This is a genomic window from Streptomyces olindensis, assembly GCF_040645895.1.
GTDB classification, from domain to species: domain Bacteria; phylum Actinomycetota; class Actinomycetes; order Streptomycetales; family Streptomycetaceae; genus Streptomyces; species Streptomyces olindensis.
This window is the reverse complement of the sequence record NZ_JBEYZD010000021.1, coordinates 57,672-113,377: the sequence shown is the minus strand read 5'-3', so window position 1 is coordinate 113,377 and position 55,706 is coordinate 57,672. Positions and strand designations below refer to the sequence as shown.

General features: G+C 73.3%; 47 protein-coding genes and 2 pseudogenes (2 of these 49 cut by a window edge). 24 read left to right on the top strand and 25 right to left on the bottom strand.

Annotated features, from left to right (window positions below; genetic code table 11):
• Positions 1–890: the 5' portion of a globin domain-containing protein gene (locus ABZ948_RS16235; protein WP_359759991.1), read on the bottom strand. 298 nt of this gene lie to the left of the window's left edge; 890 of the gene's 1,188 nt are visible here — the first part of the coding sequence; the start codon lies at positions 888–890; its stop codon lies beyond the left edge, outside the window.
• Positions 891–1,188: 298 nt separating this feature from the next.
• Here ABZ948_RS16235 and glnA point away from each other — a divergent pair, with 298 nt between their 5' ends.
• Both glnA and ABZ948_RS16225 read left to right on the top strand, forming a co-directional pair.
• Positions 1,189–2,550 (top strand): type I glutamate--ammonia ligase, encoded by a 1,362-nt coding sequence (gene glnA, locus ABZ948_RS16230; protein WP_031113946.1) that lies wholly within the window; start codon positions 1,189–1,191, stop codon positions 2,548–2,550.
• 194 nt (positions 2,551–2,744) lie between these two features.
• Complete coding sequence (locus ABZ948_RS16225; RefSeq protein ID WP_359759988.1) at positions 2,745–3,206, top strand: hypothetical protein; 462 nt, start codon at positions 2,745–2,747, stop codon at positions 3,204–3,206.
• On the opposite strand, the pseudogene ABZ948_RS16220 reads toward ABZ948_RS16225, so the two are convergent.
• Positions 3,207–3,996 (bottom strand): annotated as a pseudogene (locus tag ABZ948_RS16220) (alpha/beta hydrolase).
• 201 nt (positions 3,997–4,197) lie between these two features.
• On the opposite strand from ABZ948_RS16220, the gene ABZ948_RS16215 reads away from it, so the two are divergent.
• Complete coding sequence (locus ABZ948_RS16215) at positions 4,198–4,890, top strand: haloacid dehalogenase type II (protein WP_359760029.1); 693 nt, start codon at positions 4,198–4,200, stop codon at positions 4,888–4,890.
• 776 nt (positions 4,891–5,666) lie between these two features.
• Here the strand turns inward: ABZ948_RS16215 and ABZ948_RS16210 are convergent.
• A complete protein-coding gene (locus ABZ948_RS16210) occupies positions 5,667–6,884 on the bottom strand; it encodes an MFS transporter (RefSeq protein ID WP_359759987.1) in 1,218 nt (405 codons plus the stop codon).
• A gap of 136 nt (positions 6,885–7,020) precedes the next feature.
• Entirely contained in the window at positions 7,021–8,073 is a 1,053-nt protein-coding gene (locus ABZ948_RS16205; RefSeq protein ID WP_359759985.1) for an endonuclease/exonuclease/phosphatase family protein, read from the bottom strand.
• 301 nt (positions 8,074–8,374) lie between these two features.
• Between ABZ948_RS16205 and panB the strand changes: the two genes are divergently transcribed.
• The 3 genes from panB to ABZ948_RS16190 all read left to right on the top strand — a co-directional run bounded on the left by panB (position 8,375) and on the right by ABZ948_RS16190 (position 11,267).
• Complete coding sequence (panB, locus tag ABZ948_RS16200; RefSeq protein WP_359759983.1) at positions 8,375–9,250, top strand: 3-methyl-2-oxobutanoate hydroxymethyltransferase; 876 nt, start codon at positions 8,375–8,377, stop codon at positions 9,248–9,250.
• Positions 9,251–9,435: 185 nt separating this feature from the next.
• Positions 9,436–10,455: an ATP-binding cassette domain-containing protein gene (locus tag ABZ948_RS16195; protein WP_359759981.1), complete on the top strand. Its 1,020-nt coding sequence runs from the start codon at positions 9,436–9,438 to the stop codon at positions 10,453–10,455.
• Positions 10,452–11,267, top strand: a complete 816-nt coding sequence (locus ABZ948_RS16190; RefSeq protein ID WP_359759979.1) for an ABC transporter permease — start codon at positions 10,452–10,454, stop codon at positions 11,265–11,267. Before ABZ948_RS16195 ends, ABZ948_RS16190 begins: the two co-directional genes overlap by 4 nt.
• A gap of 19 nt (positions 11,268–11,286) precedes the next feature.
• Here the strand turns inward: ABZ948_RS16190 and ABZ948_RS16185 are convergent, their stop codons facing one another.
• Both ABZ948_RS16185 and ABZ948_RS16180 read right to left on the bottom strand, forming a co-directional pair.
• Entirely contained in the window at positions 11,287–14,595 is a 3,309-nt protein-coding gene (locus ABZ948_RS16185; protein WP_359759977.1) for an AfsR/SARP family transcriptional regulator, read from the bottom strand.
• A gap of 142 nt (positions 14,596–14,737) precedes the next feature.
• Complete coding sequence (locus ABZ948_RS16180) at positions 14,738–15,445, bottom strand: DUF6578 domain-containing protein (protein WP_359759975.1); 708 nt, start codon at positions 15,443–15,445, stop codon at positions 14,738–14,740.
• Between the two features lie 104 nt (positions 15,446–15,549).
• Between ABZ948_RS16180 and ABZ948_RS16175 the strand changes: the two genes are divergently transcribed.
• A complete protein-coding gene (locus ABZ948_RS16175; protein WP_359759973.1) occupies positions 15,550–16,350 on the top strand; it encodes a site-2 protease family protein in 801 nt (266 codons plus the stop codon).
• Here ABZ948_RS16175 and ABZ948_RS16170 read toward each other — a convergent pair.
• Genes ABZ948_RS16170 through ABZ948_RS16160 form a run of 3 tightly spaced genes read right to left on the bottom strand, consistent with a single transcriptional unit; the run spans position 16,340 to position 18,415 of the window.
• On the bottom strand, positions 16,340–16,570 hold the full coding sequence (locus tag ABZ948_RS16170; RefSeq protein WP_359759972.1) for a hypothetical protein: 231 nt from the start codon (positions 16,568–16,570) through the stop codon (positions 16,340–16,342). The genes ABZ948_RS16175 and ABZ948_RS16170 overlap by 11 nt on opposite strands.
• A gap of 13 nt (positions 16,571–16,583) precedes the next feature.
• On the bottom strand, positions 16,584–17,303 hold the full coding sequence (gene npdG / locus ABZ948_RS16165; RefSeq protein ID WP_359759970.1) for an NADPH-dependent F420 reductase: 720 nt from the start codon (positions 17,301–17,303) through the stop codon (positions 16,584–16,586).
• A gap of 38 nt (positions 17,304–17,341) precedes the next feature.
• On the bottom strand, positions 17,342–18,415 hold the full coding sequence (locus tag ABZ948_RS16160) for a sialidase family protein (RefSeq protein WP_359759968.1): 1,074 nt from the start codon (positions 18,413–18,415) through the stop codon (positions 17,342–17,344).
• Between the two features lie 118 nt (positions 18,416–18,533).
• Between ABZ948_RS16160 and ABZ948_RS16155 the strand changes: the two genes are divergently transcribed.
• A complete protein-coding gene (locus ABZ948_RS16155) occupies positions 18,534–19,139 on the top strand; it encodes a hypothetical protein (RefSeq protein ID WP_359759966.1) in 606 nt (201 codons plus the stop codon).
• A 156-nt stretch (positions 19,140–19,295) separates the two neighbouring features.
• On the opposite strand, the gene ABZ948_RS16150 is transcribed toward ABZ948_RS16155, so the two are convergent.
• Positions 19,296–19,526, bottom strand: a complete 231-nt coding sequence (locus tag ABZ948_RS16150; protein ID WP_359759964.1) for a hypothetical protein — start codon at positions 19,524–19,526, stop codon at positions 19,296–19,298.
• Positions 19,527–19,584: 58 nt separating this feature from the next.
• Between ABZ948_RS16150 and map the strand changes: the two genes are divergently transcribed.
• Both map and ABZ948_RS16140 read left to right on the top strand, forming a co-directional pair.
• Positions 19,585–20,442: a type I methionyl aminopeptidase gene (gene map, locus ABZ948_RS16145; RefSeq protein WP_359759963.1), complete on the top strand. Its 858-nt coding sequence runs from the start codon at positions 19,585–19,587 to the stop codon at positions 20,440–20,442.
• 93 nt (positions 20,443–20,535) lie between these two features.
• Positions 20,536–21,183: a biliverdin-producing heme oxygenase gene (locus tag ABZ948_RS16140; RefSeq protein WP_359759961.1), complete on the top strand. Its 648-nt coding sequence runs from the start codon at positions 20,536–20,538 to the stop codon at positions 21,181–21,183.
• A gap of 72 nt (positions 21,184–21,255) precedes the next feature.
• Here the strand turns inward: ABZ948_RS16140 and ABZ948_RS16135 are convergent, their stop codons facing one another.
• Positions 21,256–21,468, bottom strand: a complete 213-nt coding sequence (locus tag ABZ948_RS16135) for a hypothetical protein (protein ID WP_359759959.1) — start codon at positions 21,466–21,468, stop codon at positions 21,256–21,258.
• Between the two features lie 98 nt (positions 21,469–21,566).
• Positions 21,567–22,250: a PhzF family phenazine biosynthesis protein gene (locus ABZ948_RS16130; RefSeq protein WP_359759957.1), complete on the bottom strand. Its 684-nt coding sequence runs from the start codon at positions 22,248–22,250 to the stop codon at positions 21,567–21,569.
• Positions 22,251–22,424: 174 nt separating this feature from the next.
• Between ABZ948_RS16130 and efeO the strand changes: the two genes are divergently transcribed.
• The 4 genes and pseudogenes from efeO (at position 22,425) to ABZ948_RS16110 (ending at position 26,739) form a co-directional block, all read left to right on the top strand.
• Positions 22,425–23,573, top strand: a complete 1,149-nt coding sequence (gene efeO, locus ABZ948_RS16125) for an iron uptake system protein EfeO (RefSeq protein ID WP_359759955.1) — start codon at positions 22,425–22,427, stop codon at positions 23,571–23,573.
• A 12-nt stretch (positions 23,574–23,585) separates the two neighbouring features.
• Entirely contained in the window at positions 23,586–24,821 is a 1,236-nt protein-coding gene (gene efeB, locus ABZ948_RS16120; protein ID WP_359759953.1) for an iron uptake transporter deferrochelatase/peroxidase subunit, read from the top strand.
• Positions 24,822–24,825: 4 nt separating this feature from the next.
• Positions 24,826–25,784: pseudogene (gene efeU / locus ABZ948_RS16115) on the top strand (iron uptake transporter permease EfeU); the annotation flags it as partial.
• A complete protein-coding gene (locus tag ABZ948_RS16110; RefSeq protein ID WP_359759949.1) occupies positions 25,747–26,739 on the top strand; it encodes an SCO2278 family lipoprotein in 993 nt (330 codons plus the stop codon). The pseudogene efeU and the gene ABZ948_RS16110, both read left to right, overlap by 38 nt.
• A gap of 49 nt (positions 26,740–26,788) precedes the next feature.
• Here the strand turns inward: ABZ948_RS16110 and ABZ948_RS16105 are convergent, their stop codons facing one another.
• Positions 26,789–27,523 carry a bifunctional DNA primase/polymerase gene (locus ABZ948_RS16105; RefSeq protein WP_359759947.1) on the bottom strand — a complete coding sequence of 245 codons (735 nt, stop codon included), beginning with the start codon at positions 27,521–27,523 and terminating at the stop codon, positions 26,789–26,791.
• 209 nt (positions 27,524–27,732) lie between these two features.
• Between ABZ948_RS16105 and ABZ948_RS16100 the strand changes: the two genes are divergently transcribed.
• Positions 27,733–28,590 (top strand): glycerophosphodiester phosphodiesterase, encoded by an 858-nt coding sequence (locus tag ABZ948_RS16100; RefSeq protein ID WP_359759945.1) that lies wholly within the window; start codon positions 27,733–27,735, stop codon positions 28,588–28,590.
• Here the strand turns inward: ABZ948_RS16100 and ABZ948_RS16095 are convergent.
• Positions 28,569–29,210, bottom strand: coding sequence for a TetR/AcrR family transcriptional regulator (locus ABZ948_RS16095; protein ID WP_359759943.1), 642 nt, complete (start codon positions 29,208–29,210; stop codon positions 28,569–28,571). The genes ABZ948_RS16100 and ABZ948_RS16095 overlap by 22 nt on opposite strands.
• 108 nt (positions 29,211–29,318) lie before the next feature.
• Here ABZ948_RS16095 and ABZ948_RS16090 point away from each other — a divergent pair, with 108 nt between their 5' ends.
• Positions 29,319–29,528: a DUF6243 family protein gene (locus ABZ948_RS16090; RefSeq protein ID WP_359759941.1), complete on the top strand. Its 210-nt coding sequence runs from the start codon at positions 29,319–29,321 to the stop codon at positions 29,526–29,528.
• Between the two features lie 132 nt (positions 29,529–29,660).
• The gene (locus ABZ948_RS16085; RefSeq protein ID WP_359759939.1) at positions 29,661–31,013 is read left to right on the top strand and encodes a S28 family serine protease; all 1,353 of its coding nucleotides are present in this window, start codon (positions 29,661–29,663) and stop codon (positions 31,011–31,013) included.
• Between the two features lies 1 nt (position 31,014).
• Here ABZ948_RS16085 and ABZ948_RS16080 read toward each other — a convergent pair whose 3' ends face one another.
• From ABZ948_RS16080 to ABZ948_RS16055, 6 genes are all read right to left on the bottom strand, one after another.
• Positions 31,015–32,010, bottom strand: a complete 996-nt coding sequence (locus ABZ948_RS16080) for a small ribosomal subunit Rsm22 family protein (RefSeq protein ID WP_359759937.1) — start codon at positions 32,008–32,010, stop codon at positions 31,015–31,017.
• A 49-nt stretch (positions 32,011–32,059) separates the two neighbouring features.
• A complete protein-coding gene (locus ABZ948_RS16075) occupies positions 32,060–33,421 on the bottom strand; it encodes a lanthionine synthetase C family protein (protein WP_359759935.1) in 1,362 nt (453 codons plus the stop codon).
• Entirely contained in the window at positions 33,393–34,637 is a 1,245-nt protein-coding gene (locus tag ABZ948_RS16070) for a JmjC domain-containing protein (protein ID WP_435857512.1), read from the bottom strand. Before ABZ948_RS16070 ends, ABZ948_RS16075 begins: the two co-directional genes overlap by 29 nt.
• On the bottom strand, positions 34,634–35,899 hold the full coding sequence (locus ABZ948_RS16065) for a hypothetical protein (protein ID WP_359759933.1): 1,266 nt from the start codon (positions 35,897–35,899) through the stop codon (positions 34,634–34,636). Before ABZ948_RS16065 ends, ABZ948_RS16070 begins: the two co-directional genes overlap by 4 nt.
• Complete coding sequence (locus ABZ948_RS16060; RefSeq protein ID WP_359759931.1) at positions 35,896–38,304, bottom strand: DUF6624 domain-containing protein; 2,409 nt, start codon at positions 38,302–38,304, stop codon at positions 35,896–35,898. The genes ABZ948_RS16065 and ABZ948_RS16060 overlap by 4 nt, the downstream gene beginning before the upstream one ends.
• A 128-nt stretch (positions 38,305–38,432) precedes the next feature.
• Positions 38,433–38,600, bottom strand: a complete 168-nt coding sequence (locus ABZ948_RS16055) for a hypothetical protein (RefSeq protein ID WP_359759929.1) — start codon at positions 38,598–38,600, stop codon at positions 38,433–38,435.
• 368 nt (positions 38,601–38,968) lie between these two features.
• Here ABZ948_RS16055 and ABZ948_RS16050 point away from each other — a divergent pair, with 368 nt between their 5' ends.
• Positions 38,969–40,279, top strand: a complete 1,311-nt coding sequence (locus ABZ948_RS16050) for a cytochrome P450 (protein WP_359759927.1) — start codon at positions 38,969–38,971, stop codon at positions 40,277–40,279.
• Positions 40,280–40,342: 63 nt separating this feature from the next.
• On the opposite strand, the gene ABZ948_RS16045 is transcribed toward ABZ948_RS16050, so the two are convergent.
• Both ABZ948_RS16045 and ABZ948_RS16040 read right to left on the bottom strand, forming a co-directional pair.
• A complete protein-coding gene (locus tag ABZ948_RS16045) occupies positions 40,343–41,518 on the bottom strand; it encodes a serine hydrolase domain-containing protein (RefSeq protein ID WP_359759925.1) in 1,176 nt (391 codons plus the stop codon).
• Positions 41,470–42,768 carry a multidrug effflux MFS transporter gene (locus ABZ948_RS16040; RefSeq protein WP_359759923.1) on the bottom strand — a complete coding sequence of 433 codons (1,299 nt, stop codon included), beginning with the start codon at positions 42,766–42,768 and terminating at the stop codon, positions 41,470–41,472. The genes ABZ948_RS16045 and ABZ948_RS16040 overlap by 49 nt, the downstream gene beginning before the upstream one ends.
• A gap of 87 nt (positions 42,769–42,855) precedes the next feature.
• Between ABZ948_RS16040 and ABZ948_RS16035 the strand changes: the two genes are divergently transcribed.
• Complete coding sequence (locus ABZ948_RS16035; protein ID WP_359759921.1) at positions 42,856–43,890, top strand: Gfo/Idh/MocA family protein; 1,035 nt, start codon at positions 42,856–42,858, stop codon at positions 43,888–43,890.
• Here the strand turns inward: ABZ948_RS16035 and ABZ948_RS16030 are convergent.
• A complete protein-coding gene (locus ABZ948_RS16030; protein WP_359759920.1) occupies positions 43,877–45,517 on the bottom strand; it encodes an alkaline phosphatase D family protein in 1,641 nt (546 codons plus the stop codon). The genes ABZ948_RS16035 and ABZ948_RS16030 overlap by 14 nt on opposite strands.
• Before the next feature lie 134 nt (positions 45,518–45,651).
• On the opposite strand from ABZ948_RS16030, the gene ABZ948_RS16025 reads away from it, so the two are divergent.
• Complete coding sequence (locus ABZ948_RS16025; RefSeq protein ID WP_359759918.1) at positions 45,652–46,410, top strand: SDR family oxidoreductase; 759 nt, start codon at positions 45,652–45,654, stop codon at positions 46,408–46,410.
• A 278-nt stretch (positions 46,411–46,688) separates the two neighbouring features.
• On the opposite strand, the gene ABZ948_RS16020 is transcribed toward ABZ948_RS16025, so the two are convergent.
• Positions 46,689–47,675, bottom strand: a complete 987-nt coding sequence (locus ABZ948_RS16020) for an aldo/keto reductase (protein ID WP_359759917.1) — start codon at positions 47,673–47,675, stop codon at positions 46,689–46,691.
• 58 nt (positions 47,676–47,733) lie between these two features.
• A complete protein-coding gene (locus ABZ948_RS16015) occupies positions 47,734–48,060 on the bottom strand; it encodes a nuclear transport factor 2 family protein (protein WP_359759915.1) in 327 nt (108 codons plus the stop codon).
• Positions 48,061–48,261: 201 nt separating this feature from the next.
• Between ABZ948_RS16015 and ABZ948_RS16010 the strand changes: the two genes are divergently transcribed.
• The 4 genes from ABZ948_RS16010 to ABZ948_RS15995 form a co-directional block, all read left to right on the top strand.
• A complete protein-coding gene (locus ABZ948_RS16010) occupies positions 48,262–48,819 on the top strand; it encodes a DoxX family protein (RefSeq protein ID WP_359759913.1) in 558 nt (185 codons plus the stop codon).
• A 100-nt stretch (positions 48,820–48,919) separates the two neighbouring features.
• Positions 48,920–49,294 carry a MazG-like family protein gene (locus ABZ948_RS16005; protein ID WP_359759911.1) on the top strand — a complete coding sequence of 125 codons (375 nt, stop codon included), beginning with the start codon at positions 48,920–48,922 and terminating at the stop codon, positions 49,292–49,294.
• Between the two features lie 147 nt (positions 49,295–49,441).
• On the top strand, positions 49,442–50,785 hold the full coding sequence (locus ABZ948_RS16000) for an MFS transporter (protein ID WP_435857513.1): 1,344 nt from the start codon (positions 49,442–49,444) through the stop codon (positions 50,783–50,785).
• A protein-coding gene (locus tag ABZ948_RS15995; RefSeq protein WP_359759909.1) for a non-ribosomal peptide synthetase/type I polyketide synthase crosses the window boundary here: on the top strand, positions 50,745–55,706 show its 5' end (the start). The gene runs 5,982 nt beyond the window's last position; the window shows 4,962 of its 10,944 coding nt (coding positions 1–4,962); its start codon is at positions 50,745–50,747; its stop codon lies off the right edge, out of view. Before ABZ948_RS16000 ends, ABZ948_RS15995 begins: the two co-directional genes overlap by 41 nt.

Genomic DNA, 55,706 nt, shown 5'->3' with positions numbered 1-55,706 from the left:
ACGACGGTGACCGGGGCGCGGTGGCCCGAGTCGGCGAGGTGGGCCAGCATCGCGGCGATCGGGGTGATGCCGATGCCCGCCGAGGCCAGCAGCAGGGGCGTGTCGGGGCCGGCGTCCAGGACGAGGTCGCCGTACGGCTCGGACAGTTCCAGGACGTCGCCCACCTCCACGCGCGCGTGGAGGTGGTGGGAGACCTCTCCGTCGGGGGCGCCGCCGCCCCGCACGCGTTTGACGCTGATCTGCCGCAGGGCCGGGCCGGGTGCCCCGGAGAGGCTGTACTGCCGTATCTGGCGGGCGCCGTCCGGGAGGGCCACGCGGACGGAGACGTACTGGCCGGCGAGGAACTCCGGCACCGGGCCGCCGTCGGCGGGCCGCAGCCGGAACGTGGCGACGTCCGGGGTCTCGGCGACCCGCTCGACGACCTCCCAGGGCCGCCAGACCGGGCCGCCGCGCTCCTCGCCCAGCCGCTTCTCGACGGCGATCAGGGCGTTCGCCATCAGCCAGTAGACCTCGTCCCAGGCGGCGGCGACCTCGGGTGTGACGGCGTCGCCCAGCACGTCGGCGATGGCGGCGAACAGGTGCTCGTGGACGATGCCGTACTGCTCGGGCGTGACGCCGAGCGAGGCGTGCTTGTGGGCGATGCGCTGCAGCATCGCGTCCGGCCGCTGCTCCGGATGATCCAGCAGGTGCGTGGCGAAGGCGGCGATGGAACCGGCGAGCGCCTGCCGCTGGGTGCCGGCGGCCTGGTTGCCCCGGTTGAACAGGTCGCGCAGCAGCTCCGGACGGGCCGCGAACAGCCCGGCGTAGAAGCGCTCGGTGATCGCGCCGAGGGCCGCGCCGACGGCGGGAAGCGTGGCGCGGACGGTGGTGGCGGACTGCTCGGACAGCATCGGGGGCTCCTCCATGCTCGACTGCCGCGCACGCTATTTAAAGTTGCATCTGAGATGCAAATTAAGTGCGAGGGGGCGGCGACGGGGACCGGCCGTTACGGATGTCGGTACGAGCAGGCACTATGGGCGGAAGAGCAGTTCACCCGCCGTACGTGAGGCGTTCGGCCCCGGGCCGGCCGGGCGATCATGGTGCGCAACGCGTACGAAATGGTGGTGTGGTGGGATGCTCAGGTGCCCGACCGCCTCCCGTGGTACGGAAGAGAAGGCGGCCTGACCAGCAAGGATGGGGAAGCGGAAGATGGACAAGCAGCAGGAGTTCGTGCTCCGGACCTTGGAGGAGCGCGACATCCGGTTCGTACGCCTGTGGTTCACGGACGTGCTGGGCTTCCTCAAGTCCGTCGCCGTGGCCCCGGCCGAACTGGAACAGGCCTTCGACGAGGGCATCGGCTTCGACGGCTCCGCGATCGAGGGCTTCGCCCGGGTCTACGAGTCCGACATGATCGCCAAGCCGGACCCGTCGACCTTTCAGATCCTGCCCTGGCGCGCGGAGGCCCCGGGCACGGCGCGCATGTTCTGCGACATCCTCATGCCGGACGGCTCCCCGTCCTTCGCGGACCCGCGCTACGTGCTCAAGCGCGCCCTGGCCCGCGCCTCCGACCTGGGCTTCACGTTCTACACGCACCCGGAGATCGAGTTCTTCCTGCTGAAGGACCGGCCGCTGGACGGCTCCCGTCCGACCCCGGCCGACAACTCCGGCTACTTCGACCACACCCCGACCAACGTCGGCATGGACTTCCGCCGCCAGGCGATCACCATGCTGGAGTCGATGGGCATCTCGGTCGAGTTCTCCCACCACGAGGGCGCGCCCGGCCAGCAGGAGATCGACCTCCGCTACGCCGACGCGCTGTCCACCGCCGACAACGTGATGACGTTCCGCCTGGTCATGAAGCAGGTGGCGCTGGAGCAGGGCGTGCAGGCGACGTTCATGCCGAAGCCGTTCTCCGAGCACCCCGGCAGCGGCATGCACACGCACCTCTCCCTCTTCGAGGGCGACCGCAACGCCTTCTACGAGTCCGGCTCGGAGTACCAGCTGTCCAAGGTGGGCCGCTCCTTCATCGCGGGCCTGCTGCGGCACGCGGCGGAGATCTCCGCGGTCACCAACCAGTGGGTGAACTCCTACAAGCGCATCTGGGGCGGCGCGGAGCGCACGGCGGGCGCGGGCGGCGAGGCCCCGTCGTACATCTGCTGGGGCCACAACAACCGCTCGGCGCTGGTCCGGGTGCCGATGTACAAGCCCGGCAAGACCGGCTCGGCGCGCGTCGAGGTCCGCTCCCTGGACTCGGGCGCGAACCCGTACCTGGCCTACGCGGTCCTGCTCGCCGCCGGCCTGAAGGGCATCGAGGAGGGCTACGAGCTCCCGCCGGGCGCCGAGGACGACGTCTGGGCCCTCTCGGACGCCGAGCGCCGCGCGATGGGCATCGAGCCGCTCCCGCAGAACCTGGGCGAGGCGCTGACCCTGATGGAACGCAGCGACCTGGTCGCCGAGACGCTCGGCGAGCACGTGTTCGACTTCTTCCTGCGGAACAAGCGGCAGGAGTGGGAGGAGTACCGGTCCGAGGTGACGGCGTTCGAGCTGCGGAAGAATCTGCCGGCGCTGTAGGCGGGGTCGCGGCGGGTTGCCCGCTGGTTCGGAGGACGAGGCCGACGGTCGGTGACCGTCGGCCTCGTCGCTTCGGTCGTCGGACCGTCATCGGCGACGGCGTCGCGGGTGCCGCACTCGCCGACCGCCGGCGGTCGTTACTGGATCTCGTGCCGCGGGTAGTGCCCCGGTACTTTCGATCTGGGGGGACCGGAGTGAGCGAGGTATTCGGGCTGATCGCGTCGGTCGGCGTGGTGGCGTCCCTGCTCGTCTCGGCGTGGCAGACCCGGGAGCTCACGCGACAGACCGTCATCAGCAACGGCGTCGCGGGTGCCGCCGCGATCTACAACGGTATGGAGCGGCTCCACCACATCGAGGGCATGATCGCGGCACAGCCCGAGCTGTACGTCTACTTCTACGGGAGTGCCGATCTCCCGAGGCAGGCGGACACGCGGGCCCGGGTTCTCCTCATCACGGCCATGCTCGCCGACACGGTGAACTACGGCCTGCTGATCAACACGCTCAACCCTGAGCTGAAGGGCTACAAGGGATGGCAGGGCTTCGCCCTCAGGCTGCGTGACTCCTCGCCCGCCCTGGTGCACGTGGTGGGCGAACATCCGGACTGGTGGCCGGCGCTGTCCGGCCATTGGGCGGCCCACCCGTCGACGGGCTCGTGATCAGGCCTCCCTGCCCGCAAGCCCGGCCAGCTCCCCCAGGACCCGGGCCGCCGGAGCCGGGGCGGTCAGCCATTTGAGGTGGCTTCCTTCGAGGGTGCGGACGTCGTACGGGTTGTCGGGGGTGAGCGCGTCGCCCTCGCGGATCAGCCGGTCCTGGAGGGCGAGCGGCAGGCTCGCGTCCCCGGTCAGGCGTACGTAGGTCTTCGGGATGCGGCCCCACGTCGCGGCCTGCGCCCGGTCGGCGGAGGTGCCGACGTCCAGGTTCTCGTCGGGCTGGAAGGTGTTGAGGAAGGTCAGGAACTCGTCGTCGGTGCCGTCGGCGATGAAGGCCGCCTTGAACGCCGCGAGGGCCTTCGGGTCGGCCGTGCGGAAGTTGACGCGGAGCAGGCCGAGTTCGGCCGGGTTCCCGGCCATGGCCAGACCCAGCGACGCGGCGTCGACCGTGGCCATCTCGGGCTCGGCGTAGTAGCCGGCGACGTCGAGGGCGACCGGGCACCAGGCCGCCACGTAGACGATGCGGTCGATGAGGTCCGGCCGGGCGTTGGCCGCGGCGGTGGCCGTGACGCCGCCCCGGCTGTGGGCGACCAGGATCACCGGCCCGTTCTCCTTGGCCCGTTCCAGGATCCCGATCAGGTGCGCGGCGTTGTCGGCGAGGGTGACGCCCTTGATCGAGCCGGGCGCCGTGGCGAGGCCTTCGAGGTCCTGCGGTGCCTGGGAGGGGCGCGAAGGAGAAGGAGTTCGCGAAGGCGCCGTGGACCAGCACGAAGGTGGGCTGTATGTGACTGCTCATTCTCGGGGACATTACGCAACGCAAGATCACCACTGCAACGGGTATACGTTCTTCCGCTTGCGTGCGTCACCGTCTTGACCGGTGACGCGGTCGCTGCCACCATCGTCGTCACCGGCTCGGACGGTGACGGCACGGCGAACGGGAGTGCGCGTGGGCGAGAACCGGGACAGCGGCTCGGACATCGACTTCACCACCGGAACCATCGGAACCATCGACGGCATCGACGTCGTCGTCTTCGACGTCCTCGGAACGATGGTCGACGAACCCGGCGGGCTGCGAGCGGCGATCCGCGAAGCGGCACCCGGGTCCGACGACGCGGCCGTCGACGAGCTGCTCGCCGTGTGGCGGCGGCACCGCGAGCAGGAACAGGAACGCGTCCGGCAGGGGCTCCGCCCGTACGCCGGCACCGAGATCCTCGACGCCGAGGCCGCACGGCGCGTGGCCGACCTGGCCGAGGTCAGCGACCCGGCTGCCGTCGCCCGGCTCGCCACGGCGGGCCGGCGTCTGTCCCCCTGGGACGACTCCGTCGCCGGTCTCGAGCGGCTCGCGCGGCGGTTCCCCGTGCTCGGGCTCTCCAACGCGAGCCGTACCGCCCTGCTGCGGCTCAACGCGCATGCCGGGCTGCGCTGGCACCAGGCGCTGTCCGCCGAGTCCGCCCGGGCGTACAAGCCGGAGCCGGAGGTGTACCGACTCGCCCTGGACTGCGCCGGCTGCCCGGCCGAGCGCGTGCTCATGGTGGCCGCCCACGCCTGGGACCTCCGGGGCGCGCAGGCGGTGGGGATGCGGACCGCCTACGTCCAACGCCCGGCCGGGGATCCGCCGGCCGCCTCCGATGCCTTCGACGGATATTTCGACGGACTCGACGGCCTGGTCGGTGCCCTGACGTCGCGTTAGCCGGTGCGGGCGGGGTGGAGGGCCGCCGCCTCGGGGGGCGGGCGCGTTGAGGGGGCCGCCGCCATCCCGGTGCGGGCGCGGCGAGAGGCCGCCGCCTCCCGGCGCAGGCACGGCGGGAAACCGCCGCCTCCCGGCGCAGGCACGGCGGGAAACCGCCGCCTCGCGGCGCAGGCACGGCGGGAGACCGCCGCCTCGCGGCGCAGGCACGGCGGGAGACCGCCGCCTCGCGATGCGGGCACAGTGGGAAGCCACCGGCCCCCAGCGCAGGCAAGGCTGGAAGCTACCACCTCCCGACGCAGGTACGGCGAGAGGCCACCGCCTCCCGGCGCAGGCACAGTGGGAAGCCACCGCCTCCCGGCGCAGGCACAGTGGGAAGCCACCGCCTCGCGGTGCGGGCACAGTGGGAAGCCACCGGCCCCCAGCGCAGGCAAGGCTGGAAGCTACCACGTCCCGACGCAGGTAAGGCGTGAGGCCACCACCTCCCAACCCAGGCACGGCGAGAAGCCACCACCTCCCAACCCAGGCACGGCGAGAAGCCACCACCTCGACGCCCGACGGCGAGTGCGAACCGGCCCCGGCGACAGCCCGCCGACAGCCCCCTCGACAGCCGCGGCGCCCCGCCCGGCCCCGACGGCGTCACCTCCCCGGCCAGGTCGGCCACGCGCCGGGCGGCCTCGGCGCCCACCCGGCCCCGCAGCACCCCCACAAACAGCGCGGCAGCCCGTAGGACTCTCCCTACGGGCTGCCGCCCAGGTGTGGTGTCGCCGCGCCCTCGGTCAGTGGTGCACGGCTTCCGCCTCCTGCGGGACATGGCTCGCCACGACCCGCTCGCGTCCGGCGACCGGAGCCCGGCGCCGGTCCACCACGGCGGCCAGCGCTGCCACCCCGAGGCCGAGGACGGCCAGGGCCGCTCCGGCCAGGGCCGGGGAGGTGACGCCGAAGCCCGCGGCCAGGGCGAGTCCGCCGATCCAGGCGCCGCCGGCGTTGGCCAGGTTGAAGGCGGCCTGGTTGGCCGAGGAGGCCAGGGACGGGGCCGACGAGGCCTTCTCCATGACCATCAGCTGGAGCGGGGATCCGGTGGCGAAGGCCGCCATGCCGAGCAGGATCACCGCGACGGCGGCGGTGAGTTCCGTGCGCATCAGCAGGGGGAACAGCGCCAGCACCGCCACCAGGGCGGTCAGGCCGCCGAACAGCGTGCCGCGCAGGGAGTGGTCGGCCAGACGGCCGCCCAGCAGGTTGCCGGCGGTGGCGCCGACGCCGAACAGCGCCAGCAGCAGGGTGACACTGGCGTCGGCGTAGCCGGCGGCGTCCGTGAGCATCGGCGTGATGTAGCTGTAGGCCGCGAACAGGGCGCCGAAGCCCGCCACGGTCGTGCCGAGCGACAGCCAGACCGGGACGGAGCGCAGGGCGGCGAGTTCGCCGCGCAGGCCCTTGGCGGTGGCGTGCTCGTGGTCGTGCGGGATGAGGAACGCGAGCGCGGCGATCGCCGCCAGGCCGATGGCGCTGACGCCGAGGAAGGTCGCCCGCCAGCCGAGCTGCTGTCCCATGAGGGTCGCGACGGGCACACCCACGACGTTCGCGACCGTCAGGCCGAGGAACATCAGGGAGACCGAGCGCGCCTTGCGTTCGGGGGCGACCATGTTCGTCGCCACGACGGCGCCGACTCCGAAGAAGGCGCCGTGCGGCAGTCCGCTCAGGAAGCGGGCGGCCAGCAGCCAGCCGTTGTCGGGCGCGAGGGCCGACAGGGCGTTGCCCGCGACGAACAGTCCCATCAGCCCGATGAGGACCGTGCGGCGGGACATCTTCGCGGTGACCGCGGCCAGCAGCGGGGCGCCGATGACGACGCCGAGTGCGTACGCCGACACCAGATGGCCGGCGGCGGGTATCGAGATGTGCAGGTCGTCCGCGACATCGGGCAGCAGCCCCATCATCACGAACTCGGTGGTGCCGATGCCGAAGGCACCCACGGCGAGGGCGAGCAGGGCCAGGGGCATGAAGAACCTTTCGAGACTTGCGTGGAGATCCGTACTTCGTATGTTCAAGTACGGAACAAAGTCTCGCAGGCGCACTATTCCGCGAGGTGAACCCTCAGGTGCCGGATCCTGGCCGAACTGCCCTGACCTGCGGTTTTCAGGAACCGCTTGTGGCGACCTTCACACGGGCCGCGACGGGCAGATGGTCGCTGCCGGTCTGCGGGAGGGTCCAGGAGCTCTCCGGCGTCAGGCCCCTGACCATGATCTGGTCGATGCGCGCCATCGGGAACGACGCCGGCCAGCTGAACCCGAAGCCGCTGCCCACCGCGCCCTGCGTGGAGCGCATCTGGGAGGTGACGGCGTTGAGCGCGCGGTCGTTCATGGTGCCGTTCAGATCGCCGAGCAGGACGACGTTCTTCAGCGGTTCACGGGCGATGGCGTGGCCCAGGTAGTCGGCGCTCCGGTCGCGCTGCCGGGCCGTGAACCCGGCCTCCATCTTCACGCGCACCGACGGCAGGTGGGCGACGTAGACGGCGACCTGGCCGGCCGGGGCGGTCACGGTGGCGCGCATCGCGCGCGTCCAGCCCATGTCGAGGTCGACGGCCCGCACATCGCTCAGGGGGTACTTGCTCCACACCCCGACCGTGCCCTGCACGGAGTGGTAGCGGTAGGTCGAGGCGAGCGCCTTCTCGTACGTCGGCACGGCGGTCGCCGTCAGTTCCTCCAGGGCGAGGACGTCCGCGCCGGAGGCGGCCACGTCACGGGCGGTGCCGGCCGGGTCGGGGTTCTCGGCGTTGACGTTGTGCGTGGCCACGGTGAGGTCGCCGCCGGCCGCGGTCTTGTCGGTGAGCTGGCCGCCGAAGAGGTTCAGCCAGACCAGCGCCGGCAGCACCACCGCGATCAGCGCGGTCGCCGACCTGCGGAGGACGGCGAGCAGGAGCAGCACCGGCACGAGGAGTCCCAGCCAGGGCAGGAACGTCTCGATGAGACTGCCCAGGTTGCCGATCGTGTTCGGGATGCGCGAGTGCAGGATCATGACGACGGCCAGCAGCACCGCGCAGGTGGCCACGAGCAGCCCGCGCCGCCAGATCCGTGGGTCGCCGCGCCAGGGGCCCAACAGCCGGTCGAACAGGCGCCGAAGCCGGGTCCCCCGGTGCTCGGGCCCCGAGCCGCCGTTGTCCGTCTCCGTCATGTACGCCTGCTGGGCCATACCGTCGCCTCACTGCCTGCCGTGCACACCATCGCCCCCGTGTCTACGACCCTAGGGGATGATCCGTTCCGTTCCCGCCGTCCCTCGACGGCCGTACGGGGGCGATGACGTTCGAGTCGCCGCGGGGAGTTCCGGTCAAGGCCACGGAAAGCGCGCTCTGTGACGAAACGCGCACACTGGGACCGGGGGGAAGTCGAACTCACAGGGGCTCCCCTAGCCCTGCATGGCACGAGGTGCCACCATGGACGTGGTCCGGGGACGCCGTCAGGGCGCCTCGAGATGACGTGTGAGGAGCCGTGCAATGACGCAGCTTCCGGCTGCCCAGAACGCTCAGCAGAAGCCCTCCGACGGCGGCAAGGCGCTGTACGGGGGCAAGAGCACCCGCCGCATCACCGTGCGGGACATCGCCGCCGCCAAGGAGCGCGGCGAGAAGTGGCCCATGCTCACCGCGTACGACGCGATGACGGCGTCCGTCTTCGACGAGGCCGGGATCCCGGTCATGCTCGTCGGCGACTCGGCGGGCAACTGCCACCTGGGGTACGAGACGACCGTGCCCGTCACCCTCGACGAGATGACCATGCTGTCGGCGGCGGTCGTACGGGGCACCTCGCGCGCCCTGATCGTCGGCGACCTGCCCTTCGGCTCCTACCAGGAGGGTCCGGTGCAGGCGCTGCGCTCGGCGACCCGGCTGGTGAAGGAGGCGGGCGTGCAGGCCGTGAAGCTGGAGGGGGGCGAGCGGTCGCACGAGCAGATCCGGCTGCTGGTCGAGTCCGGCATCCCGGTCATGGCGCACATCGGGCTGACCCCGCAGTCCGTCAACGCGATGGGCTACCGCGTGCAGGGCCGCGGCGAGGAGGCGGCCCAGCAGCTGCTGCGGGACGCGAAGGCCGTGCAGGACGCGGGCGCGTTCGCGGTGGTGCTGGAGCTGGTTCCGGCGGAGCTCGCGGCCGAGGTGACGCGGGTGCTGCACATCCCGACCGTCGGGATCGGTGCCGGGGCCGAGACGGACGCGCAGGTGCTGGTGTGGACCGACATGCTCGGGCTGACCGGCGGGCGCGTGCCGAAGTTCGTGAAGCAGTACGCGAACCTGCGTGAGGTCATGGGGAACGCGGCGAAGGCGTTCGCCGAGGACGTGGTCGGCGGAACGTTCCCCTCCGAGGAGCACTCCGTCCACTGAGCCGTCCACTGAACCACTGCGGTACCGGACAGCCCCGCCGATCGTCCCCCGTCGGCGGGGCTGTTCCCGTTCCCGGGCCGCTGTCGAGGGTTGGTCGGCGGCCTGTCGGTGGTTTGTCGGTGGCGACGAACCCCTGTCAGCGGTCTGTCGGTGGTTTGTCGGTGCGCGCTGACACTGTCGTCCGCATGACGCGAATCGACACACGAACCGGCGGCGCCGCTGTCACTGTGCGGGGGCTGGTGAAGCACTACGGGGAGACCAAGGCACTGGACGGGGTCGACCTGGAGGTGCGGGAGGGCACCGTGATGGGGGTGCTCGGGCCGAACGGGGCCGGGAAGACCACCCTGGTGCGGATCCTGTCCACCCTGCTGCAGCCCGACGCGGGGCAGGCGACCGTGGCCGGCTACGACGTCGTACGGCAGCCGCGGCAGCTGCGGCGGGTGATAGGCCTGACCGGGCAGTACGCCTCCGTGGACGAGAAGCTCTCCGGCTGGGAGAACCTCTACATGATCGGGCGGCTGCTCGACCTGCCCCGCAAGGACGCCCGCACCCGGGCCGACGCTTTGCTGGAGCGCTTCTCGCTCACCGAGGCGGCCAAGCGGCCGGCGGCGACGTACTCCGGCGGCATGCGGCGGCGGCTGGACCTGGCCGCCTCGATGATCGGGGCACCGGCCGTGCTCTTCCTGGACGAGCCGACCACCGGGCTCGACCCGCGCACCCGCAACGAGGTGTGGGACGAGGTCAAGCGCATGGTCGGCGACGGGGTCACCGTGCTGCTCACCACCCAGTACATGGAGGAGGCCGAGCAACTGGCCTCCGAGCTGACGGTCGTCGACCGCGGCCAGGTCATCGCCGGCGGCGCCATCGAGGAGCTGAAGGCGAAGGTCGGCGGCCGGGCGCTGCGGGTCCGCCCCGCCGATCCGACGCAGCTGCGGCCCCTCGCCGCCGCGCTGGACGAGCTGGGGATCACCGGGCTCGCCACCACGACCGTGGACACCGACCGGGGTGACGTCCTCGTGCCGATCCTGAGCGACGAGCAGCTGACCGCAGTGGTCGGCGCCGTCACCGCGCGCGGTATCACGCTGTCCTCCATCACCACCGAACTGCCCAGCCTGGACGAGGTGTTCCTGTCCCTCACCGGCCATCGCGCCAGTGCCCCGCAGGACGCCATGCCCGCCGAAGACCTTCAGGAGGCCGCCGTATGAGCGCCGTCACCGTCCACGACGCCGGGACGGACGCCCGTATCCCGCTGCGCGGCCACCTCCGTCACACCGGGGCCCTGATCCGCCGCAACCTGCTGTGGATCCGCAAGGACCCGGAGTCGATGGCCGACGCGCTGCTGATGCCGGTCATCTTCACCCTGCTGTTCGTGTTCGTCTTCGGCGGCTCGATCGGGCAGGCGCTGGGCGGCGGGCAGGACCGGTACGTGCAGTACGTGATCCCCGGCATGATCGCGATGATGAGCATGACGCTGTCCCAGGGCGTCGGCACCGGCTTCAGCCAGGACTTCAACTCCGGTGTCATGGACCGCTTCCGGTCCCTGCCGATCGGGCGTGGTTCGGTGCTGTTCGCGAAGATCTCGGTGGAGCTGCTGCGGATGCTGTTCGCGACCGCCGTGCTGATGATCGTCGCCGTCGCGGTCGGGTTCGAGATCACGAACTGGCCGGGGCTGTTCGCGACCGTGGCGCTGTCCACGGCGTTCGCCTCGTCGATCATGTGGGTGTTCCTCACCCTGGGCGTGATCCTGAAGAACGCGCAGTCCGTGCAGGCGATGGGCTTCCTGGTGCTGTTCCCGCTCCAGTTCGGCTCGTCGATCTTCGCGCCGACGACGTCGATGCCCGGCTGGTTGCAGGCGTTCACCGACTACAACCCGCTGTCGACGCTGGCCGACGCCGCGCGCGGCCTGATGGTGGGCGGGCCTGTCGCGCACGATCTGTGGGTGACGCTCGGCTGGTCGGTGGCGATCACCGCGGTGATGGCGCCGGTCGCGATCCACAAGTTCCGCACGAAGAGCTGACCTGGCGGCACCGTCGGCGTCACACGAGGGCGACGGCCTCATCGAGCGAGAGGCCGCCGCCCTGCGCGTACGCCGTCTCGTACGCCGGGTCGCCGACCGAGGCCCGGGCCAGCCGCTCCGCCTGCTCACGGGTCTCGCGCTCCTGCGTCTGGGCGACGTGGCCGGCGGGCAGCAGGGCGTCGAACGCGCCCAGGCAGCGGGCCGCGTCCCCGGCGCGCCGCCCGCCGTCGACGCCGGCCAGGGCCCAGGCGCCGGTGATCAGGTATCCCGAGCGCATATGGGGCGTGATCGCCGTGGCCAGCGGATCGGTGGCCCGCTCCAGCGCCTTGCGGATCAGGCGCAGGCAGTCCTCGTACCGTCCCTCCACGGCGTCCAGCCAGGCCTCCGAGCCGAGGATGTACGCGTCGAAGACGATGAAGTGGGCGATCCGGAAGTCCTGGCGCAGCCGCCGCAGTTGTTCGCGCGCCTCGGCGGTGCGTCCCGTCATGCCGAGCCGGCCGGCGAGGAACAGGCGGGCGGCCGGCATGGCCTCGCTGTGCGCGTCCTCGTGCTGGGCGATCACCTCGCGCAGCAGCCGCTCACCGCGTTCGCCCTCGCCGGCCTCCAGCAGGGCGTTGCCGAGCCGCGCGGTGAGGACGGCGGCCTGGGCGCGGGCGCCGAGGTGTTCGGCGTGGGCGATGGCCGTCTCGTAGTCGGCGGCCGCCCGGGCGTAATGGCCCCGGCGTTCGTGGGCCTCGGCGCGGGCGGAGAGCGCCTCGGCGGTGCCCCAGGCGTCGCCGAGGCGCTGGTAGATCTCCAGCGACTCGTCGGCGTCACGGGCGGCGTCGCCCGCCCAGTCGGTGCGGTTGGCGAGGAAGTTGGCCCGCATCTGCAGGGCGGAGGCCAGCTCCCAGGCGAAGCCGGGGGTCTCCCGGCAGGTGCGGATGGACGCGTCGACGATGACGCGCAGCCGGTCCATCTCGCCGGTGAGCATCACGGCGAAGAACCAGAGCAGGCCGGGCAGGCGGCAGTTCTGCGGCAGGCCGGGCTCGTAGGTCCCGGCGATGGCCCGCAGCTTCCGCTGGGAGCGCGGGTTCTGCCAGGCCTCCAGTTCCGTGTCCATGCAGGCGAGGTGGGCCAGGTGGATCCCGCGCCGGGCCTCCCACAGGACCTCCCCGGTCATCGGCGGCGGCGCGTCGGTGCAGCGCTGCCAGACGGGGGCGGCCGGGCGGACGGGCTCGGTGAAGGGGTCGGGGCCGAGGGCCATGACCTCGCGGCACCAGTTGCGGGCCTCGATGCGCAGGTCGCGCATCTGCCAGTACCAGACGAGCGACAGCGCCAGGCACAGCGCCTCCTGCTCGTCGCGCAGGGCGACGGCGTGCCGCAGGGCGGTGCGCAGGTTCTCGTACTCCCGCTCCAGCCGGTGGATGGCGGCGAGCTGGCCGGGGCCCCGCAGCAACGGGTCGGTGGTGCGGGCGAGTTCCCGGAAGTACTCCAGGTGGGCCCGCTCGGCCGCGGCGCGCTGCCCGGACTCCTCCAGCCGCTCGGCGGCGTACTCGGCGACGGTCTCCAGCAGCCGGTAGCGCATCTCGCCGTCGGCCTGCTCGCCGGGCGGCGCGGCCACGACCAGGGAGCGGTCGACGAGCGAGCCGAGCGCCTCCAGGGCGACCGGTCCGCACACCGCCTCGGCGGCGGGCAGGTCGCAGCCGCCCGCGAACACCGACAGCCGCCGCAGCACGTCCCGTTCGTCCTCGTCGAGCAGGTCCCAGGACCAGTCGACGACGGCTCTGAGGGTCTGCTGGCGGGGCAGGACGGTGCGGCTGCCGGAGGTGAGGAGGCGGAAGCGGTCGTCGAGCCGGTCGGCGATCTGGCGGGGGGTGAGCATCCGCAGCCGGGCGGCGGCCAGTTCGATGGCCAGGGGCAGGCCGTCCAGGCGGCGGCAGATCTCGGCGCACGCCTCGGGGTCGTCCTCGATGCGGAAGCCGGGCCGGGCCGCCGCGCCCCGGTCGGCGAGCAGGCGCAGCGCGACCGGCTCGGGCAGCGGCTCCACCGGGCGCAGCGACTCCCCCGGCACGCCGAGGGGTTCGCGGCTGGTGGCGAGGACGGTGAGGTCGGGGCAGCGCGCCAGCAGTTCCTCGGCGAGCCGGGCGGCGGCGTCGGCGACGTGCTCGCAGTTGTCGAGGATCAGCAGCATGCGGGGGCGGGAGCAGTGCTCGGCGAGCCGTTCGACGGGGTCGTCGAGCCGGTCGGCGACGGCGGCCCGGATGCCCTCGGCGCCGGCGCCGTACAGCACGGTCTCGCGGGCGCCGACGGCGGTGAGCACGGCCTCCGGTACGGCGGCGGGGTCGTCGACGGGGGCGAGTTCGGCCAGCCACACCCCGCCGGGCATGGCGTGCCGCACGGCCTCGGCGGCCTCCTGCGACAGGCGGGTCTTCCCGGCGCCGCCGGGGCCGAGCAGGGTGACCAGGCGGGCGGCCGAGAGATCCGCCCGGATGGTCTCGATGTCGGTCTCCCGGCCGATGAAGGAGGTGAGGCGGGCGCGGAGGTTTCCGGGGACGGGGGCGGCCGGGGTCTTTGGGGGTGTCGCGGCCTGGTGGGCCGCCGGGGAGCCGCCCGGGCCCGGGGCGGCCAGTAACTCGGTGTGCAGCGCGCGCAGTTCGGGTCCCGGGTCCGTGCCGAGCCGGTCGGCCAGGAGGCGTCGTACGTCCTCGTAGGCGGCGAGGGCCTCGGCGGTGCGGCCCGCGTCGCGCAGGGCGCGCAGGCGCAGCGCCTGGAGGGGTTCGTCCAGGGGGTGGCCGTCGCACAGGGCGGTCAGTTCCGGCAGGGACTGCTCGGCCTGGCCGAGGGCGAGGGCGGCGGTGTGGCGGGCCCGCAGCAGGTCCAGGCGGCGGGTGTCCCAGCGGGCCGCCTCGGCGGCACGGTCGGGCAGGTCGGCGAGGGCCGGGCCGCGCCACAGGGCGAGGGCGTCGTCGAGGACCACGGCCGCCTTGGCGGGGTCGCCGTCGGCCAGGGCCCGCAGTCCTTCGCCGGCCAGCCGCTCGAACCGGTGCAGGTCGACGTCGTCGGGGGCGGCCGTGAGCCGGTACCCGCCCTCGGCGGAGGCGACCGCGTCCGCCCCGAGCGCCCGCCGCAACCGCCCGACCAGCGCCTGCAGCGCCCCCGGCGCGTCGGCGGGCGGATCCCCGTCCCACACCTCGTCGACGAGCAGCCCCACGGGCACGGTGCGGCCGGCCCGCAGGGCGAGCACGGTCAGCAGCGCACGCAGCCGCGCCCCGCCGACCGGGACGGCCGTGCCGTCGGTGCGGAGCGCCTGCGTGGTGCCGAGGATGCGGTAGCGCACGGGGTCCATTGTCTCCGGTGGCAAGGGGGCGGTCACGACGGCCCGACGGTGCGACGGGCCGAGGGTAAGACGGGCGCCGGCGGGCTCGTGTCGCGGGCGGCCGGACCGAGGGGTACTCCCCCACCTCTCGCGCCCGCCCCTCACACCGCGTTCACCCATGCCGGCGCCTCGGTCGGCCCCGGTGCCGCGGCGGGGGTGCCACCGTGCTCAGTTTCTCCAGCAGGCCCGCCAGTTCCGCCGCCGGCAGGCCCTCGGTCTCCGTGCCGGGCCGGGCGCCCTGGTGCGGGATGCCCCGGGCCTCGCGGAGGGCGTGGGAGAGCCAGGAGTCCGTGCCCGGCACCTCCAGGGTCGCCACCACCCCCGACTCCCTCCACTGCCGCCCCTGTTCCGCCGTGCCCTCGGCGAACCACCTCGGGCACCGCTCCACCAGCCGCAGCCGCCGCTCCCCCGCCACCGGCTCCCACGTGCGCGAGCCGGGCGCGGTCTCGGCGTAGGCCTGGCTCAGCACCTGCACGGCCCGCACCCGGCCGCGGGCCTCGGGCCACTTCGCGCCGTGCCGTTCGACGGACAGCAGCCCGACCGACCGGACCCGGTCCCCCGGCTTCGGCCGCCGGTCCTCCTCGTCGTCGGGATCCCCGGCCAGGGCGACCGGGAGGCCGGTCTCCTCCCGCACGACCCGGACGCCGCCGACGTCCTCCACCGGCCCGCGCACCTTGCTGAGCTGGTCGTGCCAGCCACCCCCGAACACGTGGTCCGCGTCCTCCAGGAGCAGGGGCCAGCTCACCTCGTCCCCCACCGCGAACGGCGTGCCGCAGCACTCCAGCTGCCAGTCCTCGTAGATCACGTGCCAGAGCCCCATGACCCCACCCTCCCCGGAACCGACCGCCCCGCGCGAGACGTTTTCCCCCTGCGCCCGGTACCGTCGGGCCGTCCCACCGCGTGTTCGAGAGTGCAGGGAGTCCCATGACCACCGCGACCAGCCGCCACAGCGAGCGGCGGATCAGTCCCGTCTTCGTCGGGATCCTGGCCGTGACGGCGGTCACGGGATGGGCGACCTGGACCGGGTTCGCCGAGCAGCCCGGGGTCGCCGTGTTCCTGTTCGTGACGGCGGCGTGGATCGTCTCGCTGTGCCTGCACGAGTACGCGCACGCGCGCACGGCCCTGCACAGCGGCGACATCTCGGTCGGCGTGAAGGGCTATCTGACCCTGAACCCGCTGAAGTACACGCACGCGCTGCTCAGCATCGTGCTGCCGGTGATCTTCGTGATCATGGGCGGGATCGGACTGCCCGGCGGCGCGGTGTTCATCGAGCACGGGCGGATCCGGGGCCGCTGGAAGCACAGCCTGATCTCGGCGGCGGGCCCGCTGACGAACGTGCTGTTCGCGGTCGTGTGCACGGCCCCGTTCTGGCTGGACGCGCTGGACGGCGTGCCGAGCGACTTCCGGTTCGCCCTCGCCTTCCTCGCGCTGCTCCAGGTGACGGCCGCGCTGCTGAACTTCCTGCCGGTGCCCGGCCTGGACGGCTACGGCGTGATCGAGCCGTGGCTGTCGTACAACATCCGGCGTCAGGTGGAGCCGTTCGCGCCGTTCGGTCTGCTGTTCGTGTTCGCGCTGCTGTGGCTGCCGGCGGTGAACGGCGTCTTCTTCGACGTGATCGACTCGATCCTGAAGTCGCTCGGGATCAGCGACTTCGAGACGTACTGCGGTCAGGAGCTGTACCGCTTCTGGCAGGGCTCGAACGAGTTCTGCTCGGTCAGCCCGTGACCGACTTTTGCGCCTTGGCACGCTTCACGTAGTACCAGCACATGTTGGACGACAGGCCCGCCAGCAGCACCCAGACGATCCCCAACCAGTAGCCCTCCATGAAGGAGACCACGGCCGCGGCCACGGAGAGGACGCAGACGATCAGGGCGTAAACGGCAAGGCGGGGCATTTCGGTCGACTCCTGTCGGGGGACACTGCTACGACGACCAGTGTCCCCCATGCGCCTCAGCGGCTCACACGTCCGTGACGCGGAGCCCGGCGTGTGCCTTGTACCGGCGGTTCACGGAGATCAGGTTCGCCACCAGCGACTCCACCTGGTGGGCGCCTCGCAGCCGCCCGGCGAAGATGCCGCGCATGCCGGGGATGCGCCCGGCGAGGGCCTGGACGATCTCCACGTCGGCGCGGACCTCGCCGAGCACCATCACGTCGGTGTCGATCTCGTCGATCTCCGGGTCCTGGAGGAGGACGGCCGACAGGTGGTGGAAGGCGGCCGTGACCCGGGAGTCCGGCAGCAGCGCGGCGGCCTGCTCGGCGGCGCTGCCCTCTTCGGGCTTGAGGGCGTAGGCGCCCTTCTTGTCGAAGCCGAGCGGGTTGACGCAGTCGACGACGAGCTTGCCGGCCAGTTCCTCGCGCAGGGACTCCAGGGTCTTGCCGTGGCCGTCCCAGGGCACGGCGACGATCACGATGTCGCTGCGGCGCGCGGTCTCGGCGTTGTCGGCGCCCTCGACGCCGTGTCCGAGTTCCTCGGCGGCGGCCCGCGCGCGGTCGGCGGCCCGGGAGCCGATGATCACCTTCTGCCCGGCCTTGGCGAGCCGGTAGGCGAGTCCCTTGCCCTGCGGCCCGGTCCCGCCGAGCACGCCGACGACGAGTCCGGAGACGTCGGGCAGGTCCCAGGGGTCCTTGGCGGGGGCCTTCTGGGCGTTGTCGGTGGCAGCACTGTCGGTAGAGGTCATGGCCCCGACTCTACGGCCGCGGTCCCGCCCCGATCGGCTCAGGTCAGGTCCGTCACGGGCACCCGCCGGAAGGTGATCGTCTCGTAGGCGCCGAAGTCGCCCGTCTCGTACAGCAGCCCCACGGTGTCCGGGTCGACGCGGACCAGGTCGGAGTAGGCGGCGGGCAGTCCGTCCACGGTGTGGGCCGGGCGCCAGGTGGTGCCGCCGTCGGTGGAGGCGCGGATCGTCATCAGGGCGCGGAAGCCCGGGTCGGCTGGCCCGGAGTACAGCAGCAGATCGGGGTCGCGGAGCTGGAGGACGCTCGCCTGGCACACGGGGGCGGACAGGCCCGCCTGCGGGCGGAAGGGCTTCAGCAGGCTCTGCCCGCCGTCGGCGGAGTGGGCGTCGGCGCGGGTGCCGGGCGAGGGCGAGTCGTTGCGGGTGTTGAAGTAGACGCGGCCGTCGGGGAGTTCGGCGGCGGTGGTCTCGTTGGCGTTGATGTAGCCGTCGGGGTTGTCGTCGACGTAGCCGATGCGCCAGGTGGCGCCGTCGTCGTCGCTGAGCAGGCAGTGGCCGCCGTTGTACCTGCCCTCGGTGCCGTTGTCGGTGCCGGTGGGCGGCAGGGAGTGGTTGGCGGGGACGACGATCCGGCCGGTGCCCAGCTGGATCGCGTGCCCGGGGGTGGTGGCGTACCAGCGCCACTGCGGCTTCTTGGTCTCCTCGGTGATCTCCCTGGGCGCGGACCACGTGAGTCCCTCGTCGTCGCTGTGCTGCACCCACACGCGCCGTCCGTCCGCCGCGGCCACCTTGCCGCGCCGGATGGCGTCCTCGGTGGCGAGGGCGGCGTTGCGCACGTGCACGAGGAGGACGCGGCCGCTGCGGAGGACGACGGGGGCGGGGTTGCCCGCGAGGGCGTCGCCGTTGCGCGCGGCGACCTGGAGCGGGCCCCAGGTGCGGCCGTCGTCCGTGGAGCGCTTCAGCACGACGTCGATGTTGCCGAAGTCGTCCCGGGAGCCGACCCGGCCCTCGCAGAAGGCGAGCAGGGTGCCGCTGCCGGCGGCGACGACGGCGGGGATACGGAAGCTGGCGTACCCCTCGCGGCCGGCGCGGAAGGGGACGCTGGTCTCGGTCATCGGCGGGTTCCTCCGGTCGTTCGACGACGGAATGGGTGACCGGTCCGCCTACCCAGGCCGGGCGAATGCGCGGTGAACTCCACGTCACGGGTGACCGGTTCGGGCAGGATGCGGTCGCATGGATGCGGTACGGGTCGCGCTGCTGCGGGAAGTGCTCGCCGGGACGGAGTGGCTGGGAGCCACGCGGCGGTTCGCCGGGGCGCTGCGCGGCTCGGTGGTGTCGCACGGGGGCGGCCTGCTGCTGGTCGGCACGCCGGAGTACGAGCCGTGGCACCTGGCGGCGCACCTGGTGGACGAGGCCGCCTGGTCGGGCATGCCGGAACTGGCCCCGACGCTGGTACGGCACGACGCGCGCCCCTCGGACCCGGCGCACCTGGCGGTGGGGCTCGGCAGGCTGGAGGCGGCCCGGCGCGGCGAGACCCTCCTGGTGGTGGCCCCCGGGGCCCCGTGCGCGCCCCTCCTGGAGCGGGTGTCCGACGCCCGCCGGGCCGGGGCGACGGTCCTGTCCCTCGGGCCCGGCCGAGGCGAGCTGCCCGCGATGGCCCATGAGGCCCTGGCCGTCCCCGACGGCTCGGAGCTGGACCTGGACACGGTCCAGCACCTGGTCAGCGCGGCGGCCGGGGAGAACGCCCTCCCGCCCCCACCGCGCGGCCGGCGCCGCTTCCGGGACCGGGTGTCGAGGCTGGCGGAGCACCTGACGGCACCGCCGCCGGCCCGCTGGTGACGCCGGGGCGGGTGCCCGCCCGGGACGCACGCCCGGGGCGGGTGTCCGGACGTGACGGACGCCCGGGGCGGGTGCCTGGATGTGACGGACGCCCGGGGCGGGTGCCCGGACGTGACGGACGCCCGGGGCGGCGTCGGCCCCGGGCGTCCGGGTGCGTCAGTTCTCCTCGCGGCCGCCCGCCGGGGCGTCGTGCCACTTCGGGTCGTTCTCCCACTGGAGGTTGCGTTCGCGGGCGGTCTCCATCGCGTGCTCGGCCTCGGTGCGGCTCGCGTACGGGCCGAAGCGGTCCTTGCCCGGGCACTCCGGCCCCTCCTCGACCTTCTTGTGCTCCAGGCAGTAATACCACTCGCCCGGCTTGCCGACCTTCCGCTTCTTGAACAGGGCCATGACCAGCTCCTCTCGCCACCGACATGTTCCCCCACGGCGGCTGGTTAGACTCGCTGGCATGTCTGGCCAGTCGCTGCTCGTACCGGGGGAGCTGTCCCCCACCCGTTCCGTGCCCGGAAACATCCGTCGCCCCGAGTACGTCGGCAAGCCCGCGCCGACGCCGTACACCGGGTCGGAGGTGCAGACGCCCGAGACCATCGAGGCGATGCGCGTCGCCGGCCGGATCGCCGCCCGGGCGATGGCGGAGGCCGCGAAGCTGATCGCCCCCGGGGTGACCACGGACGAGCTGGACAAGGTGGCGCACGAGTACATGTGCGACCACGGTGCCTATCCCTCGACGCTCGGCTACCGCGGCTTCCCGAAGTCGCTGTGCACCAGCGTCAACGAGGTGATCTGCCACGGCATCCCGGACTCCACGGTGCTGCGCGACGGCGACATCATCAACCTGGACGTGACGGCGTACATCGGCGGGGTGCACGGCGACAACAACGCCACGTACCTGGTGGGTGACGTCGACGAGGAGTCGCGCCTGCTGGTGGAGCGGACCAGGGAGTCCCTCAACCGGGCGATCAAGGCGGTCAAGCCGGGCCGGCAGATCAACATCATCGGCCGGGTCATCGAGTCGTACGCCAAGCGCTTCGGCTACGGGGTGGTCCGGGACTTCACCGGGCACGGCATCAACTCGTCGTTCCACTCGGGTCTGATCATCCCCCACTACGACAGCCCGCACGCGACGACCGTCATCCAGCCCGGCATGACGTTCACGATCGAGCCGATGCTGACGCTCGGGACGCACGAGTACGACATGTGGGACGACGGCTGGACGGTCGTGACGAAGGACCGGAAGCGGACGGCCCAGTTCGAGCACACGCTGGTGGTGACGGACACGGGCGCGGAGATCCTCACGCTGCCGTAGCCCCGCCGCACGCCGACCGACGGCCCGCTCTCCCCGGAGGGCGGGCCCTTTTTCCTGGGTTTTTCCCGACACCGTGTCGGGAAGTCTGGATCCATGGAATCCTTCTCGACCCTCATCCGGTCCGCTTCCCGCGCGCAGCACGAGGAGGTCAGGGCCTCGACGTTCCTGAGCGACCTGCTGGGAGACAAACTGGGGGTCGACGCGTTCGCGCGCTACACGGAGCAGCTGTGGTTCGTGTACGGGGCGCTGGAGTCCGGCGCCGAGCGGCTGGCCGCGGACCCGGTGGCCGGGCCGTTCGTCCGCCCGGAGCTGTTCCGGATGGCCTCGCTGGAGCAGGACCTGGAGTACCTGCGCGGCCCCGGCTGGCGGTCGGGCATCAGCGCGCTGCCCGCGACGCTGGAGTACGCGGAGCGGGTCACCGAGTGCGCCCGCTCCTGGCCGGCCGGCTACGTCGCCCACCACTACACGCGCTACCTCGGCGACCTCTCCGGCGGGCAGATCATCCGCGACACGGCCGAGAAGACGTGGGGCTTTCCGAGGAAGGGCGACGGCGTCCGCTTCTACGTCTTCGAGGAGATCCCCAACCCGGCCGCCTTCAAGCGGGGTTACTGGGAGCTGCTGGACGCGGTGCCCGGGGACGAGCTGGAGCGGCAGCGCGTCGTCGCCGAGTGCAAGCGGGCGTACGCCCTGAACAACGCGGTCTTCCAGGCGCTGGGCGAGGAGTTTCCGCTGTCGGCGTGAACGGGCCGGGGCCCCCTCGCGCGCGGCGAGGAGGCCCCGGTGCCGGCTCGTGGAGCCCCGGGTGCGTCCCGCTCAGATGTCGAACGGGCCGTTGTGGCAGACCGCGCCGCCCCACTCCATCTCGGCGGTCTCGGCCTCGAGCTCACCGAAGTACGGGCTGCACGCCACGTGGTGGTCCTTGCGGTGCCCCTGGCCGTCGTCGTCGCCGGCGGCGGCGGTGGCCGCGCCGACGGCGGTCACGGAGACGGTCAGGGCGGCTACGGCCAGAGCGGATCGAATGCGCATGGGAATCCTCTCGCGGTGGTGCTTGGTCACGCCCAGAGGTCCCCGTTCACCGCCGCGCACACACGCTGTTCCACCCGTACGGGCGCGCGCCGCCCGGGTCAGCGTTCGAGGTGCACCCGGCCGCCGACCTCGGTCCACCCGCCCGGCTGGGGCGCGGTGAGGATCTGGGAACCCGCGCCCTGGGTGATGTTGAGGGCCCGGCCCAGCCGGTCGGTGAGCAGCAGGGCCGCGGCCCCGGTCGCCTCGTCCTCGTCGATGCCGTCGCCCCGGCCGGGGAAGGCCCGGGCCCGGATCCGCCCGGCGGGCTCGTCCTCCCACGCCCAGGCGTAAATCCTCCCCCAGACTTCGTCCGGGGGGACCCCCATCTCGCTTCGCTCGCCCGGCGGCGGCACGGCCAGGTCGTCGACCTCGGCGGCGGTGGCGTACTGGCGCAGGGTGCGGGGCGGCACCCAGTCCGCGCGTGCCTCGATCCAGCAGAACTCGCCGTCCTGCCGGGCGCCGACCACTCCGGCGGGCGTGACCAGTTCGGGCACGTCGAGCAGCCATGCCGTCCCGACGCAGGGGTGCCCGGCGAAGGGCAGCCGCAGGGTGGGCGTGTAGATGTCGATCACACCACGCTCGGGGTCGTCGACGAACACGGTCTCGCTGAACCCGAGCTTCGCGGCGAGCTCCTGCCGGTCGCTCCGCCCGGGCAGCACCGAGCCTTCGCGGACGACACCGAGTTCGTTGCCGTAGCCGCCGTTGGGCCCGCAGAAGACGCGGAGCACGTCGTAGTCAGTCACGGGGGCATTCAAGCATCGCCCGGGCGTCCGAGGCCGCGCAGGTCAGCCGGGGCGGACGACGGCTGTTCGACACCCTTGACCTTCCTTTGGCCGATCCATGGGGGCGATTTTGAGCCACTTAGGTAATCCTTATGTCGCTTAGGTGAGCCTCACCTACTGTCTTTTGGAGCTCTCATGCGACCCGCCAGCCCCGTATCCGTCGTGATAGCCGCCGCGGCGGCCCTGACCGCCGTCACCGGCTGCACCGGGAAGAGCGGTGCGACGGACGGCGACCACGTGGTCAACGTGACGGCCACGGACGACAAGTGCGAGGTCTCGAAGAAGGAGTTCCCGGCCGGCCACGTCGAACTGGCCGTCGAGAACAAGGGATCCAAGGTCACCGAGGTCTACGTCCTCTTCCCCGACGACCGCGTGGTCACCGAACGGGAGAACATCGGCCCCGGCACCAGGCAGCGGGTCACCGCCGAGGTCAAGGCCGGTGACTACCAGATCGCCTGCAAGCCGGGCATGAAGGGCGAGGGCATCCGCCAGGCCGTGAAGGCCACCGGCGGCAAGGCGGCCGAGCGCGACCCGCGCCTGGACAAGGCCGTCGCCGAGTACCGCGTCTACGTCCAGCGGCAGGCCGACGAGACGCTGCCGCTCGCCGAGACCTTCGCCAAGGCCGTCGAGAACGGCGACATCGAGGCCGCGAAGAAGGCCTACGCGCCGTCCCGCATCGGCTGGGAGCGCACCGAGCCCGTCGCCGAGTCCTTCGGCGACATCGACCCGAAGGTCGACGTCCGCGAGGACGGCCTGGAGGACGGCCAGGACCCGGCGACCGACTGGACCGGCTGGCACCGTCTGGAGAAGGCGCTCTGGCAGGACGAGAAGATCGGCGACCGCGAGAAGGAACTCGCCGGCCTGCTCGTCGAGGACCTGAAGGACTGGCAGCAGCGGGTCGGCAAGGCCGAGATCACCCCCACCTCCATGGCCAACGGCGCCAAGGAACTCCTCGACGAGGTCGCCACCGGCAAGGTCACCGGCGAGGAGGAGCGCTACTCGCACACCGACCTCGTCGACTTCAAGGCCAACGTCGAGGGCGCGCAGCGGTCCTACGAACTGCTGAAGCCGGTCGCGCGGGAGAACGACGCGGCCCTCGTCACCGAACTGGACCGGCAGTTCGCCGCGTTGGACAAGCTGCTCGACCGGTACCGCCCGAACAGCACGTCGTACGACTTCACCTCCTACGACAAGGTCGGCAAGGCGGACCGCAAGGAGCTCTCGGACGCGGTCAACGCCCTGGCGGAGCCGCTGTCGAAGCTGGCCGCGGCCGTCGTGAAGTAACGGGGCGCCACGATGACGGACACCGACTCGCCGTCCCCCTCCCGGCGTTCCCTGCTCGGCTGGGGCGGCGCGGGCCTGGCCCTCGGCGCCGCCGCGGCGGGCGGCGCGGTCGCGATGGCCCGCACGGAGGACGACCCCCAACCGGCCGGCGCGGCGATCCCCTTCCACGGCCCGCACCAGGCGGGCATCGCCACCCCGGTCCAGGACCGGCTGCACTTCGCCGCGTTCGACGTGACGACCGAGGACCGGGCGGCGTTCGTCCGGCTCCTGAAGGACTGGACGGACGCGGCCCGCCGGCTGACGGCCGGACACCCGGTGGGCGGGGGCGCGTACGGCGGCCTGGCCGAGGCACCGCCCGACGACACCGGCGAGGCCCTGGGCCTGAGGCCCTCCCGCCTGACCCTGACGATCGGCTTCGGCCCGGAACTGTTCGAGAAGCTCGGCCTCGCGGACCGCCGGCCGGAGGCCCTGATCGACCTGCCGAGGTTCGCCGGCGACAACCTGGACCGGGCGCGCAGCGGCGGCGACCTGTGTATCCAGGCCTGCGCCGACGATCCGCAGGTGGCGGTCCACGCGATCCGCAACCTGGCCCGCATCGGCTTCGGCACGGTCGTCATCCGCTGGTCGCAGCTCGGCTTCGGCAAGACCTCGTCCACGACGCCCGAGGCGCAGACCCCGCGCAACCTGATGGGCTTCAAGGACGGCACGCGCAACATCGCGGGCACCGAGACGGACCGCCTGCGCGAGCACGTCTGGGTCGGCGAGCAGGACGGCCCGGCCTGGATGGCGGGCGGCAGCTACCTCGTCGCCCGCCGCATCCGCATGCACATCGAGACCTGGGACCGCACCTCGCTCCAGGAGCAGGAGGACGTCTTCGGCCGCGACAAGGGCGAGGGCGCGCCGGTCGGCAAGGCCAAGGAGCGCGACGAGCCGTTCCTGAAGGCGATGAAGCCCGACGCGCACGTCCGGCTCGCGCACCCCGACGCCAACCAGGGGGCGACGATCCTGCGCCGCGGCTACTCCTTCACCGACGGCACGGACGGGCTGGGCCGGCTGGACGCGGGCCTGTTCTTCCTGGCCTACCAGCGTGACGTCCGCAAGGGCTTCGTCCCCATCCAGCGCAACCTGGCCACGGACGCGCTCAACGAATACATCCAGCACGTGGGTTCGGCGCTCTTCGCGATCCCGCCCGGCGTCCGCGACGAGGACGACTGGTGGGGCCGGACGCTGTTCTCCGAGGAGGCGTAGGCACATGTTCTCCAACTACCTGATCGGCCTGCGCGAGGGCCTGGAGGCGAGCCTCGTCGTCTGCATCCTCATCGCCTATCTGGTCAAGACGGACCGCAGGGACGCGCTGAAGCCGATCTGGACCGGTATCGGCGTCGCGGTCGCCCTGGCGCTCGGCTTCGGCTGCGCCCTCGAATTCGGCTCCCAGGAACTGACGTTCCAGGCGCAGGAGGCACTCGGCGGCTCGCTGTCGGTCCTCGCGGTCGGCCTGGTGACGTGGATGGTGTTCTGGATGCGCCGCACGGCCCGGCACCTCAGGTCGGAACTGCACGGCAGGCTGGACGCGGCGCTCGCGATGGGCACGGGGGCGCTGGTCGCCACGGCGTTTCTGGCGGTGGGCCGCGAGGGGCTGGAGACGGCCCTGTTCGTCTGGGCGTCGGTCCACGCGGCGAGCGACGGCACCCCGAAGCCCCTGTTCGGCGTCGCGCTGGGCCTGCTCACGGCGGTCCTCCTGGGCTGGCTGTTCTACCGGGGCGCCCTGCGCATCAACCTGTCCCGGTTCTTCACGTACACCGGCGCCATGCTGGTCGTGGTCGCGGCGGGCGTCCTGGCGTACGGCTTCCACGACCTCCAGGAGGCCGACTTCCTGCCCGGCCTCGGCGACAAGGCCTTCGACATCTCCGGCACCATCCCGCCCGACAGCTGGTACGGCACCCTCCTGAAGGGCGTCTTCAACTTCCAGCCCGACCCCACGACCCTCCAAGTGACGGTGTGGCTGCTGTACTTGATCCCGACCCTGACCCTGTTCCTCGCCCCGGCCCGGAAGCCGGCGGCGACCCCGGTACCCGACGAGGTGTGACGACCGCCCCCTCCACCCCACCCCCGCCCGGCCGTCGGAGGCACCCGGTAGGGTTCGCCTCCGGAAAGGGGAAGGTGAAGGAACCCGATGAGCAGGGATCGCGACCCTCGAACGCTCCGCAGGCCCGCCCGGAGCGCCCTCATAGCAGTGTCAGTGACCGCTTTGTCGTTGACGGCGAGCGGATGCGTCGTGGTGCACGGCGAACGGGAGATCCTCCCGTCCACCACCCGCGCCGAAGCCGCCAAGGCCCTGGAGGAGTTCACGACCGCGTACAACGCGGCCGACAAGGCCTACGACGGCACATTGGACGCCGAGCACACCACCGGTGCCCTCGCCGACATCGACTCGGCCCGTCTCAAGGCCGGGAAGGCGAACAACCCGGACGGCAACCCCAACCACACGCCTCTGGAGCTGACGGACGCGAAGTTCACGATCCCGAAGAAGGCCGGCTGGCCCCGCTGGTTCGTCGTCGACGCGGCCGGCAACAAGGGCGGCACCGCCCGCTGGCTCCTCGTGTTCACCCGCAGCAGTCTGGACGACCCGTTCCAGGTGGCGTACCTGACGCTCGTCGCGCCCGGCAAGGTCCCCGCGTTCAAGAAGGACGCCGACGGCTGGGCCGAGCCGGTCCCCGTGAACGCGACCGACCTGGCCGCCGACCCCGCCGGCCTGAGCCGGATCTACACCACGTACCTGAAGGACGGCGGGGACACCTTCGCGGACGGCCCGCACACCAGCCAGTGGCGCACCCAGCGGGAGAAGAACGCCAAGAAGCCGGGCCTGGTCACGCAGTACATCGACGAGCCGCTGACGAACGGCGACTACGCGCCGCTGGCGCTGCGCACGACGGACGGCGGCGCGCTGGTGTTCTTCACCACGCGGCACTACGAGAAGCAGACGGCCTACGCGGGCACGTCGTTCCCCGTCCCGAACAAGGACGTCCTCGCGCTGACGAAGGGCGAGATCAAGCAGTCACTGACGATGGAGTTCGTCTCCAACGAGGTCGCGCTGGACCCGAAGGGCCAGGGCAAGGTGACGATCCTGGGCAGGATCCAGGGCATGACGTCCGCGGAGGGCTCGTAGCCGGGGGCCGCACGGCCCGGTGGGGCCGCGGCCCGGTTCCGGCGGGGGCTCAGTGCCGCAGCGGCCAGCCCGCGCCCGCGGGGTCGGCCTCTTCACCGACGTACCGGGCGCAGATTTCCGTGAGCACCTCCAGCAGGCTCAGCGGATCCGGCAGGGCGTGCTCGGGCCCGCGCACCCAGCGCACCGCCTGCTCCTCGCCCGGCAACCGCGCCGGCGGGACGAGGACGTAGGAGCCCCGGCAGTGCCAGCGCAGCCCGGGGTGCTCGTCCATCGTCTCGGGGTGGCAGTCCAGTTCGCAGGGCCACCACTCGTCCTCGTCCTCGGGGGTGCCGCGCGTGAGGGTGAAGAACAGCATGCGGCCGTCGTCGCTCTCGGCGACCGGCCCGACCTCGACGCCCTCGGCCAGCAGCCGCTCCAACGCGTCGCGACCGGCGTCGAGGGGCACGTCGAGGACGTCGTGCACCATGCCGGTCGCGGTGATGAAGTTGGCCTGCGGCTGGTGGCGGGCCCAGCGCTCGATCTGCGCGCGGTCGGTGGTGGACTGCGTCTGCCAGGCGAAGGAGACCGGGTGCCGGGCCGGGGTGGGACAGCCGACGCGGTCGCAGGAGCAGCGGTATCCGGCCGGATGGGCGGCGGGCGCGAGCGGCAGTCCCGCGCCGGCGGCGGCGAGCAGCAGGGCCTCACGGCCGCCGTCCCCGGCGGTCTCCTTCGGCCGGCGCCCGGCGCGCAGCCACTGGGTGAGTTTGCCCTGCAGGCCGGTCCGGCCGCCGAACTCCGCGCTCATCTATCCCCTCGCCTCGCCGTCGTGCGGAACAGCATGCCCTATGGTCCCATCTTCCCGCGCACCGGGGGGCCAGTGCCCACATCCGGGGCAGGAGGGCCGAGACGGGGACCGGTGGGGCGAGGCATATGCCGCCAGGACGAGGCGCACTCCGCGCACCATCGGGTGTCATTGCCCGCTTTGACATGACATGGCGTCCTACCGTGGTCGCCATGGTCACAAGGATCGCGCTGACGGGCCTGGCCTCCGCGGCTTCCGTGGTCTCGCTGACCCTCACGGGACCCGGCGGCCGCGCCCCGGCCCCGCTGGAGTGGGGTGCGGGCCCCCTGACCGTGGCGGCCCTCCCCCGGATCACCTACGTCGCCCACCGCGGCGGTGCCCGCGAGGTCCCCGAGAACAGCATGTCGGGGCTGATGACGGCCTACGCGCGCGGTACGGCGCAGGTGCTGGACTTCGACACGCGGCTGCTGCGCGACGGCACGCCGGTGGTGTTCCACGACGAGACCCTGAACCGCACGACCTACCTGGGCGGCGCGGTGCGCGGCCTGGACGCCCGGGAGTGGCAGGGCGTGCGGCTGCGCCCGAAGGACCGGCTCCCGGGGAGCTGGCGGTCGGAGCGGCCGCCGACCGTCGCCGAGGTGCTGGATCGTTTCGGCGGGCGGATCGTGCTGATGCTGGAGGCGAAGGACCCGCGCAGTCTCGACCGGCTGGCCGCCCTGATCCGGGACCGCGGCCTGACCCGCTCGGTGTTCGTGAACACCAACGAACCGGAGGTGGCCCGGCGCGTCCACCGCCTCGGTCTGCTCGCGCAGCTGTGGCGCTCGGCGGAGCAGTTGCGCACGGACCGCCCCGAGCGCTGGCGGTCGTACGTCGATCTGCTGGACGTGGACCACCGGGCGCGCGACGCGGACCTGGTGCGGGCGGTGCGCTCGGGGATTCCGCGGGTGTGGGCGCACACCGTGGTGACGGACGCGCAGCGGGACCGGGTGCTGGCGCTGGGCTGCGACGGGGTCATCACGGACGCGCCGGGCCGGCTGGCCCGGGCCGCTCAGCGCGGCGCGAGGCCGTGAAGGGCGTAGTCGACGAGGGTGTCGGTGTACTCGTAGGAGATCGGGCCCGTGTGCTGGAGCCAGCGCTGGGCGAGCGGGGAGATGAAGAACTCCAGGGCGATGCGCGGGTCGAGATCGGCCCGGACCTGCCCGGCGTCCTGCGCGGCGCGCAGCCGGCCGATGTAGAGGTCGAGTGAGGGCTGCATCAGCTTGGCCACGAGCTCGCGGCCGAGCTGTTCGTTGACGACGCCCTCGGCGGCCAGCGCGCGGGACGGCACCTCGAACCTGGGGTCGCGCATCTGGTCGACGGTGGCGCGCAGGACGGCCTTGACGTCGGCGGCGACGTCGCCGGTGTCCGGGAAGGTGTACGGCACCGGCCCCGCCTCCGCCGCGGCCTGCTCGGCCAGGTCGAGGAACGCCTCCATCAGCACGTCCGCCTTGGACGACCACCAGCGGTAGATCGTCTGCTTGCCGACACCGGCGCGGGCGGCGATGCCCTCGATGGTGGTCTTCGGATAGCCGGCCTCGACGACGAGCGCGAGGGCGGCGTCGTAGATGGCGCGGCGGGACCTCTCACTGCGCCGGGTGGAGTCGGGGGCGGGCTTGCCGGGGGCGGGCTGGGCGGATTTCTGGACGGCCATGGGTCGAATTTATCAGGTTGACAAGACGGAGCGTCTCGCGGACAGTGGAACGGTATACACGAGACGAACCGTCTCGTCATGGATGGGGAATCAGGGAAGGAGCCCGGAATGGCCCGAGGCGGAGCCGGAAACATGCTGGGTGTCGGCGGATCGCGCAGGAACCTCGGCCGCAAGGCGCTGCGCGGCGGCGGCCGGGCCGGCCGGATCGGCGGCGGTCTCGACCCGCAGGCGCAGAAGCGCGAACTGCTGCGCAAGCTCCAGGAGCAACGACAGCAGCGGGAAGGACGGGAGGAGGGCACGGCCGGCGAGGAGTCGTGAGCCTCCCCCGCGCGAGGGAGAGCGGACCCCCACGCGCGGGATCCTCCCGGGGCGTGCGGCGGATGTACTGAGGCGGTCGCGGCCCGCGACCGGCGCACACCCGCCGCACGGACCCCCGGGAGGACTCGGCTCATGACCGCATGGACCAGACGACGGCTGCTCACCTCGGCGGCGGCCACGGCCCTCCCGGCGGCGGGCCTCGCCACGGCGGCGGCCCCGCCCGCGCGGGCGGCGGCAGCGAAGGCCCGCACGGGGAGCGCCGACGTGGCCGACGCCCTGCGGGCGCTGCCCGGCCTGCGTCTGATCGAGGAACGGCAGGACGCCGAGCCCGGGTACCGGCACTTCGTCCTGGGCCTGCGCCAGCCGGTCGACCACGCGAACCCCGCCGCGGGCACCTTCGAACAGCGCCTCACCCTGCTCCACACCGCCGCCGACCGGCCCACGGTGCTGTTCAGCACGGGTTACCACGCGGTCCTCACACCGCGACGGACCGAACCGGCGGTGCTGCTGGGCGCCAACCAACTCCAGGTGGAGCACCGCTACTTCGGCACCTCGCTCCCGGCCGGGCGACCCGACTACACCCACCTCACCATCCGCCAGGCCGCCGACGACCACCACCGCGTCGTCCGCCTCTTCCGCCGGCTCTACCCCGGCGCGTGGCTCTCCACCGGCGGCAGCAAGGGCGGCATGGCGAGCGTCTACCACCGCCGCTTCCACCCCCGGGACGTGGCCGGCACGGTGGTCTACTCGGCGCCGAACAACACCGACGACCGCGACGACTCCGCCTACCTCCGCTTCCTGGAGACGGTCGGCACGGCTCCCGGCCGCGAGGCCGTCAAGGCCGCCCAGCGGCAGCTGCTGCTGCGCCGGACCGAGATGGTCGCCCGCTACCAGGCCTGGGCCACCGCCGGCGGCGACACCTTCCGTATCGTCGGCAGCGCCGACCAGGCGTTCGAGATCGCCGTCCTGCGCGTGCTGATGATGTTCTGGCAGCGCGCGACACCGGCCGACACCGCCGCGATCCCCGGCCCGGAGGCGACGGCCGACGAGCTGTACGCGTGGCTGGACGCGTGGGCGGGACTGTCCTTGTACGCCGACACGGCGGCGCGGCGGTACGTCCCGTACTGGTACCAGATCGGCACGCAGCTGGGGTACGGCGAGGTCCCCACCGCCCACCTCGCGGATCTGCTGCGCCACCCGGACGGCATCGCGGCGCGCACCTTCGTCCCCCGGGACGTCCCCATGGTCTTCGACGGCGCGGCCATGCCGGACGTCGACCGCTGGGTCCGCCGTCGCGGCAGCCGCATGCTGTTCGTCAACGGCGCCCAGGACCCCTCGGTCGCCGAGCACTTCCGTCCCGGGGGTGCCGACTCACGGCTGCTGTGGGTGCCGGGCGGCAATCACAGCGTCGACATCGCGGGCCTGTCCCCCGCCGACCGGGCGTGGGCTCAGGAGGCGCTGCACCGCTGGGCGGGGCCGCGCTGACTCACTCGGCGGGGCCGGGGGGCGGCCAGGGGCCTCCCCAGTCGGCGTCCCGTGCCGCCTTGTACAGGTCGCCGTGGCGTTTGGTGACGGTGGTGCGGCGCAGGGACGGTTCGGTCTCGCACAGGTCGAGGAGGACCTGGCCCTTGCGGATCTGGGGGCGCCGCACGACCCGGGAGGGGGCCGGGGCGACGGGGAAGCGGGCGGCGGCGACGTAGCTGAACTTCTCGTCCTCGTAGGCGAGGGAGCCGCCCTTGACCTGGCGGTGCAGGGAGGAACGGCTGACCCGGGCGGAGAAGTGGCACCAGTCCGTGCCCGGGGCGATGGGGCAGGCGGCGCTGTGCGGGCAGGGGGCGGCGACGTGGAACCCGGCGCCGATCAGCCGGTCGCGGGCCTCGATGACGCGGGCGTAGCCGTCGGGGGTGCCGGGTTCGACGATCACGACGGCCCGGGCGGCGGCAGCGGCGGCGTCGACCAGGGCTGTGCGGTCGGGGGCGGTCAGCTCGTTGAGGACGTAGGAGACGGTGACGAGATCGGTGCTCTCCAGGGTGAGCGCCGCTCCGATCCGGGCGCGCCGCCACCGTACGTCCCGCAGGGCCGGCTCGGCCGCGGCGATCTCCCGGCCGAGGGCGAGGGCGGGCTCGGCCCAGTCGAGCACGGTGACGGGCCGCTCCCCGCCCCAGGTCGCGTTCACGGCCCAGGCCGCGGCGCCCGTGCCGCCGCCGAGGTCGAGGTGCCCGCCGGGCACCCACTCGGGTACGGCCTCCGCGAACGCCGCCAGCGCCGACCGCACCGCCTCGAAGGTGGCGGGCATCCGGTAGGCGGCGTAGGCGGCGACGTCGGCGCGGTCCCTCAGGATCGGGGCGTCGGTCGGGGTGGCCCCGCGGTAGCTGGCGATCAGCCGCTCCACGGCCTGCGAGGCCTGCCGGGGCGGCAGCCCGTCGAGCAGACCGGCGAGTGCGGCGCGGAGGGTTTCGGCCGGGGGTGCGGGGGCGTTCACCCGGTGATTCTACGAGGGCCGCGGCTCCTGACGTCGGATGCCGGTTCCCTCAGCTCACCAGCAGGGCACTGTCCCATGACGTGGCCGGTGCGTTCCCCGTGGCGTAGGTGTGGAGGGCTAGGGCGACGCCCGCTGCTCCTTCCAGGAAGCCGGGGCGGTCGAGAGGGCGGGGCGCGAGCGAGTGGCGGTAGCGGAAACCGAACGGCGCCTCGGGGTCGAACCCGCCCATCACCCGCACCGCCAGCGAGTCGGCGACGGCGTGGTAGCCCGGGTCTTCGCTGTCGTGTGCCATGCGCAGGACGATCTGGAGCAGGCCCGCCCAGCCGTGGCACAGCGCGGAGTCGAGGATCAGCTCGTCGCTCGCCGCCGCCAGCGCGCCCCGCAGGGCGGCGTGCGCGTCGGCGCGCCAGTCCGCGCGGTCGAGTGCGGTGCCGGCCAGGTACACGGCCCGCGCCGCGCCGGCGGCGCCGTAGCACCACGAGTCCCGTCCACGCTCCGGCGGTTCCCCGCTGTCGAGGTGTGCCGCCGTGATCAGGTGCGGCCAGCGCGGGCCGGCCTCGTCGGTCGTGCGCCAGCGGGACAGCAGCGCCATGATCCGCTCGATGGCCTCGTCCTGGCGGTCCACCCGGAACCCCGCCCGCCAGGTGACCGAGAGGAGCGCGAGCGGCCCGCAGACACCGTGGGCGACACCGAAGTTGGCGTGCTCGGCGAGGCCGTGCCCCAGACCGTCGGTGATCCACCAGGCGGGCAGCCGGGTGCCGTGGCGCGCGATGTCGTCCGCGGTCGCCACTGCCACCAGCGACTCCAGCACATCCGTCAGCGCGAGCCCCGCCGCCTGCCGCACGTCCGGCTCGGCCGCCGACGTGTACCGGGCCAGCAGGTAGCGGCCGATGCCGGTGGTGCCGCCGAGAACGTCGTAGCGGTCCCACGCGCCGATCGGCTCGCCGGCGCGCACCCGCTCCCGGTCGGCCCGCGCGCGCTCGCGGACCTGGTCGGTGATGTGCCGGTCGAGGCCGGCCAGCATCGTGGCGTAGCCGCCGAATCCGGTGGCCGCGGTGTGCCCGGCGAACGCGAGGGCCACCATGCCGCCGAACAGCGACTGCGGCAGCAGCCGGATCCCGCTGCCGAGCGCCGCGGACAAGTGGGCGTGCGCCCGACCGCGCAGCTCCGGCTCCCCGGCGGCCAGCTCCGCGAAGAGCAGCCCCACTCCGGGGTGACCGTCGAGGAGCAGCAGCGGCTCCCACACCGGCCGCGGGGCACCCGGATACCGCATCAGGTTGTCCGGCGCGCCGGCGATCCCGGCCACCCGGCCGGGCTCCGCCAGCCGGCCGGCGACCTCGGCGACGATCCTGGCGGCCGCCTGCCGGTGGGCCGGCGCCCGGTCAGTCGGTGTCGGTGCGGGTGAGGGCACGGAAACTCTCCAACTCCTGCAGCATGCGACGGACTTCCGCGCGTTGCGGCACGGGCAGGTCGCTCACCCGCACCACGTCGCCGGCGTTCAGCCGGTCGAGGACCGCGAGGGCCGCGGCGCCGGCCGGGCCGGACGAGACGTTGCCGTTCGCGGCGAACCTGCGGGCGCCGTCGCCGGGCGCGGCCAGCAGGGGGGCGCAGGCACGGACGGGGGTGTCGTCGTCGAGCGGGCGCGGTCCGGCGGGCGGCCGGGTCGGCCAGAACCCGCCCGCCGTCCTGACCCGCAGGGCCAGGGAGGTGGCCCGGTCGGCGAACCGGTCCGCGCCCAGACACTCCGCGAAGGCGTCCACCGCGTCGGCGAGGGCCGTGGGCAGCGCACCGGACAGCTGCCCGTCCGGACCGGCATCCGGGGTGAACAGCGGGGCCGACGCCACCGGTTCGGTGCCCCGGAAGAGGTCTTTGATCTCGTAGTACGGCCGGTGCTCGCGGCGGGGGATGCCCACGTTGACGCTCGTCGCCGGTGCGTCGCCGGCGCTCTCCCCGACGTGGTAGTACCGCGCCGGCCAGTAGAGCAGGTCTCCCGGCTCGACCTCGGCGACGAACGAGGACGCCAGGTACGGCTGGTAGTCGAGGATCGTGTGCACCGGGTCCGACCAGGGGCGCTCCGCCCAGAACCGCATCCGCTTGGTGCCCCGCACACAGAACATGAAGGTCGCGAAGCGGTCCTGGTGCACGCCGACCGGGCTGTGCTCGTAGGAGCCGTGGAACAGCGTGGAGCCCGCGGTGTGCGTCGGCTGCCCGACCCGCTCCCACAGCCCGGCGTAGAACCGCTGCGCGCGGGCCCACAAGGGGTGGGAGAAGGCGTGGAAGCGATGCACCACGAGGGCGTAGCGCTGCCGGTCCAACCGGTCGGCCATGCGCCGTTCGTAGCTGTCGAACGAGCCGTCCGACCGTTCCGGCAGACAGTCGCGCGGCTGCGTCTGCTGTCGCCGCTCCACGAAGAACTGCACGTTCCCCGGCACGGCGAGCGGATGCGGCGGCCTGCTGCCCAGCACGGCGGCCTCGAACACCTCCGCCTCGTCGAACGGTGCCCCGCCGACACCCTTGTACAGCACGGGTTCCCGGTCCCAGAACCGGTCGGTGAAGGTGTCCCAGTCGAAGGACGTCCCGGTGGTCACCGTCAGCACGGTCTCGGCCGTCTCGGTCGGCTTCGTCATCGCGCGGGCACCTCGACCACGTCGATGCCGCGCAGCCGGTACAGCTTGTCCAGCAGCGCGAGCACGCTCTCGTCGTTCGCGCCGTCCCCGCCGAGGGCTCGGCACACGTCGGCGACGCTGGTCTCCTCGCCCTCGCGCAGCGCGGCGAACACGCGGTCGCCCGCCGCCGTCGGCAGGGTGAAGACGTTCCCGTTGACGGCCCATACGACGCGGCCCGGCCCGTCGGGCATCCGGACGATCTCGCCCGACCGGCGGATCCGGGTCCGCCGGGTCATCGGGGTGCCCTCGCGTGGCACCGGAATCGGTTCGAGACCGGCGGCGGAACGCAGCGCGGCCCAGCGGACCCGCAGCGTCCTGCGCAGCTGCTCGCCCTCGACGGCCGTGCGCAACTCGTCGCCGAGCGCGGTCAGCCGGGGCAGTACCCCGTCCGGCTCGTCGACGCGGGATCCGGGGCCGAACGGGAAGCAGGGCACGGTCTCGTCGTTGCCGTGCCGGCCGTGCACCAGTTCGGCGAGCAGGTCCCGCAGGGCGGTGAACGGCAGTCGCCGGTCGACGGGGATCCGCAGGCGCAAGGCCACGCACCCGTCGCGGTAGGTGTCGACGTGCCGCCGGTCGCCCGGCCAGTAGAGCAGCTCTCCGGCGCCGGCGCCCAGGGTGCGCACGCCGTCCGGCTCCCGGTCCGGGTCGGCGATCGCGGCCGGTGGGGGGCCGGCGGCCTCGTCCCACAGCCGTACGTCCATCCGCCCGCGCAGCACCCAGGTCAGGGCCGCGTGCGTCGGTGCCCCGGTCGCGCCGGCGTGCTCGGTGAACCGGTCGCCGATCAGCACCTCGGCCTCCACCGGGAGGTTGGGCCAGCCGACCTCCCGCCACAGTCCGCGGATCGCGTCCCGTACGGCGGACCAGAGCGCGAAGTCCAGGAGCAGCGGCTGGCTCACCGTCAGCAGATAGCCGTGTCCGGCCACGTCGGTGTCCAGCCGGTCCAGGTAGTCGTCGAGAGTCCGGTCGGTGCTGTCGGGCAGCAGCGGGCCCGGGGCGCGCAGCCGGCCGTCTCCGACCAGGAACCGGACGTCGGGCATCACCCAGAACCGGGTGCCGGCGCGGAACGGGGCGCAGGACCGGACGGTCAGCGCGTGGATCCGGTCGAGGGTCACCGGTGGCCGGGCGCCCAGCCGGGCGGGCCGCCTGTCCCAGTACCGCTGCCCGAACAGCGCCCAGTCGACGTCGTCGGATGCCTGCCGAACCTCGTGGGTCAGCGTGGTCATGATGCTTCCCTCCCGGTCAGGGGGAACCGCTGCCGGATCCGGTCGGCGTACTCCGCCAGGGGCTCCATGCCCATCGAGGCGCGCCGGCGGTCCACGTCGCCCGGCTCCTCGATCCGGTACGGCACCAGTTCCCCGGCCACCGGCTCGAACTTCGTGCCGTACACCTGGGGAAGGCCGTCGGCGAGCCGCAGTTCGTCGGTGAGGTAGGCGACTTCCCGCCACGGGAGGTCACCGTCCGCGGCCGCCTGCCGCATGAGCTCCAGGCAGTGCCGGCGGAACTCCAGGTGGCCTCTCGCGTGCTGTACGAGGCGACTCGCGGCGGCGGCGCCCGCGGCCCCGACCAGCGTGCGCCCCGGCCACCCGTGGTCGGCCACGACCTGGGACAGCCACGTGATGCCGGCGTCGGTCAGGGTCCGCAGGCGGCGCTCGGCGGCGCCGTCGGCCATGCCGCCCTCCGCCCACGGCATCCGGAGGGCGCCGTCGAGCCGGTCGAGGCGCAGCAGCCGGCGCCGGATCTCGCCGGCGGGCGCCGGTTCGGCCGGGACGTCCGGCGCGTCCACCGCGTCGATGCGGAGCCGTACCTTCTCCCGGTTCCAGAGGTAGGTGACCCGCCGGCCCACCTCCGGCCAGTCGAAGCCGACCTGGCCCTCGGTGGGACTCTGCAGGTGCAGCCGCACGCCCAGCGACTCGTCCGTGACGACGAGCTCGGTCACGTCGTCGAAGACGTGCTCCACGGCGTCCCGGAGTGCCACTCCGAGACCGGCGAGTTCGAGGTTGGCGCCTTCGAGCAGCGCCGGCAGCGGGGGCCAGCCGCCCTCGGGTTCCGGCCGGGCGGCGACCGGAGCGGTCTCGAACGGCAGTGGCGGCGGCTCGACCCGCAGGACCGGCCCGCCCTCCAGCGAACGGACGAAGTAGGGCACGTCCATGCGCCGGAGCTGGTCGAGTTCCGCCCGGTCGAAGCGGACGTCCGGCTCGGCGGGGACCGGTGCGGCGCCGCCGCCGGACAGCCAGCGTGGCACCAGCGCGTCGAAGTACCGGAACGTGGGTTGGCGCAGCACCCGGACGTAGTGGCCGGCGGTGGCGGCCGACAGGAACTCCCGGATCGCCGGCCGTTGCCGGCACATCAGGGTCCAGGCGTCGAACATGCCGCGCAGCATCGCCGGCAGGTAGGGGCCGTACCCGGCCCGTCCTTCGGTGTCCGCGACGACGTTTCTCGTCTCGTCCCGGGCGTAGGGCCGGCGGCGGCGGTACAGGCGCAGTGTCCCCGTCGGCTCCGCGTGCCAGCACACCGGCGGGCCCTCGGCGGAGCACCAGCGTGGGGTGTTCTCCAGGCCGACGTGGTGCTGGTCGACCTCGGCGGTCCGGTCGTGCAGCAGACCGGTGTCGTAGAGCCGGGGGACCCGGCAGAAGTAGATCTCCAGGTCGATCGGGTACAGGAGTGGTTCGCGCTCGCCGGGTCTGCTCCCGGTCACCACGTTCCCGCCGATCATGTCGGTGATCCCGAAGGCGAACATCGCGGAGGTCAGCGAGCCGGCGCGGTGCCAGAAGCGCGCCGCCTCCCGCCGGGTCAGCCGGGTGCCGGTCAGCGTCCACGGCCCGGCGTCGCGGATCGGCCCCCACTGTGCGGGCGGCTCGATCCACTCCTGCCACAGGTACCCCTCGTCGGCGCCGGACCAGCACGAGAGCACCGGCAGCCGGATCTCACCGGACGCCGCGGGCGCGCTGTTGAGCAGTTCGAACAGGGACGCCGGCGCGTCGGCGGCGCCGCACGCGGTGAACAGCAGCTCGCCCGAAGCCGGACGCGGCTTGTACGCGACCCGGCCGCCGCCGGCGCAGTCGAGGCGCATCACGCGTTGGCGGCCGTTGTGGGTTTCCTCGCCGTGGGTCCACAATCCGACGACCGGCCCCCGATAGGCCGGGTCCTCGGGCCAGCAGGTATTCATGTCCCGGAGCAAGCGGTCGAGGAAGAGCGTCAGAAACGCCTCGCAGCGCGCCGCCCACTCCGCGACCCGGTCGCGGGCGTAGTGTGCCCGCCCGGTCGCGCACGCCACGAAGGCTTCCGAGACGACCGGTCCGAAAATTTCGGCGTTGGTAATGTCGAGGATTCCGGTGGTGACGACCTGCGAATAGTGCCGCGAAGCGGAATCACACCAGTCGTCCAGCCGGTCCAGCAGCGCGAGCAGCGGCGCGAACCGCCGGTCCTGAAAGGCGTGTGCGAGCATCCGCGCGTCCGCCACGCCACCGAGCAGCCGGTCGACCGTGACCGTTCCCTCCGGGCCGTCCGTGACGACCGGCGGGAACAGCCCGCCCGCGGTGCCCGCGCGGACGGCGGCGATCAACTTCCTTGCCACGGGCGGGAGTTCGGCGGGAACGTCCGTACCGGCGGCACCGGTCGGGGCGCGCATCTCCCAGAGCGGATCGACGTCCGCCGGCGCATCAGACAAAGCCGCCCTCTCAGCCCTCTCGACTCGTCGCTGCGGGACGCGGGAGCGATCCGGGTGGTGCCGCCGTCAGCGACGCCACCCGGCACGCATCAACAGCAGTAGATGCTCGCGCACGAACCGCAGGAGGTACCGCTGCCCGAATTCGTCGGGGACGCAAGCGGCGGAATTTCTTGTTCCAGATCGCCGATCACCAGGTCGAATACCTCATCGGCACTCTGGTCCGCCGTGGCCCGGCCCTTTTCCTCGACAGCCTGCATGAACACGCTCCTCCCGTGCCGAGTTATGAATGCCCGGCCCAGTCAACGGGGGTGGGATATTCATGTCAAGAGAGCCCGCTTCGCCATGTCCGCCATCAGATCCAGCCGAATTCCGACGATCTCCGGACCGTTTCAACCGGGTGGCTCACACTGATTTCGACGGCATATTCAAGATCTCCGGGAGGCAGCATGGCTCGCATCACGTCGTACGTACGCCACCGCATGGGCCGGATGCGCGGCTCCTACCTCTACCCGTACCCCGGCTGACCGCGCTCCGGCCACGCGCGGTGGCCGTGCGCTGGTGAGGGACCTCCAGGGCCGCCGCCGCGCGGTCCTGGAGTGCTGCCGGGAGAGCGCGAAGGGGCGTGATGGCGGTCGTCGACCCGGCTGGTGGGCAGCCGGAGCAGCTCATACCGTGGGCCACCGGTGCGTCCGGCGGGCAATGGCGGGCCTCGGACGCCTACGCCTACGAGCAGGACCCGGTCGGGTTCCTGTCGGAGGCGCTCGGCCGGTGCGGTGACACGTTCCGGTTCGGCCGGAACGCGGTCTTCCTCGGTGACCCGGACGAGGTGCACGCGGTCCTCACCGAGACGGGACGCGCGTTCCACACCGGACGCGACATCCTCGACGGCTTCCGCAGCAACCCGGACGAGATCACCGCCCTGTGGATGCGGGGTCGGCGGGCCGGCCGGGCCGGGCTCACGGCACGCGCGGCCTCGGCCGGGGCGCACCGCATGCGCGAGCGGATCCGCGCCGACCTGGCCGCTCTCGCCGGGCGGCCGGTGGACGCGGCCGGCGAGGCTTCCGGACTGTGCTCCCGCGCGGCGCTCGCCTACTGCCTCACCTCGGTCCCGGACGCGCTGCCCGCCCGCCTCGCGACGGCGTCCGAACGGCTCACCGGCGTTCTCGACGCGACACTTCCGCTGCCCGCCTGGGTGCCCGGCTCGGCCGCCCACCGGGCGCGTGCGGCCGTGCGTGCCCTCGCGAGCGTGCTGACGGACGTCGTCGAAGAACGCCGGCGCGGCGGCGAGCGGGGGCACGCCGAACCCGACCTGCTGGACGCGCTCCTGACGGACGCCGACGCCTCCGCCCGTCAGGCGCGGGCCGCCCTGCAGATGATCATCACCGGCACCCATGTGGTCCCCGGCGCCGCGCTCACCTGGCTGGTGGCGGAACTCGCCACCCGCGAAGGAGTGCTGGACTCCGTCCGCGCCGAAGCCGCCGCCCATGGGCTGGACGGCGACCTGCCGTACACCACCGCCGTGGTCAAGGAGTCCCTGCGGCTGCACCCGCCGGTCTGGCTGATGACCCGGGACGTCGCCCGCCCCGCCAAGGTCGCCGGGTACGACGTCGGCCCCGGCGAGCAGCTGGTGTTCAGCCCGTACCTCCTCCAGCGCGACGCCCGCTGGTGGGAGGAGCCCGACCGGTTCCGGCCCGGGCGCTGGCTGGACGAGTCACAGGCGCGCCGCGCCCGTCACGCGTACATCCCGTTCAGCGGCGGCGCCCGGATCTGCGCCGGCTACCGGCTGGGGCTTCTGCAACTCACCCAGACCGCCGCGCTGTTGGCCACCGAGTACTCCGTCGGGACCGTGGGCGACGTCGACCTCACCCCGACGTACGAGAGCGTGCTCGTGCCGACGGCGCTGCGGGTGCGGTGGGACCCGGTGCCCGCTCGGTGAGGTGCGGGGCGGACCGCGGACGAGGACGAGGACGAGGACGACCGTCGCACCACCGCTCCCCGATCACCGCCCCCGCACCGCCCGGGCCACCCGTGAACCGGCCGCCGCCCTGGGCGCGCTGTCCGGGTGGCGTCGGCGCGGATGGACCGCGTTGGTGAGGAGGATCAGGAACGTGTCCGTCGCCGGGTCGAGGACCAGGGACGTGCCCGTGAAGCCCGTGTGGCCCGCCGCGCCGCGGCCCGCGAGGTCGCCCATGAACCAGGGCTGGTCGAGCAGGAAGCCGAGGCCCGGTGGGGTGAACAGGAGGTCGACGAAGTCGGGGCCGAGGATGCGGGCCGGGCCGTAGGAGCCGCCGGCGAGGAGGGCGCGGCAGAACACCGCGAGGTCCCGGCCGGTGGAGAACAGTCCGGCGTGGCCCGCCACTCCCCCGAGCGCCCACGCGTTCTCGTCGTGCACCTCGCCCCGCAGCATGCCCCGGTCCGACTTGGCCCACGGCCGCCGCTGGTCCTCCGTCGCCGCCGCCCCGGGGCACGGCCCGAACTCCGTCGCCGTCATGCCCAGCGGCCGGGTGATGCCGTCGTGGAAGAGGACGTCCAGCGTGCGGCCGGTGATGCGCTCCAGGACGTGCTGGAGGAGGAGCATGTTGAGGTCGGAGTAGCAGTACGTGCCGGGCACCCCGACCGGTGCCTCCGCCCGGAGTGCCGCGAGGCGCTCGGCGTCGTCGGCGCAGTCGTAGAGGGGGAGTTCGGGCCGCAGGCCCGAGGTGTGGGTGAGGAGCTGGCGGACGGTGATGCCGTGCCGGGCCGCCGCCGTGAAGTCGGGCAGGTACGCCCCGACCTTCGCGTCGATGCCGAGCGTGCCGCGCTCGATCTGCTGCACGGCGGCGACCGACGTGAACAGTTTGGTGAGGGACGCCAGGTCGAAGGGCGTGGCGACGGTCATCGGGACCCGCTCCTCGGGGGGCAGTTCCACGCCGGCGTCGGTGGTCTCGTCGTAGGCCGCGTAGCGGACGGCCCAGCCCGCCGCCTCCTCGACCGCGATCACGGGGCCGCGTCCGACGACCACGACGGCCCCCGGAGCCCAGGGGCGCTGCCCGGTGGTGAGGACGTGGACCTCCCGGACGAGCCGGCGCAGTTCCGCGGGGTCGAGTCCGGCCCGTTCCGGCGTGCCGTCGCGCAGTCTCGGTGCGCTCAGCTGTCTGCTCCCTCCACACTCGCGCGGGCCCTCCAGGGACGGCACATTCCCACGAAGCAGGCCAGTGCCACCAGTGCGGCGGCCAGTTGGACGACGGCCATCGGGAGGGCGGTGTCCTCCCCGGCGACGCCGACCAGCGGGGAGGCGATCGCCCCGATGAGGAAGGAGGAGGTGCCGAGCAGGGCGGAGGCGGAGCCCGCGGCGTGCTTGGTGCGCATCAGGGCGAGGGCCTGGGTGTTGGGCAGGGTGATGCCCATCGCGGACATCAGGACGAACAGCGCGACGGCGACGGGCACGAGCCCGACCTCGCCGAACACGCCGAGGGACATCAGCAGCAGCGCGGTCGCGGCGGTGATGACGATCGCGACGCCGATGCCGAGCACCCGGTCCAGGCTGACCCGGCCGACCAGGATCTTGCCGTTGATCTGGCCGACGACGACCAGCCCGACCGAGTTCACGCCGAACAGCAGGCTGAACGTCTGCGGGGAGGCGCCGTAGATCTCCTGGATGACGAACGGGGACGCGGAGATGTAGGCGAAGAGGGCGGCGAAGGCGAAGCCGCCGGTGAGCATGTAGCCGGTGAAGGACCGGTCGGCGAGGAGGGTGCGCATCGCGCGCAGGGCCTCGCCGACGCCGCCGCTGTGCCGTTCGGCGGGCGGCAGGGTCTCGGGGAGCTTCGTCCAGACCAGGACGCCGATGAGGACGCCGATGACCGTGAGGACCGCGAACACGCCGCGCCAGTCCGTCACGCGCAGGACCTGCCCGCCGATCAGCGGCGCGACGATCGGGGCGACCCCGGAGATCAGCATGAGGGTGGAGAAGAAGCGGGCCATGGCCATGCCGTCGTACAGGTCGCGGACGACGGCCCGGGCGATGACGATGGCGGCGGCGCCCGCGAGGCCCTGAGCCAGCCGGAAGGCGACGAGGAGTTCGACGGTGGGCGCGAGCGCGCACAGGACGGTGGCGACGACGAAGACGGCGAGCCCGGCGAGCAGCGGGCGGCGGCGCCCCCACCGGTCGCTCATCGGCCCGACGACGAGCTGCCCGAGGGCCATGCCGGCCAGGCAGGCGGTGAGGGTGAGCTGGACGGTCGCGGCGGGCGCGTGCAGCGAGCGGGTGACCTCCGGCAGCGACGGGAGGTACATGTCCATCGCCAGCGGCGGTACGGCGGTCAGGCTGCCGAGGAGGAAGGTGACCAGGAGCCCGGTGCGGCGGTGCGGTGTGAGGTCGGGCCGCTCCGTCCCGGCTGCGGCCCCCTGCGCGGTCTTCGATATGGACGCCCCACCCTCGGGCATGAGTCCCTCCCTTTTCGAGTCGATCGCCACCTATGCTCTCAGCTCGTACGGACTGCTAGGGGTCACCGAGGTGAAGGCGGGGCGGGAATGACGGCGGACACGGTGCGGTGGGGGGTCCTGGCGACCGGAGGGATCGCGGCCGCGTTCACCGCGGACCTGGTCGACCTGCCGGACGCGGAGGTCGTGGCGGTGGCGTCCCGGTCGGACGAGTCGGCGAAGGCGTTCGCGGAGCGGTTCGGGATCCCCCGGGCGTACGGCGACTGGAACGCGCTCGCGCGGGACGAGGACATCGATGTCGTCTACGTCGCCACCCCGCACACGGCGCACCGGGCGGCCGCCGGGCTGTGTCTGGCGGCTGGGCGGCACGTGCTGTGCGAGAAGCCGTTCACGCTGAACGTGCGCGAGGCGGAGGAACTCGTCGCGCTGGCGCGGGAGCACGGGCGCTTCCTGATGGAGGCGATGTGGATGTACTGCAATCCCCTGGTGCGGCGCCTGAAGGCGCTGGTCGACGACGGTGCGATCGGTGAGGTGCGCAGTGTCCAGGCGGACTTCGGGCTGGCCGGCCCGTTCCCGCCGTCGCACCGGCTGCGGAACCCGGAGCTGGGCGGCGGCGCGCTGCTCGATCTCGGCGTGTACCCGGTGTCGTTCGCGCAACTGCTGCTCGGGGAGCCGTCGGACATCGCGGCGCGAGCGGTGCTCTCGGAGGAGGGCGTCGATCTCCAGACGGCTGCGGTGCTCTCCTGGGAGAGCGGCGCTCTCGGTTCGGTGCACTGCTCCATCGTGGGCGGTACGGCGACCTCCGCCTCGGTCACCGGCTCGAAGGGCCGGATCGACATTCCGCACGGCTTCTTCTTCCCGGACCGTTTCGTGCTGCACCGGGACGGCCGCGACGCCGAGGAGTTCACGGCCGACCCGGCGGACGGGCCGCGCAACAGCCTGCGGCACGAGGCACTGGAGGTCATGCGGGCCGTGCGCGCCGGTGAGACCGAGTCCCCGCTCGTGCCGCTCGACGGCACTCTCGCCGTGATGCGGACGCTCGACGCGATCCGGGACCGCGTCGGCGTCCGCTACCCGGGCGAGGCCCCGGACGAGGACCTCACGGCGGAACTCACGCCGGCGTGAGCCCCTGCTTCCCCACTTCTGTCACGAAGGACGCGGCCGTCGTGACCGGCGCCCCCTGCCGGGTCACGTACGGCACCGTCTTGAAGTCGGCGCGTGCCGCGTCCCGTCCGAGCGCGACGGTGACGTAGCCGCGCCGGCCGTTGAAGAACTTCAGGTGCGGGTTGGCGGACATGTAGGTGTCCCAGGTCGCGGGCTTGTCGGCGCCGTCGCGGCCGCTGGAGACCGAGGTCGCCACGATCTCCGTGCCGAGCGTGGCGGAGGACGGGTCGTCGAAGTCGTCCTTGATGTCGAAGGCGTAGGCGGAGTGCACGTCGCCGCTGAGCACCATCAGGTTCTCCACGCCGGCGGCCTTCGCGCCGTCCAGCACGCGGCGGCGTGAGGCGCTGTAGCCGTCCCAGGCGTCCATCGACACCCGGGACGGGGTGGTGGCGTCCATGTGCCGGCGGGCGAACAGGACCTGCTGCGGTACGACGTTCCACAGCGCCCGCGAGGAGCGCCAGCCGTCGAGCAGCCACCGCTCCTGCGTGGCACCGGTCATGGTGCGTGCCGGGTCGTCGGACTCGGGGCCGGGCACGTGCGCCTTGTCGCCGTAGGCCTGGTCGGAGCGGTACTGGCGGGTGTCCAGGACGTCGAACTGGGCGAGCCGGCCCCAGGTCAGGCGGCGGTACAGCCGCATGTCGGGTCCGGTGGGGCGCTGCGGGCGGCGCAGCGGCTGGTTCTCCCAGTAGGCGCGGTACGCGGAGGCGCGGCGCAGCAGGAACTCCTCCGGCGGAACGCTGTTCTCGGGGATGTCGTCGGCGTAGTTGTTCTCGGTCTCGTGGTCGTCCCAGGTGACGACGAACGGGTGCGCGGCGTGCGCGGCGCTCAGGTCCGGGTCGGACTTGTAGAGGGCGTACCGCAGCCGGTAGTCCTCCAGGGTGAGCGTCTCCCGGTTGAACAGGTCGGGCAGCGTGCGGTCGGTGTACTTGCGCTGGCCGCCCACCGCGTCGACGGCGTACTCGTAGAGGTAGTCGCCGAGGTGGAGGACGAGGTCGACGTCGTCGGCGGCGAGATGGGCGTACGGGGTGTAGTAGCCGTCGTGGTAGGCCTGGCAGGAGACCGCGGCGAGGGTCAGGGCCGGGACGCGGCTGCCGGGGTCGGGGGCGGTGCGGGTGCGGCCGGTGGGGCTGGTCCAGCGGCCCGCGCGGAAGCGGTAGTAGTAGACGCGGCCGGCCTCCAGGTGGTCCACCTCGACGTGGACGGTGTGGTGGAACTCGGGGTGCGCGGTGGCGGTGCCGCGCCGGGCGACGCGGCGGAACCGCTCGTCGTGGGCGAGTTCCCAGTGCACGGTGACGCGTTCGGCGGGCAGTCCGCTGTCGGCCTGGAACGGGGCGGGCGCGAGGCGGGTCCACAGGATCACGGAGGCGGGCTGCGGGTCGCCGGAGGCGACGCCGAGCGTGAAGGGGTTCTCGGTGATCCGCGCGGCGTCGAGTTCGGCGGCGGCCGCGACTCCGACGGCGGGCAGGTTGGTCGCGAAGGCCAGCGCCGCGGCGGCGCCGGTCGTGGTGAGGAAGCGGCGGCGGCCGATGTGGCGGGCGGCGGCGCGGAGTTCGGGGGCGTGCTGGGACGGGTGTGCTGCGGGTGTCATCCGGTCCTCCCCTGGCGAATGGCTGCAGGGGGCATTGGAGTGGCCGGGGACGACACCCGATTGACACGTACACAGCACTCGCGTGACGGATGGATGAGTTCCGCATGCCGGGCCCTCCCGTACGCTGCGGGCCCATGAATGCGAAGGGAAACTCAATCGCGGTGGTGACCGGGGCAGGCTCCGGCATCGGCCGGGCGGTCGCCGTGGAACTGCTGCGCGCGGGCTGGTCGGTGGCGCTGGCGGGCCGGCGCGTCGAGACGCTGGAGGAGACGGCGGCCCTGGCGCCCGAGGGCGCGGCGCTCGCCGTACGGACGGACGTCTCGCGCCCGGAGGACGTGACGGGGCTGTTCGCGGCGACCGTCGAGCGGTTCGGGCGGGTGGACCTGCTGTTCAACAACGCGGGCACGTTCGGGCCCGGCGGCGTCCCGGTCGAGGAGCTGCCCTACGAGGCCTGGCGGCACGTGGTGGACACCAACCTCAACGGGGCGTTCCTGTGCGCGCAGGCGGCGTACCGGCAGATGAAGGAGCAGGAGCCGCAGGGCGGGCGGATCATCAACAACGGCTCCATCTCGGCGCACACGCCCCGGCCGCACTCGGTGGCCTACACCGCGACCAAGCACGCGCTGACCGGTCTGACGAAGTCGCTGTCGCTGGACGGGCGTCCGTACCGGATCGCGGTGGGGCAGATCGACATCGGCAACGCGGCGACCGACATGACGGCCGGCATGCAGACGGGAGCCCTGCAGGCGAACGGGGAAGTCGCCCCGGAGCCCGTGATGGACGTCGCGGACGTGGCCCGCACGGTGCGGCACATGGCGGAACTGCCGCTGGAGGCGAATGTGCAGTTCGCGACCGTACTGGCCACGACCATGCCGTACGTCGGGCGCGGCTGAGCACGGCCCCCGCGGTCGTCAATCCGTCAACCTATACAAACGGAATATGAACGTCCGCACCATTGCGGCCGGTCGGGCACTTATGCTCAACTCGTCTACACGAAAGCTTCACAGTTGGAGCAGAAGGCTTCCGCAGGCCACACCCAGGGGGGAGGCGGCAGTCGTTCCACGGCACCGGGTGGGGGTGGACCCCGCGTGGGACCGCGGGGTGCGCACCGGTGCGCGTGGAACGACTGCCGCACACGTCGACGGGCCGTCGGCCCGGTGTCCCGCCAGGCTCATCGTCCGAGCAGCCGGTCCACCTCGGCCAGTTGGGCGGCCGTCAGCGCGCCCTTCTCCAGCGCCCCCGCGTTCTGCTCCGCCTGCGCGACCGAGCGGAAGCCGGGGATGGGGATCGTGCGCGGGCTGCGCGCCCACAGCCAGGCCAGGGCGCCCTGGGCGAGCGTCCGGCCCTCGCTGGTGAGGACGTCCCTGAGGGCGTCGACGCGGGCGAGCCACTCCGGGTCGGCGCCGGAGCCGTCCCCGAACCCCTGGAGCCAGGCCGGGGGCCTGCTGCGGATGTCGCCGGCCTCCGGCGGCTGTCCGTCCCGGCGCTTGCCGGTGAGCAGCCCCATGGCGAGCGGACTGCGGTTGATGCTCGCCAGGCCCGCCTCCTCGCACAGCCGGAGCATCGCGGGCGCGTCCTGGAGGACGTTGAGGGTGTGCTGGACGGCGGCGCAGTGCGGTCCGTCCGCGAACACCGCGGCGCGTGCCGGGTCGTCGGTGCTCCACGCGTAGGCCCGTATCAGCCCTTCGCCGACCAGTTTCTCGCACTCGTCCCGGAGCAAGGCGGCCTGCTCGGGGGCGGCGTCGGAGAGATGGAACTGGTAGAGGTCGACGTAGTCGGTGCCGAGCCGGCGCAGGGACGCGGTCAGGGCGCGGCGCAGATGGGCCGGGGAGTCGTCGCCGCCGGTGAGGGTGCGGGTCTCCTCGTCGAAGACGTTGCCCCACTTGGTGGCGACGACGACATCGGCCCGGCGCTTGCCGAGGGCCCGGCCCAGGACGCGTTCGCTGTGCCCGGCTCCGTAGGTGTCGGCCGTGTCGAAGAAGGTGACGCCCAGGTCGAGGGCGCGCCGCACCGCCCGTTCCGACTCCTCGTCGTCGACCTTGCCCCAGCCGAGCGGCTGCCCGTCGGCCCCCTGCCATTCGCCGCCGATGGCCCAGCAGCCGAAGCCGAGGGCGCTCACCTCGATGCCGCTGCTTCCCAGCGGCCGTGTGGTCTCCATGTCCGGGGATGCTAGGAGTTGGAGCGCACGCGAAGACAAGCCCCTGAGGGGCGGGGTTTCAGGCCTGTCCGGTCTCGAAGCGCGTGATCCTGCCGTCGTCGTCCACGGTGAAGCTCCACCGGGTGCGCATCTCGCCCCAGGTGTCGTTGCTGTAGCGGGCGAGGAGGGCACGGCCGCCGTTGGACTCGTTGTCGACCTCCAGGTGGCCGTGGGAGGAGAAGATCTCCCGGTCGACCCAGTCGGCGAGGTCGCGGTCGGAGCCGTCGTCCGCCACGGTCGCGCCCGGCGCGAGGAGCGCCATGAAGCCCTCGCGGTCGTGGTTGTTCACGGCGGTCACGAAGGCGCGGACGGCCGGGTCGCTGAGACGCGTGGTCTGAATCGTCATGCGAGTCAGCCTCGTACCGGCCACCGGGCGCCGCCACCGGTGCCACCCGAACGGCGTCCCGGGCGGGTCCGCCGGGTGTCGGGGGGTGTCAGGAGTGCGACGGTGGAAACGCGAGGAGAAGGAGTGGTTCTCCTTCCTGCTGTCCGCTCTGTTCCCGCGGTCGGCTCTGTTCTGTTCCTGCTGTCTGCTCCGGGAGACGACGTGAGGCGTTACCACCGACGTGATCTGGGCCTGCTGCTGCTCCGGCTGGGGACGGGCGGTGTGCTGGCCGCCCACGGCACACAGAAGCTGTTCGGCTGGTTCGGCGGACACGGCATCGAGGGCACCGGGCAGTTCATGGAGTCCGTGGGCTACGCCCCGGGCAAGGCGAGCGCCACGGCGGCGGGGCTCGCGGAGACCGGCGGCGGCGCGCTGCTGGCCCTGGGCCTGGCCACACCGGCCGCCGGAGCCGCGGCGGCCGGGGCGATGGCGGGGGCCGCGGCGGTGCACGCCCCGAACGGGTTCTTCAACCAGGGCGGCGGCTACGAGTACGCCGCGACGCTCGGCCTGACGGCCGCCGGCCTGGCCGTCACCGGCCCGGGGCGGCTCTCCCTGGACCACGCGCTCGGGCACGCGGTGAACCGGAGCTGGATGATCCCGGTGGCGTTCGCGGCGACGGCGGCGGGGACCGCGCTGGTGGTGGGGGCGCGCGCCCGGCGGCTGCGCCAGGCCAAGGAAGGCGAGCAGGACCCGCTGTTCGAGGAGGAGTACCTGGAGTAGTTCGAGGAGGAGTACGCGGAGGAGTACGAGGAGGAGTACCTGGAGCAGGGGTCGCGGGCGGCCCCGGGGCGTTGTCAGACCCCCGTGACAGGCTGCCTCCATGAGCGATCACACCCCGCTGAGCGATCACGCCGCGCTGAGCGGTCACGCCCCGCCCGGGCCCGAGCTGTGGGCCTCCATCGACGCCCTGTGGGAGTGGCTGGACAGCAGCCGCCCGATCGACGGCCCCGAGGGCGTGCTCCTGCGCATCCTGAAGCTGAACGAGGAGGTCGGCGAGGTCGCCGAGGCCGTCATCGGCGCGACCGGCCAGAACCCCCGCAAGGGCGTGACGCACACCTGGGACGACGTGCAGTCGGAGCTGTGCGACGTCGCCGTCACGGCGCTGGTGGCGCTGCGGAGCCTGACGCCGGACGCGCGTGAGGTGTTCGCCCGGCATCTGGAGCGGGTGACGCGGCGCTCACGCACCCCGAGTTGACCGCTGCGCTCCCCGCGGACAGCCCCTGACCTGCGATCAGACGCGTTTCCGCCCGCCGGTCGAACACCTCTGCAATGATCGAACGCGTTGCCCGGGCCGCCGGGCGGCTGACACTGGCCCAACAGGTCGAGGAGTCCGGTGACGGGGGTGGACTGGCGGTTCCGGTCCTTGGTGGTCGCGCACGCCGTGTCGGCCTACGGGACCTATCTCAACCTGATCGCGCTCAGCCTGTTCTCGTACGAGGTCACCGGCACCGCCTGGGGCGTGGGCGTGGTCATGGCCGTACGGCTGCTGTCCGGGGTCACGGCCGGGCTCGCCGCCGGAGCCCTGACGGCCCGGTTCACGCGCCGCGCGGTCATGGTGGCCACGGACCTCGCCCAGACGTTCGCCATGGTGCTGCTCGCGCTCTGGTCCTCCGGCACACCGCTGGTCGTCCTGCTCGGCGCGGTCGTCGTGCTGGGCGCGGGCAACACGTTCTTCAACGTCGCCCTGCGCAGCGCGGTCCCGGTCATGGTCGGGCAGGACGACCGGGCCCGGGCCAACGGCGTCCTCGTCACGGCCCGGTCCGTCGCCACGGTGCTGGGCTTCGCCTCGGCCGCGCCGGTCATCGCCCTCGGCGGGTTCGACGTCGCGTTCGCCGTCAACGCGGCGAGCTTCGCGGTGTCCGGCGCCGCGGTGCTGGTGCTCCGGCCGCGCACCGACTCCACCGGTGAGGACGACCCGCCGGCCGGGGAGCGGAGCGACCCTGTACCGGTGCGCGGCGGGCGGCTGCGGCGCCGGGTGGCGGGCCTCGCCGGGCCGTTGCTCGGGCTGATCGCGCTGCGGGGCCTGGACGCCCTGGCGTCCGCGTCGCACAACGTGGCGCTGCCGCTGGCGGCCCACGCGGCCGAGCCGTCCGAACCGGCCGTGTTCATGACCCGGTTCTGGTCGGCGTGGGCCGTGGGCACCCTGCTCGCCCACCAGGTCCTCAAGCGCCGGTCGCGCGACACGTCCTGGGGCGAGCGCGCCTTCGCCGCGGGCACCTGCGCGATGTCGTTCTGCTTCGTGGCGGCGTTCACCGGGCTGCCCGCCCCGGCCCTGATGGCGGCGGCCGTGGCGGCGGGGTTCGCGGACGGCTGGACCGAGATCGTCTACACCTCGCGGCTCCAGGCGGCCCCCGACCGGCAGCGCGGCCGGCTCTTCGGGCTGTCCGCGACCGCCGAGCAGTCCGGGTTCGCCCTGGGCACGGTGGCCGCGGCGGCCGCCCTCGAGGCCCTGCCCGCACTGGCCGTCGTGGGGGCCTTCCACGGGGCGGCGGTGTGCGGGGCGGTGGTTCTGCTGCTCACCGTACGAAGGCACCGCACGGGCAAGGCCGTACTAAGGCACCACACACGCAAGACCGCACGAAGGCACCACACGCGCAAGGCCGAGGATCGCTCGTCCACCAGCGGAGAAACGGGAGAGGACACGCATGGAACGTCTACGGGGGCAAGCCATCTGCACGGGTCCTGAGCCCGAGCGCACGCAGGACGACCCGGTGGACGCCGTACGGGCGCTGCTGGGCGCCGCCCGGTCGGCTCCCGGCGGGGCCGTCGTCACCGTCGCCGCCGACGGCACGACCGGCTCACGGTCGTACCCCGAACTGCTGGACGCTGCCCGCCGCGTGCTCACCGGTCTGCGCGCCCGCGGGGTGCGGCGCGGCGACCCGGTGGTGCTGTGCGGGCTGCCCCTGGACGAGTTCTTCCCCGCCTTCTGGGCCTGTGTGCTCGGCGGCGCCCTCCCGGTGGCCATCGCCGAGCATCCCGCGCCGGGCTCCCCCGCCTCCGAACGCCTGCGGCAGGCCACCGCGTTACTCGGCGGGCCGCTGGTCCTGACCGACGCGCCCGGCGCGGCTGCGCTCGCCGGTGTCACGCCCGCGCCGCGCGTCGCCCTCGCCCGGGACTGCCTGGACGCGCCGCCCGCGGCCGACCACGTCGAGCCGGACCCGTCCGACACGGCCCTGCTGATGCTGTCGTCCGGCAGCACCGGCGTCCCGAAGGCCGCGCGGCTGACGCACGCCGGGCTCGCGGACTTCGCGGCGAGCAGCCGCCGCGTCCTCGACGTCCGCCCGGACGACACCCTGGTCAACTGGCTGCCCGTCGACCACAGCGGCGCCTTCCTGCTCTACCACCTGCTCGCCGTCTTCACCGGCAGCACCAACGTCCACGCGCCCACCGACCGGGTCCTCGCCGACCCGCTGCGCTGGCTCGACCTCCTCCACGAACACCGGGCGCGGCACGGCTGGGCCCCGACCTTCGCCTACCGGCTGGTCGCCGACGCGCTCGCCGAGCGGCCCGGCCGCCACTGGGACCTGAGCGGCCTGAAGTCCCTGGTGTGCGGGGGCGAGCGGGTGGTGCTGCCGGTGCTGCGCCGCTTCCTCGACGCGACGGCCCCGTACGGCGTGCGCGAGGAGCACATCGCCCCGGTGTGGGGCATGGCCGAGACCGTCACGGCCGTCACCTACGGCCGGCTGGACCGGCCGGGCACCGTGCACCGCCTGCTCAAGAGCAGCCTGGGCGGCGAGCTGCTCCGGGCCGCCGAGGACGCCCCGGACGCCGACTGCGTCACCTTCGTCGCCTCCGGCTCGCCCGCGCACGGCGTCACCCTGCGCATCGTCGACGACCGCGGCGACCTCGCCCCGCCGGGCCGGATCGGCCGGCTCCAGGTCCACTCGCCCGCGCGGCTCACCCCCGGCTACGTGAACAACCCGGAGGCGGACGCCGCCGCCTACCCGGCCGGACGGGACTGGCTGGACACGGGCGACCTGGCCTTCCTCGACGAGGACCAGGTCGTCATCACGGGCCGCCGCAAGGACGTCATCATCCTCAACGGCCACAACGTCTACTGCCACGAGGTGGAGGAGACCGCCACCGCCGTCGACGGCGTCCGGCAGGGCGAGGTCGCCGCCTGCGGCATCCCGGACGCCGAGCGGGGCACGGAGGAACTCGCCGTGTTCTTCGTCAGCCGCGGCGCCGACGAGGACCGGCGGATCGCCGCGGAGGTCAGGGCCGCGCTGTTCACCCGCCTCCGGCTGACGGCCGCGTACGTGCTGCCCGTTCCGGAGGACGAGTTCCCCCGGACGCCGGCCGGCAAGGTGCGGCGCGCCGAGCTTCCCAAACGGCTGGGCCGGGACGCCGACGCGATGACACACGCCGTCCAGGAGCAACTGGGCGCCGTGCCGGGCCGGGACGCCGACGCGGTGACACGTGCCGTCCGGGAGGAACTGGGCGCCGTGCTGGGCCGCCCGGTCGACGTGGACGTGCCGTTCTACGAACTCGGCCTGACGTCCGTGCTGGTGGTGCGGTTACGGAACCGGCTGTCCGAGCGCCTCGGGACACCGATCGCCCAGACGGCGTTCTTCGAGCACCCGACGGCCGCCGCGCTCGCCGCGCACCTCGCGGGCGGCACGGCGGCGGCAGCGGTGCCGCGGACGCGGAGCGACGACGGCTCCCCCGACCGCCGCGTGGCCGTCATCGGACTGTCGCTGCGCTTCCCGGGCGCCGACTCGGCGGACGGGTTCTGGGCGAACCTGCGGGACGGCGTGGACAGCGTCCGGGTGTTCAGCGAGCGGGAGCTCCGGGCGGCGGGCCTCACCCCGGAGCAGCGCCGCGCGCCCGGCCTCGTGCCCGTCGCCGGGGTCCTCGACGGCGTCGAGGAGTTCGACGGGGACTTCTTCGGCATGAGCCCCAAGGAGACCGGGCTCACGCACCCCGCGCACCGGCTGTTCCTGGAGTGCTGCCACGAGGCCCTGGAGGACGGCGGCCACGCGGCGACCGCCCCGGGCGTCCGGGTGGGGGTGTTCGCCGGATCGGGCATGAACCTCTACGACCACCAGCGGTCCACGACCGGCTCGCCGTACGACCCGGCGGACCCGGCCGCCGGCATGCAGTCGGCCATCGGGCAGGAGCCGGACTTCCTCGCCACCCGGGTCGCCTACCGGCTCGGCCTCACCGGGCCGGCCATCGGCGTGCAGACGGCCTGTTCGACGTCCCTGGTCGCGGTGCACCTCGCGGCCCAGGCGCTGCTGACGGGTGAGGCGGACCTGGCGCTGGCGGGCGCCGCCGCCGTGCACCTGCCGCAGGAGACCGGCTACCACAGCCACCCCGGATCGATCCTCTCGCCCACCGGACGGTGCCGCGCCTTCGACGGGGAGGCCGACGGCACCGTCGGCGGCAACGGCGTGGCCGCCGTGCTGCTCAAGCGCCTCGACCGGGCGCTGGCCGACGGCGACACCGTGCACGCGGTGATCCTCGGCTCGGCGGTCAACAACGACGGCGCCGCCAAGGTCGGCTTCAGCGCCCCCGGCGTCGAGGGCCAGGCCGACGTCGTGCGCCAGGCCCTGCGCAGGGCGGACGTACCGCCGGAGACGATCTCCTACGTGGAAGCACACGGCACGGGAACCCGGCTCGGCGACCCGGTCGAACTCACGGCACTGGCGCGGGCGCTCCGCCCGGACGGCGGTGGCCGCACCGGCTCCTGTGCCGTCGGCTCGGTGAAGCCGAACATCGGGCACCTCGACAGCTGTGCGGGCATGGCCGGGCTCATCAAGACGGTCCTGATGCTGCGCCACCGCACCCTGGTACCGACACCGCACCTGATCCGGCCCAACCCCGAACTTCCCCTGCACGACAGCGGGTTGACGCTCGCCACGGAGCTGCGGCCGTGGCCGGTGCCGGACGGCGTGCCCCGCCGGGCCGGCGTGAGCGCGCTCGGCGTCGGCGGCACCAACGCCCACGTGGTCCTGGAGGAGGCCCCGCCCGCACGTCCCCGCCCGGTGCCCGAACTGCCCGTCCTCGTCCCCGTGTCGGCCCGCGACACCGAGGCCCTGGACGAGCTGACGGCAGCGCTCCGCGACCGGTTCCTGGCCCGCCCGGACCTCCCCGCCGCCGACGTGGCCGCCACCCTGGCCCTCGGCCGGCCGCACCGCCCGGCACGCCTCGCCGTGGCGGGCCGCACGGCCGGCGACCTCGCCCGCGCGCTGGAGGAACACCGGCACGCCGAGCCGGCCGCGGCGGCACGCGTCACGCCGGCCCCCGTCGGCCCGGTCGCCTTCGCCTGCACGGGCCAGGGCACCGCCCGCCCCGGCATGGCGAGCGGCCTGTACGCCGTGAGCCCCGCCGCCCGGGCCACGCTCGACCGGTGCGAGGCGCTCCACGCCGACGAGTTCGGCGGCGGCCTGCTCGCCACGCTGCTGGCCGCTCCCGGTCCGGCCGGTTCCCCCACGGCGGACGGGACCTGGCCCACCGAGACCGCGCAGGCCGCCCTCTTCGCCCATCAGGCGGCGCTGGCCGACGCCTGGCGGGCGGCCGGGATACGGCCCCGGCTGCTGTTCGGCCACAGCGTCGGCGAGTACGCCGCCCTGTACGCGGCGGGCGCCCTGACCCTGGAGGACGGGCTGCGCCTCACCGCCTGGCGCGGGCGTCTGATGCAGCTCCGCTGCCCGGCCGGGGGCATGCTCGCCGTCCGGGCCGACCGGGCCACCGCCGAGCGCGTCGCCTCGGCCTGCGGCGCGGAACTCGGCGCGGTCAACGGCCCCCGGGCCCAGGTGCTCTCCGGCTCGCCCGAGGCCCTCAAGGAGGCGGCGCGGCTGCTCGACCAGGAGGGCCTGCGGTGGCGTGCGCTGCCGGTCGACCGGGCGTTCCACTCCGCGGACGTCGACAACGCCCTGGACGAGTTCCGCGCCCGGGCGCGCGAGGTGACGTACCGCCCGCTGCACACCCCGCTGGTGACCACGGCCGACGGTGAGCTGCGCCGGCCGGGCTGGACGGCCGACGCCGACCACCTCTGCCGCCAGGCCCGGCAGCCGGTCCGCTTCGACCTCGCCATGGCGGCGGCGGTCGAGCAGGGCTGCCGCGACTTCGTCGAGCTCGGCGCCGGGCGCACACTCACCGGCCTCGGCCGGCACTGCGTACCCGACAGCCGCTGGCTGAGCGGGCAGGGCGACGGGGACGGGGCCGCCGAGCAGGCACACGGCTTCCTGACGGCGCTCGGCTCGCTGTACCGCAGGGGCGCCGACCTGGACTGGCCGGCGCTCGTCACGGACGGGGGCCGGATCCCGCTCCCGGGGCATCCGCTGCGACGGCGCACGGTGCGGTACGAGGGCGCTGTGGCGGTCGCGGCTTCTGACGAGGCGGCCGTGGCGGTCGCGGCTCCTGACGTGGCGGCCGTGCCGGTCGCGGCTCCAGAGCGGCTGGAGGTTCCCATGGACGGTGCGCTTCTCGACGTCCTCACGACCGTCCGGGAACTGACGGCGGAGAAGCTCGGCCGCGCGCTCGCCGAGGTCGCACCGGACAGCTCGTTCTTCGAACTGGGCGCCGACTCGCTGTCCCTGATGAGCATGACGACGGAACTGGAGCAGCGGTACGGCGTCCGGGTCCCGGTCCGGGAGGTCTTC

Coding starts and splice junctions, on each gene's coding strand:
- efeO (WP_359759955.1), top strand. CDS start 22,425: ATGCGACCCGCCAGCCCCGTATCCGTCGTGATAGCCGCCGCGGCGGCC.
- ABZ948_RS16135 (WP_359759959.1), bottom strand. CDS start 21,468: ATGCGCATTCGATCCGCTCTGGCCGTAGCCGCCCTGACCGTCTCCGTG.
- ABZ948_RS16205 (WP_359759985.1), bottom strand. CDS start 8,073: ATGGCCCAGCAGGCGTACATGACGGAGACGGACAACGGCGGCTCGGGG.
- ABZ948_RS16100 (WP_359759945.1), top strand. CDS start 27,733: ATGGTCACAAGGATCGCGCTGACGGGCCTGGCCTCCGCGGCTTCCGTG.
- ABZ948_RS16175 (WP_359759973.1), top strand. CDS start 15,550: ATGACCACCGCGACCAGCCGCCACAGCGAGCGGCGGATCAGTCCCGTC.
- ABZ948_RS16070 (WP_435857512.1), bottom strand. CDS start 34,637: ATGACGAAGCCGACCGAGACGGCCGAGACCGTGCTGACGGTGACCACC.
- ABZ948_RS16065 (WP_359759933.1), bottom strand. CDS start 35,899: ATGACCACGCTGACCCACGAGGTTCGGCAGGCATCCGACGACGTCGAC.
- ABZ948_RS16180 (WP_359759975.1), bottom strand. CDS start 15,445: ATGGGGCTCTGGCACGTGATCTACGAGGACTGGCAGCTGGAGTGCTGC.
- ABZ948_RS16050 (WP_359759927.1), top strand. CDS start 38,969: ATGGCGGTCGTCGACCCGGCTGGTGGGCAGCCGGAGCAGCTCATACCG.
- ABZ948_RS16005 (WP_359759911.1), top strand. CDS start 48,920: ATGAGCGATCACACCCCGCTGAGCGATCACGCCGCGCTGAGCGGTCAC.
- ABZ948_RS16060 (WP_359759931.1), bottom strand. CDS start 38,304: ATGCGCGCCCCGACCGGTGCCGCCGGTACGGACGTTCCCGCCGAACTC.
- ABZ948_RS16195 (WP_359759981.1), top strand. CDS start 9,436: ATGACGCGAATCGACACACGAACCGGCGGCGCCGCTGTCACTGTGCGG.
- ABZ948_RS16030 (WP_359759920.1), bottom strand. CDS start 45,517: ATGACACCCGCAGCACACCCGTCCCAGCACGCCCCCGAACTCCGCGCC.
- ABZ948_RS16105 (WP_359759947.1), bottom strand. CDS start 27,523: ATGAGCGCGGAGTTCGGCGGCCGGACCGGCCTGCAGGGCAAACTCACC.
- ABZ948_RS16110 (WP_359759949.1), top strand. CDS start 25,747: ATGAGCAGGGATCGCGACCCTCGAACGCTCCGCAGGCCCGCCCGGAGC.
- ABZ948_RS16040 (WP_359759923.1), bottom strand. CDS start 42,768: ATGCCCGAGGGTGGGGCGTCCATATCGAAGACCGCGCAGGGGGCCGCA.
- ABZ948_RS16160 (WP_359759968.1), bottom strand. CDS start 18,415: ATGACCGAGACCAGCGTCCCCTTCCGCGCCGGCCGCGAGGGGTACGCC.
- ABZ948_RS16025 (WP_359759918.1), top strand. CDS start 45,652: ATGAATGCGAAGGGAAACTCAATCGCGGTGGTGACCGGGGCAGGCTCC.
- ABZ948_RS16055 (WP_359759929.1), bottom strand. CDS start 38,600: ATGCAGGCTGTCGAGGAAAAGGGCCGGGCCACGGCGGACCAGAGTGCC.
- ABZ948_RS16140 (WP_359759961.1), top strand. CDS start 20,536: ATGGAATCCTTCTCGACCCTCATCCGGTCCGCTTCCCGCGCGCAGCAC.
- ABZ948_RS16155 (WP_359759966.1), top strand. CDS start 18,534: ATGGATGCGGTACGGGTCGCGCTGCTGCGGGAAGTGCTCGCCGGGACG.
- ABZ948_RS16185 (WP_359759977.1), bottom strand. CDS start 14,595: ATGGACCCCGTGCGCTACCGCATCCTCGGCACCACGCAGGCGCTCCGC.
- ABZ948_RS16210 (WP_359759987.1), bottom strand. CDS start 6,884: ATGCCCCTGGCCCTGCTCGCCCTCGCCGTGGGTGCCTTCGGCATCGGC.
- panB (WP_359759983.1), top strand. CDS start 8,375: ATGACGCAGCTTCCGGCTGCCCAGAACGCTCAGCAGAAGCCCTCCGAC.
- ABZ948_RS16095 (WP_359759943.1), bottom strand. CDS start 29,210: ATGGCCGTCCAGAAATCCGCCCAGCCCGCCCCCGGCAAGCCCGCCCCC.
- efeB (WP_359759953.1), top strand. CDS start 23,586: ATGACGGACACCGACTCGCCGTCCCCCTCCCGGCGTTCCCTGCTCGGC.
- ABZ948_RS16085 (WP_359759939.1), top strand. CDS start 29,661: ATGACCGCATGGACCAGACGACGGCTGCTCACCTCGGCGGCGGCCACG.
- ABZ948_RS16020 (WP_359759917.1), bottom strand. CDS start 47,675: ATGGAGACCACACGGCCGCTGGGAAGCAGCGGCATCGAGGTGAGCGCC.
- glnA (WP_031113946.1), top strand. CDS start 1,189: ATGGACAAGCAGCAGGAGTTCGTGCTCCGGACCTTGGAGGAGCGCGAC.
- ABZ948_RS16150 (WP_359759964.1), bottom strand. CDS start 19,526: ATGGCCCTGTTCAAGAAGCGGAAGGTCGGCAAGCCGGGCGAGTGGTAT.
- ABZ948_RS16015 (WP_359759915.1), bottom strand. CDS start 48,060: ATGACGATTCAGACCACGCGTCTCAGCGACCCGGCCGTCCGCGCCTTC.
- map (WP_359759963.1), top strand. CDS start 19,585: ATGTCTGGCCAGTCGCTGCTCGTACCGGGGGAGCTGTCCCCCACCCGT.
- ABZ948_RS16190 (WP_359759979.1), top strand. CDS start 10,452: ATGAGCGCCGTCACCGTCCACGACGCCGGGACGGACGCCCGTATCCCG.
- npdG (WP_359759970.1), bottom strand. CDS start 17,303: ATGACCTCTACCGACAGTGCTGCCACCGACAACGCCCAGAAGGCCCCC.
- ABZ948_RS16035 (WP_359759921.1), top strand. CDS start 42,856: ATGACGGCGGACACGGTGCGGTGGGGGGTCCTGGCGACCGGAGGGATC.
- ABZ948_RS16090 (WP_359759941.1), top strand. CDS start 29,319: ATGGCCCGAGGCGGAGCCGGAAACATGCTGGGTGTCGGCGGATCGCGC.
- ABZ948_RS16170 (WP_359759972.1), bottom strand. CDS start 16,570: ATGGGGGACACTGGTCGTCGTAGCAGTGTCCCCCGACAGGAGTCGACC.